Genomic DNA, 56,661 nt, shown 5'->3' with positions numbered 1-56,661 from the left:
GATCGCCTTTTCACGAGCTGCAGTCACGGTCATCGACGAAATTACGCCATCGAACTTGTTGGCGTTGAGGCCCGGGATCATGCCGTCGAAATCGCTTTCGACCCATTTGCACTTGACCTTCAGTTCCGCGCAGATCGCGTTGCCCAGGTCGATATCAAAGCCCACCAGGCTGCCATCGGCGGCCTTGGATTCAAACGGCGCGTAAGAAGGATCCACACCAAAACGCAATTCCTTGTATTCCTTGGCCGTGGCTACACCGGCGGCCATGCACAGGGCCAGTGCAGAAAGGGTCAGCAATGCTTTTTTCATTAGGTAATCCCTGGAAACCAAGATAAGCGCTTGTGGCGCGTTTAGGACTGTTACTGAACGGTGTCAGACGGCTCTCAAGTAGCAATTTCTGCACCATAGTTCCGAATGAGCGTTTTAAAAGGCAAGGCGAGGGCGTTGGGAGTGTAGGCGATGCCCAAAAATGGGCATCGAAAATACCGTGCACTCATTCGGACCATTAACGAGGATCAAATTGTGGGAGGGGCTTGCTCCCACAGGGATTTGTATCAGGCGAGGAGGTCCTGCAGGGTGGCCAGGTTATCGGCTTCCTCCACCGCCTTGTCCTGGCGCCAGCGCAGCATCCGTGGAAATCTCACCGCAATCCCGCTCTTGTGCCGCTTGGACAGGGCAATACCTTCAAACCCCAGCTCGAACACCATGCTCGGCGTCACGCTGCTGACCGGGCCGAATTTTTCCACGGTGGTCTTGCGCACGATGGCGTCGACCTTGCGCATTTCTTCGTCGGTCAGTCCCGAATAGGCCTTGGCAAACGGCACCAGCGTGCGCTCGGTGCCGGGCGGCCCGTCCCACACGGCGAAGGTGTAGTCGCTGTACAGACTGGCGCGGCGGCCGTGGCCGCGTTGGGCGTAGATCAAAACGGCATCGACGCTGAACGGATCGACTTTCCACTTCCACCACAGGCCCATGTCCTTGGTGCGGCCAACGCCGTAGAGGCCTTTGCGATCCTTGAGCATCATGCCTTCCACGCCAAGACTGCGCGAAGCTTCACGCTGTTCGGCCAGTGCTTCCCAGGTGTCGGCCTGCAACAACGGCGAGGGCAGCAGCACGGGCTGGTCGCACGCGCGGATGACCTGTTCGAGTTGCGCGCGGCGTTCGGCCTGGACATGGTTGCGCCAGTCTTCGCCCTGATATTCCAGCAGGTCGTAGGCGAGTACCGCGACCGGGGCATCCTCCAGGACTTTTTTGCTCAACGTCTTGCGACCAATGCGCTGTTGCAGCAGGGCAAAGGGTTGCACCGCGCCTTTCCACACCACAATCTCGCCGTCGATCACCGTGCCGTCCGGCAGGCCGCTGACCAGGCTGTGCAGCTCGGGAAAGCGCTCGGTCACCAGTTCCTCACCTCGCGACCAGACCCACAAACGGCCTTCGCGCTTGACCAGTTGTGCGCGGATGCCGTCCCACTTCCATTCCACTTGCCAGTCAGTCGGCGAGCCGAGCAGCGTGTCGAATTGCTCGACCGGCTGCGACAGGCCATGGGCCAGAAAAAACGGATAGGGCTGCCCGCCGCGTTGCGCGTGTTCGTCGGATGATTCAGGCGCAATCAGCTTGAGGTAGCCTTCGGCCGTAGGACGATTGGACAAATCGGTGTAGCCCACCAGCCGCTGCGCCACGCGCTTGCTGTCCAGATCGGCCATGGCGGCAAGGGCACGGGTGACCAGTAGCTTGGACACGCCGACGCGAAAGCTGCCGGTGATCAGCTTGATGCACACCATCAGGCTGGGCTGGTCCAGCTGTGTCCACAGCGCGGGCAGGCGTTCGGCCAGGTCCATTGGCGACAGGCCGCGCAGGGGCAACAGTTTTTCTTCCAGCCAAACGGCCAGGCCATCCTGCGAGGTGTAGGTGGATTCGGGCAACAGCAGGGAAATGGTCTCGGCCAGGTCCCCGACCGATTGGTAGCTCTCTTCGAACAGCCAGGCTTCGATGCCTGACGCTTGCGTGGCCATGTCCCTTAAAAGGCGCGTCGGCACCAGTTGCCGGGGTCGGCCACCGGATAAAAAGTACACCGCCCAGGCGGCATCCTCTGGCGGCGCCTGCAGGAAGTAGGCTTGCAATGCAGCCAGCTTGGCATTGCTGGAGGTGGTGGCGTCGAGGTTGGCGTACAGCTCGGCGAAGGCCTTCATGCGGTGGCCTCTTCTTCGTCGTCACCGTATTCGGTGGTGAAGCCCTGGGCATCCAGGCCTTTTTCCCGCAGGTGGCGCACCAATACACCCACCGAGCCGTGGGTGACCATCACCCGTTCGGCGCCGGTTTGTTCGATGGCCCACAGCAAGCCCGGCCAATCGGCGTGGTCGGACAGCACAAACCCCCGGTCCACCCCGCGCCGCCGCCGTGTGCCGCGCAGGCGCATCCAGCCGCTGGCGAAGGCGTCGCTGTAGTCGCCAAAGCGCTTGATCCAGCTGCTGCCGCCAGCCGATGGCGGAGCAATGATCAGCGCCTTGCGCAACAGCGGGTCGGTTTTTTTGAAGTCACCTGCGTAAAGGGTTTCGGGAATGTAAATGCCGGCCTCGCGGTACACCCGGTTCAAGGGCTCGACGGCGCCATGGCTGAGGATCGGGCCGATGCTCGCGTCAATGCCGTGCAGAATGCGCTGGGCCTTGCCGAAGGAATAACAGAACAGCACGCTGGCCTTGCCGGCGGCGACGTTGGCCTGCCACCAGTCGTTGATGCCGGCGAAGATCTGCGCCTGGGGCTGCCAGCGGTAGATCGGCAGGCCGAAGGTGGATTCGGTGATGAACGTGTGGCAGCGCACCGGTTCGAACGGCGCGCAGGTGCCGTCGGGTTCGACCTTGTAATCGCCGGATGCGACCCAGACTTCACCCTGGTATTCGAGGCGCACCTGGGCCGAGCCGAGTACGTGCCCGGCCGGATGAAAACTCAGGGTGACGCCGTGGTGCACCAGCCGTTCGCCGTAGGCCAGGGTTTGCAAGTTGATGTCCTGGCCCAGGCGCGAGCGCAGAATGCCTTCGCCGGGCGCCGCAGCCAGGTAATGCTGGTTGCCGGTGCGGGCGTGGTCGCCATGGGCATGGGTGATGACGGAGCGTTCCACCGGGCGCCAGGGGTCGATGTAGAAATCTCCGGCGGGGCAGTAGAGGCCTTCGGGGCGGGCGATGACAAGGTCCATGGGGTGACCGGGGAGGTGGGCTTGTCTATTTTGAGGCGGGGGCGCGCGGGTAAGTTCTATCTGAATGCATGGGGTTCAACGGTGGGAGGGGGCTTGCTCCCGATAGCGGTGGATCAGTCAATAAATGCAGTGACTGACACTTTGCTATCGGGAGCAGGCCCCCTCCCACATGGTGACTCGGTTTCTTCAGTTTCCGGGTTACTTGCCAGGCGTCAGGGTGAGCCGGTTTTTGCCATACACCTTTTCGAAGTTCTGCGGCTGCATCGGGAAGCTCAGGTACTGCGCCTTGAGCGCCGGGTCGATGCCATTGGCATAGTCGGGGCTGGCCGGGTTGCCGGACTGGCCGCTGCCGCCCTGGCCCAGCATCGGTTCCACCTGACCGAAGTCGACAATCATGCGCAGTGCCGGCACCTGCGTGGTGTCGAAACTCTGGCCCCAGCTGTACGGCGCCGGGTTCAGGGTGTTGTGGTCGCCACCACTGGCAAACGGGCCACGGATGACCTGGCCACTGGTGCTCTTCCAGGTGGTGCTGTGCAGTTTGCCCCACTGCCAGGCCTTGTGATCAGTGCCCAGTTGGCTGTCGCCGGCACTGATCGCGGCGGCGAGGCTGCGGGCAAGGATAGTGGGCTTGTCTTCTTTTTGCGCCGTGCGCACATCGTCCCAGAACGGACTGTCTTCGCGGCCCAGCAGGTGGTCGGCGTTGGCCGAGTAAGAGAGGTTGGCATTGCTGACAAAGGCTTTCCAACTGGCGCTGGTATCCGGGCCGAGTTCGTCGAGGAAGATCTGCCGCGTACTCTCTTGCAGGAACAGCTCGTAGATCGCCGCGTCGGCGGAGGATGGCGCAAGGCGCCCATCGAACGCCATCAGGCGGCCCAGCGCTTCACGCGCCTTGGCCTGTTCGGCCGCAGGCAGCGCAGCAATCGCCTGTTTCAAGGGCTGGGCCATGCCTGGCGCCTGGAACATGGTCTTGAGCTTGGCGGCGAATGGGGTGGTCTGGTCGTACTGCATGGCGATCATGCTGCGGCTGTCATGCTTGCCGGCGTTGGCCAGTTGCGCCAGGCGCTCGCTGCGCTCCGGTGCGTCCCAGGAATTGGACAGTTGCATGCCATAGCCACGCGGCGCGGTGCGCTGGTTGGCGGTGCCGATCCAGCCCTGGACCGGGTCCTGGTCATAAGGGTGCAGCATCGCGTCGGCGTAGCCGTCCCAGTCAAAGCGCGTGTCCCAGCCCGGCGAGGGCAGCAGGCCTTCGCCTTCGCGGCGGTTGGGGAAGCGGCCGGTGACCTGCCAGCCAATGCTGCTGGCGTCGGCGAACACCATGTTCAGCGCAATCGCACGGATTTCGCGGGTGGCGTCCGACGCCTTGCCGATGTTTTGCGCGCGGGACAGGTCGAAGAACGCGTCCAGGCTCTTGTCGTCCTTGAGGTCGGCCGTTTGCAGGGCCAGGCCAAAACCACTGGTGAGTGCCTGGCTGCTGTTGAGCAGGGCTCCGTGGCGGGTTTCGTACACCACTTCACGAATCGAGCCACGGCCTTTGATGAAGAACGTTTCGTTACGCACGCCGGCCGGCAGCCACTTGCCGTTGTTCTCGTAGTACAACGCGCTGCCCTGGCGTTTGACCTTCTCCAGGAACAGGTCCTGAGTGTCGCCCTTGACCGTGCTCATGCTCCACGCCACTTTGCCGTTGAAACCGGACAGCAGGGTCGGCAGGCCGGCAATCGAGGCGCCCGCGGCCTGGTATTTCGGCGCGCGGATCTGCACGTAGCTCCACGGCGACGGCGCTTGCGGCTGGGCCGCGAGGTCGTTGGCCAACAGGCTCTTGCCGCTGCGGCTGCGTTGCGGGCCGATTGCCCAGTTGCTCGAGGTGGTCACCGCCAGCGCATTGAGCGTGCTCAACTGCTGGCTGACCGTGTCCAGCCCGGCGAGGCCGGTGATCTGGCTGAGGTTCACGCCCTTGAGCTTCTCTGCCTCGGCCAGCGGGATGGGTTCGTCCGGCGCGCTGGGGGTGAGCCAGGCGAGTTTGTCGACGCCGACTTTTTGCGCCAGCACCAGCGAGGACAGCTCCTCCTGCAGGTTGGCCGACTCGCTGAAATTGAGCAGGCAGAACAACAGTGCCGAATCTTCCGGCTTCCAGTATTCGGGCTTGTAGCCGGTCTGGGCCAGGTCCGGCGGCAGCTTGTCGCGGTAGCGGAACAGGTAGGCATTGACCCCGCGCGCATACACTTCGAAGAAGCGCTTGAGGCGTGGGCTCGATGCGTTATACAGCTCGCCGGCGCTTTTTTTCAGGTTGACGGCGCGCATCAAGCGGTCGACATCCAGCACGTCAGGGCCGGCCATTTCCGCCAGACGGCCCTGGGCCAGCAGGCGCAGGGTGACCATCTGGTTGATGCGGTCGCTGGCGTGCACATAGCCGAGGCTGAACAGCGCATCGTGGAAGGTATTGCTCTCGATCAGCGGCATGCCCTGGGCGTTGCGGCGTATCGACACATTCTGGGCCAGGCCTTTGAGCGGCTGCACGCCGGCAACGGGCGGCAGGGTGTCCTGGGTGCTCTGGAGCTGGCAACCGGCCAGGCTTAACGCACTGGCCACTGCCGCGGCAACGCCGAACCGGGGAAGAAAACGTAAGAGGGCTGGCGAGGCCATGGCAAAGCTCCTGCGGGGGTAGTTTTGGGTAAAACATCGCACATCAACGTGGGAGGGGGCTGGTGCCCGATGGCTGAGTACCAGTCGCTGCATCTGTTGACTGGTCCACCGCCATCGGGCGCAAGCCCCCTCCCACCTTTACAGCTTCAGGGTGACTTAGACCCCGTGGCACTTCTTGAATTTTTTCTCGCTGCCGCAGGGGCAGGGATCGTTGCGGCCAACGTCCTTCAATGCATTGCGCACCGGCTCCTGATGAGCGTGGCCGCAATTGGGGCCGTGGACATGGCCGTGGTCGTGATCATGGTGCTCGTGATCGTGGTTGCAGTCAGGACCATGGACATGGGGTTGCTGAGTCATCGATGTCGCTCCGGAATAAAATCGCCGGGGATTATCTCGCCATTGTGGGCCACCTGCACGTCATTACCGATGAACAAGCCGGTTTTCAGCTCGCCCTCCAGGCGATAGGGCACGGGCCGGTCGGGGTTTTTGAGCATATGCACCACCTCGCGGATCTGCGGCCAGAGGTTGGTGCGCACCGACACCCTGAATACCGCATGGCTGCGCGGCGCCACGGTGAGCCATTCGTTGGACTCACCTTCGGTCAACACGAAGTCGCCCAGGCTGACCTTGTAGATCAGGCCGCGCACGGTGAGGTCGGCGTCGTCGCGGTTGTCCACGCGAAAATACAGCCTGAATTTCTGCTCCAGCAACTTGGCGCGTACCACTTCGACCTTGACCAGCGAGACGTGAGGCGGCGGCGAATCGTCCTCGAACCACGAGGCGCAGCCGGTAAGACCCAGGGTCAACGCCAGCATCAAGCTGAATATACGAAGCATGGCGTGTCCCTGTTCTGGTGGTGTTAGAGGTAGCCTGCGCAACATTTCTTGAATTTTTGTCCGCTGCCGCACAGGCACGGATCATTGCGCCCGACCTTCACCTCAACGGTGGGATCGATGAAGTACCAACGCCCGTCATTCTGTACGAAAGAAGACTGTTCGCGGTGACTATGTTCACCCGTGCTGTCATGCCAGCGAGCGGTAAAGGTCACAAAGGCATGTTCCGGCTGGCCGCCGAGCACCTCGGAACGCTCCACCTCAAGCCCCAGCCAGGTACTCTGCGCGCTCCAGGCAGCGATGGCGGCGCGGTCGAGGCCGGGTTGCTGGGCCGGCAGCGTGGTCGCCACCAGGTAATCGACCAGGCCCAGCACATAGGCGCTGTAGCGCGAGCGCATCAGCGCGCTGGCGCAGGGAGCCGGGTGGCCGTTGTGGTAATGGCCGCAGCAGGCATCCAGCAGGTTGCCACTGCCGCAGGGGCAAATGGGTGTGCTCATGGGTTACCACCAATACTTTCCGAAATTTTCCGGGTTGGCCCAGAAGCGGGCATTGAGCCAGTCCGGCACCTGTTTATAGTCAAGCAGATCGTAGGTGAACAGCGTCAGCACTTGTTCGTCGCGCTGGAAACGCTCGCCGGCCTGCAGGGCCAAAGAGAAGAAGTCGGTGTCTCTCCAGCCGCAGGCATCGAGGTCTGCCAGCACTGCGATGCGACTGGCATTGAGGTTGCGGATGCCGCCGAGCAGCGTCAGGCCCTGTGGCTTGGAAAGGTGTTCCAGGCAATCGACCGCCAGCGCCAGGTCAAAGCGCTGCGCCGCCAGGTGCGCAGGCAGCGGACCGGGTTCGGCGACGGCGATAAACGTGTCGGGGTGCGCCTGTTTAAACGCCTCCAGCGCCGGAAAGCGGCTGGCGCCCAACAGCAACAGGCGTTTGGGCTGGTGCAGGTCGAGCAGCGCGGCCAAGGCTTGCTGGGGAGTATGGGCAGAAATACCGGCGGTCATCACAGATCCTCACATCAGAGCCGTAGAGACTAGCGCGGCTGCGCCCGTGGGCCTAGAGCCAGGGAGACAGAAAAAACGCTGCTGAAGTTTTTTGATGCTTCACTGGCAAATAGCCTGCAGAAGTCGTTACTGTGGCCCGGATAACAATTTGAAAAGAGTCAGGAGCCCCATGATGCGTAAGGTTTTTCTGTTGGCCCTGTTGGTCAGCCCCATTGCCCTGGCCCAGAGCGTCAGTGTCGAAACCAACTCATTGATGCGCCTGCCCAGCAGCACCAGCGTGTTGCAACTCGAGCGCCTGGACGTAGCGGATTACGGCACTTTGCTGATTCCGGCGACGATCAGCCAGGTGACGGTGGATGAACTGCACCTGGGCCGCGAAGCACGCATCGCCATCGTGCCGGGCAATAGCGCCCTGCAGTTGCAGGTGCGCCAGGCTCAGTTGGAACATGGCAGCCAGATCACCTCGCGCGGAGCCCCGGGCACCCATGAAAAACCAGCCAGGGCAGGACGCGATCTCACGTTGCGGATCAATTCGCTGACGGCTGAAACGTTGTTGGTGGACGCCCGTGGCGGCGCCGGAGCCCAGGGTTATGCCGGGCTCGATGGCGCCAATGGTGAGGACCCGGGTTGCACCTGGGGTTCGGCCGGCCGCGGTTTCAACGGTGATAACGGCGGCGACGGTTTGCCGGGTGCAGCAGGGGCGACGGTGCGGGTTGAACTGCCGCAGGACTTCCCGGCCGAGAGCATCAAGGTCTGGGTCGATGGCGGGCCTGGTGGCTTGGCCGGTACCGCGGGTAAACCAGGCAAGGGCGGCCAATCGAAGGGATGCGTGGTGTACCGCGCCGATGGCGGCGACAAGGGCCGGCCTGGTTTGGAAGGGCAGCCGGGGCCGGCCGGGCCTGCGGGGTCTGTGACCCTCCAGCGGCTGTGAGTTGCCTGGCCTGATGCTATCGGGAGCAAGCTCCCTCCCACATTTTGAACTGTGAATACCTTCAAATGTGGGAGGAGGCTTGCTCCCGATAGCGGATTAAAGGCCGCCTCAGAACATCGGCCGAGCCGAAGCAATCGCCACCACCACCAACCCCACAATCAAATTGATCCCCACCAGCCTGCGAATCTGCCCCAGCGCAGCAGCGCCCGCCGGCCAGTCCTCGGCCGCCACCGCCGCGCGCAATTGCGGGAACTTCAACGCCTGGATGCGGATAAACAACGCCGTCATCACCAGATACAACCCCATCATGACCTGCACGTAACGCGGCGCCGTTTCAAAGCCGCTGAAGCGCAGTTGCAGCAGTCCCACACCGCTGATCGGCAAAACCAGCACCGCCATCCATACCCACACGAAAAAACGTTGAAACACATTCGCCCACAACCTGAGCCGGGCAGGGCCCTCAAGTGCCGCCACAGCGGCGGGGCGCAGGATCATCCAGGCGAAAAACATACCGCCAACCCATATCAGGGCGGCCAGTACATGCAGGGTGTAAGCGAGGCTGAAGACGGTCATTGTGGTACTCCGTTCTGCGCGGGATTAATTAGCGGGGTATGATAGCGGCCGATCCGAACCACTGAAAATTTATCCAGCGTTTTTTGCGCCCGACTATCCATGATCAGCACTGAACTCAAAACCACGATCCAGGGCGCCTACTCGCGTTTTCTCGAAGCCAAGAGCTTGAAACCGCGCTACGGCCAGCGCCTGATGATCGCCGAAGTGGCGAAAGTCCTCGGGGATATCGACACCGACGACGAAGGTCGCCGCGAGGGTGACCCTGCGGTCGTGGCCGTTGAAGCCGGCACCGGTACCGGCAAGACCGTGGCCTACAGCCTGGCCGCGATTCCCACGGCCAAGGCCGCCGGCAAGCGCCTGGTGATCGCCACCGCCACCGTCGCCCTGCAGGAGCAGATCGTCTACAAGGACCTGCCCGACCTCATGCGCAACAGCGGCCTGAATTTCACCTTCGCCCTGGCCAAGGGGCGCGGCCGCTACATGTGCCTGTCCAAGCTCGACGTGCTGTTGCAGGAAGGCCATGCGCAAACCGCTACCGCCTCGCTGTTCGAAGAGGAAGGCTTCAAGATCGAAGTCGATGAGGTCAGCCAGAAACTGTTCACCAGCATGATCGAGAAACTGGCCGGCAATAAATGGGACGGTGACCGCGACAGCTGGCCCACCGCCCTCGAAGATGCCGACTGGGCGCGCCTGACCACCGACCACAGCCAGTGCACCAACCGTCATTGCCCCAACTTCGGCCAGTGCGCCTTCTACAAGGCCCGCGAAGGCATGGGCAAGGTCGACGTGATCGTCACCAACCACGACATGGTGCTGGCCGACCTCGCCCTGGGCGGCGGCGCCGTGCTGCCGGACCCGCGCGACACCCTCTACGTATTCGACGAAGGCCACCACCTGCCGGACAAGGCTATCGGTCACTTCGCCCATTACACGCGCCTGCGTTCCACCGCCGACTGGCTGGAAACCACCGCCAAGAACCTTACCAAGTTGCTCGCCCAGCACCCGCTGCCGGGCGACCTGGGCAAGCTGATCGAACAGGTGCCGGAGCTGGCGCGCGAGATCAAGACCCAGCAGCAGTTCATGTTCAGCGCCTGCGAGCAGGTGGCCGATTTCAAGCCCGGCGAAGACGTGGAAGGCCGTGAGCGCCCGCGCCATCGCTTCGTTGGCGGGCTGATCCCCGAGCACATGCGCGAAATGGGGATTGAACTGAAGAAGGGCTTTTCGCGCCTGACCGATCTGTTCACGCGTCTGACCGATCTGCTCAAGGAAGGCATGGACGGCGAGGTCAACATCGGCATCGCCAGCAATCAGGCCGAGGAATGGTACCCGCTGTTCGGCAGCCTGCTGTCCCGTTCCCAGGGTAACTGGGAGCTGTGGACCGCCTTCACCGTTGAAGACCCGGAAGACAACCCGCCCATGGCCCGTTGGCTGACCCTGTCGGAAAGCGGCGCGTTGTTTGATATCGAGGTCAATGCCAGCCCGATCCTCGCCGCCGAAATGCTGCGCCGCAACCTGTGGAACGTGGCGTATGGCTGCCTGGTGACCTCGGCCACGCTGACCGCCCTGGGCACCTTCGACCGTTTCCGCATGCGTGCCGGCCTGCCTAAAAAGGCGGTCACGGCCGTGGTGCCGAGCCCCTTCCATCATGCCGACGCCGGCGTGCTGCGCGTGCCGGACCTCAAGGCTGACCCGCGTGATGCGCCGGCCCACACCGCCGCAATCATCCGTGACCTGCCGGGCCTGGTTGAAGGGTCGCGCGGTACTCTGGTGCTGTTCTCCTCGCGCAAACAGATGCAGGACGTGTTCGATGGTCTGGACCGTGACTGGCGCAAGCAAGTGTTCATCCAGGGCAACCTGTCCAAGCAGGAAACCCTGAACAAGCACAAGGCGCGGGTCGATGGCGGCGATTCCAGCGTGCTGTTCGGCCTCGCCAGCTTTGCCGAAGGCGTGGACTTGCCGGGAGCCTACTGCGAGCACGTAGTGATCGCGAAGATCCCGTTTTCGGTGCCGGATGACCCGGTCGAAGCGGCACTGGCCGAATGGATCGAGGCGCGCGGCGGCAATCCGTTCATGGAAATCTCGGTGCCGGATGCTTCACTCAAGCTCGTGCAGGCCTGCGGTCGCCTGCTGCGTACCGAGGAAGACCGGGGCACCATCACGCTGCTTGATCGGCGCTTGGTCACCCAGCGCTATGGCAAGGCTATTCTGAATGCCTTGCCGCCGTTCCGGCGTGAAATTTCCTAAGCCACTGTGGGCGAATTCGCCCACTTCGTGGTCTCTGTTATCGACGTATTTCATCAGGCCATTCATCGGCCGTCTGGAGAACCTTGCTCGTATGATTCGCACGCTGCCCGCTCTTTTTGCCCTGCTGTTCGCCGCGCCCTTGATGGCCGCGCCGTCCGGGCAACAAACGCTGTTCAACTTCGTGCGCCCCGCCGATGTGGTCAAGGTGGCGACCCAGGACGCCAGCCTGCCGCAGTACAACGCCGAGCAAACGGCCGAAGGCGAGGTGCTGCGCCGCATCACCTTCAGCCCTGCGGACGAACCGAGCCTGGTGCTCAGCCCCCAGAGCGGCACCTGGGACTGGTCGCAGTCCGGCGCCATGAGCCTGCGTATCCAGAGCGCCATGGACTGGGCGCTGACCCTCTACGTCAAGGTGCAGAGCAGCGATGGCAAGACCCTGGTCAGCCGCATCGACCTGCCGGCCGGCCCGGCGCAGACCTTGTTGGTCCCGCTGCAGGCCAATTCGCCCTTGAGCCAGGGCATGAAGGCCGGCCCGCCGATGCCGATCAGCCTCGACGGCCAGCGCGTGTTGCTCGCCGCCAGCAGTGGAGAAATCGACCGCAGCCAGGTGGTGTCGGTGACGTTGTCGATGCTCAAGCCCAATGCCGCCCAAAGCATTCTGCTGGAGCGCTTTGGCGTGCAGGATATCGAACCGGTCATCAAGGCGGCCTATGGCGAACTGGTCGACGCTTATGGGCAGTCCACCCGTGCGCGCTGGCCGGAAAAGGTCAGCAGTGACGAGCAACTCAAGGCCGCCGCTGCCCGGGAGCAACAACAGCTCAAGGGCTGGCTGGCTGAGCGCGACACGTCCTCACTGGACACATTCGGGGGCTGGAACAAGGGGCCGGCCTTCGAGGCCAGCGGTTTTTTCCGCACCGAGAAGCGCGACGGGCGCTGGTACCTGGTGACGCCGCAGGGCCATCCGTTCTACTCGCTGGGCGTCAACACCGTGGCTGCGGACAACAACCAGACCTACGTGGGCGGTCGCGAATGGATGTTCGCTGCGCTGCCCAAGGCTGGTGAACCCTTCGACAAATATTACGGCAGCAGCGACAACCGCACCGGCAACGGCTCGGGCGAAGGCCGCAACTTCGCCTCGGGGCGCTGGTACGATTTCTACGGCGCCAACCTGCAACGTACCTACGGCAGCGAACACTTTGACCACAAGCGTTGGGTCAACCACACCCTCGACCGCCTGCAAGCCTGGGGTTTCAACACCATTGGTAATTGGAGCGACGAGGATCTGGCCGACGCCGAACGCGTGCCGTACACCTTGCCGCTGTCGATCGTCGGCGATTACGCCAGCATCAGCACCGGCACCGACTGGTGGGGTGGCATGCCCGATCCGTTCGACCCGCGCTTCGCCATGGCCACCGAGCGCGCCGTGGCCATTGCAGCCCGCGACCATCGCGACGACCCCTGGCTGATCGGCTATTTTGCCGACAACGAACTGGCCTGGGCCGGTCCCGGTGATGATCCCAAATCCCGCTATGCGCTCGCCTACGGCACCTTGCGCATGACCACCGACGTCCCGGCCAAGCGTGCGTTCCTCAAGCAACTGCGCGACAAATACCGCAACGAAGAAGGCCTCTCCAAAGCCTGGGGCATTCAACTGGCAGGCTGGGAATTGATGGAAGATCCGGGCTTTGAACCGCCGATGCCCAACCCTGAGCACCCGGAAATCGAAGCCGACTTCAAGTATTTCCAGAAGACCTTCGCCGATGCCTACTTCAAGACCATTTCCGATTCGCTGAAATGGCATGCGCCCAACCAGTTGCTGCTGGGCGGGCGCTATGCGGTGAGCACGCCCGAAGCCGTGGCCTCGTGTGCGCAGTATTGCGATGTGCTGAGTTTCAACATGTATACGCTCAAGCCTCAGGACGGCTACGACTTCGCCGCGTTGCGTGCGCTGGACAAGCCGGTGCTGATCACCGAATTCAACGTCGGCTCCGCCGACCGTGGCCCGTTCTGGGGCGGCGTGACGCAATTGGCCCGGGAAGAGGATCGTGGTGCGGCGTACGCCACCTTTCTCAAGCAGGCGATGGCCGAGCCGTCGATTGTTGGCGTGCACTGGTTTCAGTACCTGGACCAGCCGGTGACCGGCCGCTTGCTGGATGGCGAAAACGGACACTTTGGGCTGGTGGGTATAACCGATGTGCCGTTCCAGGGCTTTGTCGACAGCGCGCGCAAGAGCAACCTGGCGGCGGTCGAGCAACTGGGCAAGGCGGCTGGGCAAGCCAGGGCTGCCGGCGCGGTGCGTGAGCATGAAGGCAGCAAGGCCGGGCCGGCGGGCGAGGGCGCGGGTAAGGGGGCCGGGCATGCCGGTGGGCATTCCGGGAATGGCCATTGATTCGGTGCTGATGGGTTCACAAATCCTGCAAGGGCTGGAACAATGTCCGCCACTTTTAACGGCGTTTTCCGAGGGGGCTTCGGTGCAGGTTCAGGGTCATTACGCGCTCCAGTTTGAAGCCGTGCGCGAAGCGTTTGCCGCGTTGTTCGATGACCCGCAGGAGCGTGGTGCCGGGCTCTGCATCCAGATCGGTGGCGAAACGGTCGTCGACCTGTGGGCCGGCACCGCCGACAAGGACGGTGCCGAGGCCTGGCACAGCGACACCCTCGTCAACCTGTTCTCCTGCACCAAGACTTTTACGGCGGTTGCGGCCCTGCAACTGGTGGCCGAGGGCAAGCTGCGGCTGGATGCGCCAGTGGCCAGCTACTGGCCTGAATTTGCTGCCGCCGGCAAGCAAGCCGTCACCCTGCGCCAGTTGCTCTGTCATCAGGCTGGGTTGCCGGCGATCCGCGAGATGCTGCCCGCCGAGGCGCTCTATGACTGGCAACTGATGGTCGATACCCTGGCGGCCGAGGCCCCGTGGTGGACGCCGGGCCAGGGCCATGGCTATGAGGCGATTACCTACGGCTGGCTGGTCGGTGAGCTGCTGCGTCGCGCCGATGGGCGTGGGCCGGGGGAGTCCATCGTGGCACGGGTTGCACGGCCATTGGGCCTGGACTTTCATATCGGCCTGGCAGATGAAGAGTTTTATCGTGTTGCCCATATAGCGCGCAGTAAAGGCACTATGGGCGACGCGGCCGCACAACGTTTATTGCAAGTAATGATGCGTGAACCGGCGGCCATGACGACACACGCCTTTGCCAATCCTCCATCCATTCTGACCAGCACTAATAAACCCGAGTGGCGACGCATGCAGCAGCCGGCGGCTAATGGTCACGGTAATGCGCGCAGTCTGGCGGGTTTTTATAGTGGCTTGCTCGACGGTAGTTTGCTGGAAGCCGACATGCTCGAAGAATTGACCCGCGAACACAGTGTCGGGCCGGATAAAACATTATTGACCCAAACCCGCTTCGGCCTGGGCTGCATGCTGGATCAGCCGCAACTGCCCAATGCCACTTTTGGCCTTGGCCCGCGTGCGTTCGGGCACCCTGGCGCGGGTGGTTCGGTGGGGTTTGCCGACCCGGAGCATGATGTTGCATTTGGTTTCGTGACTAATACATTAGGTCCCTACGTACTTATGGACCCGCGTGCACAGAAGTTGGTCGGAATATTGGCCGATTGTCTGTAAACCGCTTGCCGTTTCACAATTTTTTGTTACAAATGCGACTATAAGAAGACGCTGACGGAATAATGTAATTTCAATGTTCTGTACGCGTCTGTTTAACGGGTCAGCCTGACCCTTCGGTTTTTCTCATTGTGTGGATATCTCATGTTATCGAACAAGTCCTTGGCACTGGCGCTGTGCCTCACTATTACAGGTTGCGCGCAAACGCCACAAAATGATGCCGAAGGAGGGCACTGGTGGTCATTTGGATCCGACAAGGCTGCTACCAAGGACGCAGTGACCCAAACCGACGCCAAGCCGGACGCCAAGCCAGCTGCGGGCGCCAAGCCAGCCGCAGCGGCCGCTGCAGATGCCCCGGCACCTGCCACCGCTGCCGCTCCTGCGCCGGCGGCCAAAGCCGACAGCGGCTTCAACTGGTGGCCGTTCGGCGCCAAGAGCGCCGACGACAAGGCCGCTGCCGACAAGGCTGACCTGAAAGCCGACGTCAAAGCCGCCACCCCGGCATCGGACGCTGCGCCTGCCGTCGCCAAGACCGACACCGACACGCACTGGTGGTGGCCGTTCGAAAGCAAGCCCAAGCCATTGGCCAAGGTCGACGTCAGCAACGTACAGATGCCTGACCCGAAAATTACCCAGGCCTGGTTGGACGACTACGAGCCACGCCTGCGTGAAGCGATCAAGGACAGCAACCTGCAGCTGGAACGTCGCGACAATGTACTGGTGGTGATCGCCCCGGTTGACGGCTCCTACAACCCCAAGCGTCCGGCCATGCTGCTGCCGGTGACCCTGGGCCCGTTCACTCGGGTGGCCAAGGCCGTTGAAGCCGATCCCAAAACAGCCGTACTGGTGCTCGGTCACGTTGATGCCACCGGCACCGCCCCAGCGAGCCAGGCACTGACCAAGGAACGTGCACAGTCCATCGCTTCGATCTTCAGCCTCAGCGGCCTGAAGCAGGATCGTCTGATGCTGCGCGGCATGGGCGACCTGATGCCGCGTGCGGCCAACGACAGCAACCAGGGCCGTGCGCTGAACCGTCGCATGGAAATCATGTTCACGCAGCGTACAACCATGTTGGCGCTGCTGAGCAAGTACAACTCGGGCAAGACCCCGCCTGTGGCTGAAATGGTTGCCGTGCAGAATGTTCCTGCACCGGCGCCGGCTGCCAAACCTGCGGCCAAGGCTCCAGCGAAAAAGGCTGCCACCAAGAAAGCCGCTGCCAAGCCAGCCGCCAAAAAGGCCCCGGCCAAACCGGCTGCGAAGAAAACCGCTCCGGCCAAGGCCAAGGCCGATGCACCCGCTGCGGCTGATCAGGCGAAAAACTGAGTCGTTGAACCACAAGGATAAAGCCGCATGACCCAGGCACTGGCCGATATGCGCCGTGATTACACACGGGACGGTTTGAGCGAGGCCCACGCCCCGAGCGAGCCGTTTGCCTTGTTCCGCCAGTGGTTTGCCGATGCGGTGAGCACCGAGCAGGCCCCGGTCGAGGCCAATGCCATGACCCTGGCCACGGTCGACGAGGATGGTCGCCCGCACTGCCGCATCCTGTTGCTCAAGGGCCTGGATGCGCAGGGCTTTACCTTCTTTACCAACTATCAGAGCGCCAAGGGCGAGCAACTGGCGGCGCGTCCGTTCGCGGCCATGACCTTTTTCTGGCCGACCCTGGAGCGCCAGGTGCGCATCGAGGGGCGGGTGGTCAAGGTTTCGCACGAGGAGTCGGATGCTTATTATCAGGTCCGTCCCCTGGGCAGCCGGCTGGGTGCCTGGGCTTCTCCGCAGAGCAAGGTCATTCGTGACCGTGAAGAACTGCAGGCTCTGCTCAAGGCCACCGAAGAGCGCTTCAGCGATACGCAGCCCGACTGCCCCGAGCACTGGGGAGGCTATCGCTTGCTGCCGGAGCGTATCGAGTTCTGGCAAGGCCGCTCCAGCCGCCTGCATGATCGGCTGAACTACCGCCTGCAAGGCATCGACTGGACACGCGAGCGCCTGGCGCCCTGAGCGTCACCTTTCGTCACTCGACTTGAATGATGCCTGCTGCGCTGGAGTCTTGACTCAACAGATTCCGGGCGCTTTCGGCCGTGCGGCTACACTGGTGAAGAGCGTTGTTGCAGTGTTATCCGCAACGGGACGGAAAACCGTTCGTCGAGTTTTCGGGTGATGGCAGTCTGTACTCTGGCTGAATGAAAGCAATTTTCTGCCGCGCGTGTCGTGACAGGCGGCAAGTGGCAGCGTCTAATGAATACCTGTCCTTTGGAGTTGATGCTATGCGTAAGTCCGTTTTACTGGTTGCCTGCTTTACCACCCTGTCGTTGCTGCTGGGTGGCTGCGCCTCGAGTCTGACCGGCGACTCGTACTCCCGTGACGAAGCACGTCGTGTGCAGACCGTTCGCATGGGCACCATCGAATCCCTGCGTCCGGTGAAAATCGAAGGCACCAAGACCCCAATCGGCGGCGCTGCAGGCGCAGTCATCGGCGGCGTGGGCGGCAGCGCCATCGGCGGCGGCCGTGGCAGCATTGTCACCGCCGTCATCGGCGCCGTCGCCGGCGGCCTGCTGGGCTCGGCCACCGAAGAAGGCCTGACCCGCACTCAGGGTGTGGAAATTACCGTTCGCGAAGACGACGGCAGCACCCGCGCTTATGTGCAGGCCGTGCAGGAAAATGAAATTTTCCGCATCGGTGATCGCGTGCGCATCATGACGGTTGATGGCACCAGCCGCGTTACGCGCTAAACGTCGGTCGTGGAAACACAAAACCCCAACCGGGTGACTGGTTGGGGTTTTTTTATAGGCTAGGTTTTTTGTCGAATAGTGTTTCGGAGCGTTTCAGGTAAACATCTCGATGTCATCCGTGGCACTTCCAATAACACCGCTAAGCGCAGGGCATTTACGCTTAGCTTGTTGCAGTGCCGGTATCACCCTCTCCATGTCCAATGCTCCAAATCGACGTGCGATGTGGCCTATGGCAACTATTGCAGCTGAGGCGATCGCTTCGTTGTCGTCATGCATATATTGTAAGCAAACGCTTTGTGCCCAAGTACCATCGATTTCGTTGAGCCCAACTGAAATCAGTGCTGTGGTGACTTGGCTTACGTCACCGGTGGCAAGAGCATTTATCGATTCATCATGGGTCAAGTCAGGATCGTGATAGCGCATATTCATTTCTTGTCTCCCAGGATTTTTCCTTTGCGGTTGGTTTTTCCAGCCCTTATCAATGCATTTTTCATATGTTGGTTCAGTGCACCCCATGGTCGTACGTGCCCGTGAAAAGTGTCGTCTGTTGACATATCAATAACCACAAACTCATTCGTGTGCGGATCGATACCTATTCTGCGAGGCTCGGCAGGTTTGACGAGCACAGAGTCGTTCAGGGCGTCCAGGCCGTTAGTTGGCTTTTTACTTTTAACTAAATTTCCCTTCTTGCTGTGATAAGGCGCGTCCTCATACTTCCAGCTTACGACGATATACAGGGGCCTGACCCCGGAGTCCGCGGGGAAGACGAGAATGAAGTCCCTGTACTCAGGCGGGTAAATCGGGTCGACAATAATCGTCGCGGCGTTTTCGGTCGGCGGATATACCCATATGTGCGGTGTCGATGGCGCCGCTTCCAGTGCCGGTATTCCGAGTGTATTGGCGGGGTCTGCGGCAGGTGTCCAGATCAGCTCAATGCCATCACCCAAGTGGGCGATGTATTGCGTTCCGGATACCTGAAACTGCACGACGTTGACCATCTCCCAGTCGAGATTCTTTCCGGTATAAAAGGCATAGCCCTTTAGCGTGCCGTCGTCTCGTTGTTCGATATGCAGTCGGACGCGGGTGCGTGCCCTGGCCATGGAGCGCAATTGTTCTTCGCTGTAGAGCGCACTGTCACCGAGGTTGGAGGGCCAGACCAGAGCAACCAGGCCTGCCAGAAAGCCCGCACCGACGGTACTGGCCCCGGCAGCGGCGATTGCTGCTGTGTGTTCTGCGATGGCGCTGCCGCCTAGTGCCAATGCCCCCAGCCCGGCAGGTATTGCCGTGCCGCTGACTTTTCGCAAGGGCAAACGGCCAGCTGCGTCAGCTTCCAGCGCTCCCAGCAGTGCGTACTCGCCGTAATCCTTGAGTTGATCCAGCGGCACATAACCGGTCGGATCGTGGTAATCGATGAGTGCGTCCGGCAAGTTGCATGACTTGGCAAATACGCAACCCACCTTGGGGGCCTGAGGCGGTGGTGGCTTCACCTGAAAGTACGCTTCTTCAGCAATCTGCCGGTCGATCATTTCTCCATGAGCGCGTTGCTGAATGGCCGTCCGGGCCGCTAACTGAGCTTCACTTATGGGCTCAAGTCGTCGATACCCGCCGGTCCCGGTGCCGTAGGATCGCCAGACTTGAACTACGTCCTTGTTGCTTGCCATTGTGCCCTCCTGGCGCGGTGCTTAACGAGATCCGGCGTAGAAGCCGGGTGCCGACGTTAGAGCAAGCCGAGGAGGGTGGATGTAGGACGGAACTGCGAAACAAGGGGGAATTGGATGAAGCAGGAGCCGGCTCACCGGCTCCTGCTAAAAGTCAGGCCTTCTTGCGACTCGCCATCGCCGTCACCCCATAACCAATACACGCCGCGAGTATCGATCCGGTGAGGATCCCCATTCGATCCTCCCCGGCAAACTCGCTGGCGCCTGGCACAAACGCCAGCGAGCCGACGAAGAGGCTCATGGTGAAACCGATACCGCACAGGATCGCCACGCCGAACACCTGGCCCCAGTTGGCGCCGGCGGGCAGGGCGGCGAGGCCGGTCTTGATGGCCAGCCAGGTGAGACCGAAGACGCCGACGGTCTTGCCGATCAACAAGCCGGCTGCAATGCCCATGGGGACGTGGTGGGTGAAGCTGTCCAGAGTGACGCCGGTGAGGGAAACCCCGGCATTGGCGAAGGCGAACAGCGGCAGGATGACATAGGCCACCCACGGGTGCAGCGCGTGCTCCAGGCTCAGCAGCGGTGAAGTTTCGGCATTTTTGGTGCGCAGCGGAATACAAAGCGCCAGCGTCACCCCGGCGAGGGTGGCGTGCACGCCGCTTTTGAGCACGCAGATCCACAGAATCAGACCGATGATCAGGTACGGCCCAAGCTTGACTACGCCCAGCCGATTCATTGCGATCAGGGCCACGAGGCAGGCGGCTGCACCGGCCAGCGCAGCACTGGACAGCTCGGCCGAATAGAACAACGCAATGACGATGATCGCCCCCAGGTCATCGATGATGGCCAAGGTCATCAGGAACAGTTTCAGCGACACCGGCACGCGCTTGCCCAGCAGCGCCAGCACGCCCAATGCAAAGGCAATGTCGGTGGCCATGGGGATTGCCCAGCCGGCAAGCGCGGCGGGGTAGTCCTTGTTGATCGCCCAGTAGATCAGCGCCGGCACCACCATGCCGCCAATGGCGGCTGCGCCCGGCAGTACCACCTGGGACGGTTTGGACAGGTGGCCGTCAAGCAGTTCGCGCTTGACCTCCAGCCCGATCAGCAGGAAGAACAGGGCCATCAGGCCATCGTTGATCCACAACAGGGCCGGTTTGGCGATTTTCAGCGCGCCGATCTGCGCCACCACCGGCACATCGAGAAACGCGGCGTACAGGTGCGACAACGGTGAGTTGTTGATGATCAGCGCCAGGGCGGCGGCCGCGATCAGCAACAGGCCACTGGAGGCTTCCAGCTGGAAAAAACGGGTAAACGAGCTACGCAGAGGCAAGGGATGCTCTCCAATCCAGAGACAATAGGCGGCTACCCTAACCCGTACCGTTAGTTGTTAAAACAAAAGTTATATTCTTATTTGTTATAAGTAAGGGTCTGAGTCGGGGTCGCACTTGAGCCTAGCAATTGTGTGTCCAATTGAGTCGTCACTGTATCTGTGTGATACGTAGGAAACCCCCTAATATCCTGGTTGAAATCCCTTGAGAACCTCCTGATGAGCGACCACCGTACCTGGGCCCGCGAAGCCATTCGCATCATTGAAGCGGACTTCCAGCGCAGCGCCGACACACACCTGATTCCTCTGCCATTACCGGGCCTGCCGGGCATCGAGTTGTACTTCAAGGATGAGTCCAGCCACCCCACCGGCAGCCTCAAGCACCGGCTGGCGCGGTCACTGTTTCTGTATGCGCTGTGCAACGGCTGGCTCAAACCCGGCGCACCGGTGATCGAGGCCTCCAGCGGTTCGACGGCAGTGTCGGAGGCTTATTTTGCACGCCTGCTCGGGCTGCCGTTCATTGCCGTGATGCCGAGCACCACGTCGCGGGAAAAGATTGCCCAGATTGCCTTCTATGGTGGCCAGAGCCATCTGGTCGATGACCCGATGCAGATCTATGCCGAGTCCGAACGGCTGGCGCAGGAAAGCGGCGGGCACTTCATGGACCAGTTCACCTTTGCCGAGCGCGCCACCGACTGGCGTGCCAACAACAACATCGCCGAATCGATCTTCCAGCAGATGCGCTTTGAGCAGCACCCGGAGCCGAGCTGGCTGATCTCCAGCCCCGGCACCGGTGGCACCACCGCGACGCTGGGGCGTTACGTGCGTTATCGCCAGCATTGCACCCGCGTGTTGTGCGCCGATGCCGAGCGTTCGGTGTTCTTCGACTATTATTTGAGCGGCGATGCCGGATTGCGCCTGGACTGCGGTTCGCGGATCGAAGGCATTGGCCGGCCACGGGTCGAAGCGTCGTTTCTGCCCAAGGTGATTGATGCGATGGTCAAGGTGCCGGACGCGCTGTCGCTGGCGGCCATGCACTACCTGGCGGCGCGGCTTGGGCGCCGGGTGGGTGGGTCCAGCGGGACCAACCTGATTGGCGCACTGATGGCCGCGCAGCAGATGAAAGCGGCGGGGGAGTCGGGCTCGATCGTGGCTATTTTGTGTGATGGTGGGGAGCGTTATGCCACCACTTATTACGACGAGACCTGGCTGGCGACCCAGGGGTACGCACTGCAAGGTCTGATCGCGATTGTGGCAGCCAGTGTGGAACAGGGTGAGCCGTTACCGGACAGCGTCCGGCGCGCCAATATCTGACACCACCCACACTCTGCGCAGGCAACTGCCCCCTGTGGCAAGCGCGTTTGTTGTGGCAAGAAGGCTTGTTGTGGCGAGCAGGCTTGCCCTGCGTTGGGGTGCGCAGCAGCCCCAGAACCAGGCTCTGAGCAGTATCAGGTACACCGCGCTTTCCTTGATTGGGGGGCGCTTCGCACCCCAATGCGGGGCAAGCCCTAATGCCGTTCAGTTAAGCGCAGATTCCCTGTGGCGAGCAGGCTTGTCCTGCGTTGGGCGGCGCAGCAGCCCCAAAGCCAGGCGCTGACCCGTATCAGGTACACCGCGTTTTGCTGGATTGGGGGCGCTTCGCACCCCAACGCGGGGCAAGCCCGCTCGCCACAACAAGCCTGCTCGCCACAACAGGCCTGATTTCTACAACAAGCGCGCTCGCCACAACACAATCAGGCCTCGATACCCAACATATCCCGTGCCAGCGCCTCGGCAATCCGAATCCCGTCAACGCCCGCCGACAGGATGCCACCGGCATAACCGGCACCTTCGCCGGCCGGGAACAGGCCTTTCACATTCATGCTTTGCAGCGAATCGTCACGGGTAATGCGCAGTGGCGACGAGGTGCGCGTTTCGATCCCGGTCAGCACGGCGTCGTGCAGCGAGTAGCCCTTGATCTGCTTTTCAAACGCCGGCAATGCTTCGCGAATAGCCTCGATGGCAAACTCAGGCAGCGCCAGCGCCAGGTCGCCCAGTGACACGCCGGGTTTGTAGGACGGCTCCACGCTGCCGATGGCTGTGGACGGTCTGCCCGCGATGAAGTCGCCCACCAGTTGCGCCGGTGCTTCGTAGTTGCTGCCGCCGAGCACATAGGCATGCGACTCCAGGCGCTCCTGCAACTCGATGCCTGCCAGCGGACCGCCCGGGTAATCCACGTCCGGTGTGATACCGACCACGATGCCGGAGTTGGCATTGCGCTCGTTACGCGAGTATTGGCTCATGCCGTTGGTGACCACGCGATTGGGCTCGGAGGTCGCCGCAACCACCGTGCCCCCTGGGCACATGCAGAAGCTGTAAACCGAACGGCCATTTTTGGCGTGGTACACCAGCTTGTAGTCGGCGGCGCCGAGTTTCGGATGCCCGGCGTACTTGCCCAGGCGCGCGGCATCGATCAGCGATTGCGGGTGTTCGATTCGAAAGCCCACCGAGAACGGCTTGGCTTCCATGTACACGCCACGACCATGCAGCATACGGAAGGTGTCGCGGGCGCTGTGGCCCAGGGCGAGGATCACGTGCCGGGAGAGGACCTGCTCGCCGCCGTCGATGACCACGCCGTGCAACTGGCCGTCCTCGATCAGCACGTCGGTCACGCGCTGCTCGAAACGCACTTCACCGCCCAGCGCGATGATCTGCTGGCGCATGTTTTCCACCACGCCGGTCAGGCGAAAGGTACCGATGTGCGGTTTGCTGACGTAGAGAATTTCTTCCGGCGCACCAGCCTTGACGAATTCGTGCAAAACCTTGCGGCCGAGGAATTTCGGGTCCTTGATCTGGCTGTAGAGCTTGCCGTCGGAAAAGGTCCCGGCACCGCCTTCGCCAAACTGCACGTTGGATTCAGGGTTGAGCACGTTTTTGCGCCACAGGCCCCAGGTGTCCTTGGTGCGCTGGCGCACTTCCTTGCCGCGTTCGAGGATGATCGGTTTGAAGCCCATCTGTGCCAGCAACAGCCCGGCAAAGATGCCGCACGGGCCAAAGCCGACCACCACCGGCCGCTCGGTCAAACCCTGCGGGGCCTGGCCCACCACCTTGTAGCTGATGTCCGGTGCCGGGTTGACGTTGCGGTCATCGGCAAACTTGAGCAGCAGGGCGGCTTCGCCCACCACGTTCAGGTCGATGGTGTAAATGAAGCACAGCTCCGAGGTTTTCTTGCGGGCGTCGTAGCTGCGCTTGAACAGGGTGAAATCGAGCAGGTCATCACTGGCGATCCCCAGGCGCTGCACGATGGCGGGCCGCAGGTCTTCTTCGGGATGGTCGATGGGCAGCTTGAGTTCGGTGATTCGTAACATGACAGGATCCGGTAGGCGGCGGGCAAACAGGCCGGCTGTTTTGCAAACCGGCGATTATAAGCCCCAACCACGGTTTCCCGTCATGCTAAAACAGCGCAGGCGCCCATCAGTCGTCCCGCGAACCACCGAAAGCGGCGCAGCCACGCTGGACTTGACCGTTGATCCGCAATTCGGCGGTCATGTGTTGCAGGCTGCCGCTGACCGGGTCGACGCAGCGTTGCGGGGCTACCCACAGTTCGATGTGCTGGTTATTGGCCTCGGTCATCAGGTTGAAACGGCCATCACCCAGTTGCTCTTCAACATAGGGCACCGGCAACGGCGGCTGGCCTTCGCGTTCCAGCACCATGCCCTTGGCAGTGACGTTGAGTGCCCAGGCCGGCTTGTGGCCGTTGGCGCGCAGGATCATGCGCTTGAAATCGGGGTCATCGCAGGCCGACGTCGAGCGCTCGACGCGGTAAAGCTGTTGCAGTTCGACTTCACCCTGGGTGCCGCTGGCCACCCCGGAAAACTTGCCGCGCAGGTCGGCAAACAGCGCGCCTTGCTGGCCGGCGAGCGACGCGGCCTCCTGCAGGATGCTGGTGCCGCCGGTGTCCTTGACCACGTAGTTACGCTGGTCGCGACATGGCTGGAACAACAGCTTGCCGCCCACTGCCGTGAGTTCGCCTTGCATGCGGGTCAGCCCGACGGTGGACGGTTTCGCAGGCTCCCGCTCGAACATCTGGCAGGCGGCGAACAGAGGGAGCAAGGCACACAGAGCAAGGGTACGGGCGGCACGCATTTTCGGGTCTCCTGACAAGTGCCGCCACGTTACGCAGACTGACTCTGCATCACAAGCCCGATGCCGAGCTTCAGGTGTTTCTTACAGACGTTGAATTCAACCTACGATAAACGTCTGCCCGGTCTGCAAGCCTTCAACACTCTTGGCGTAGGCCAGTCCTACATCGACCGCCGGGACCGGTTTGAAACCCCGGAAGTAGGGCGCATAGCTGTCCATGGCTTCTACCAATACCGTCGGGCTCACCGAGTTGACACGCAGGCCCCGTGGCAACTCGATCGCCGCTGCCTTCACAAACGCGTCGAGTGCACCGTTGACCAGTGCCGCCGAGGCGCCGGTGCGGATTGGGTCGCGGTTGAGGATGCCGCTGGTGAAGGTGAACGAGGCGCCATCGTTGGCGTACTCGCGACCGATCAGCAGCAGGTTGACCTGGCCCATCAATTTATCGCGCAGGCCCCGTTCAAAATCGCTGTCGCTCATGTCGCCCAGCGCGACAAAGTTCACGCTGCCGGCCGCGCAGACCAGTGCGTCGAACGTGCCGGTGTGTTCAAACAGTCGACGGATCGAGGCGCTGTCGCTGATATCGGCCTGGAAGTCGCCACTGTGGCGGCCGACGCTGATCACTTCGTGGCGTTGTGCCAATTCTGCCTTGACCGCCGAGCCGATGGTGCCGCCGGCGCCTATCAACAGGATTTTCATCGCGCTGTTCCTCTGGGTCGAAATAAATGTTGGGAGGCCCAGTCTAGGCTGGCTTTTGAAACGGATAAACGCGCTAATAGGCAACCTTTGGTTTTCAATTGGAAACAGTCCATGAGCGAGATGGATGACCTGGCGGCCTTTGCCGTGTTGATCGAAGCGGGCAGCTTTACCGTGGCGGCCGCGCGTCTGGGCTGCAGCAAGGGGCAGTTGTCCAAGCGCATCAGCCAGTTGGAAGCACAATTTGACGTGGTGCTGTTGCACCGCACCACGCGCAAGCTGAGCCTCACCGCTGCCGGCGTGGCCTTGTTGCCCCAGGCGCAGGCGTTGGTGGTGCAGATGGAGTGCGCGCGTCAGGCATTGGCGCGGCTCAAGGACGATGTGGTCGGGCCGGTGCGCATGACGGTTCCGGTTTCATTGGGCGAAACCTTCTTTGACGGCCTGTTGCTGGAGTTTTCCAGGCAATACCCGCAGGTGCAGGTCGAGTTGGAGCTCAACAACAGCTACCGCGACCTGGCGCGGGACGGATTTGACCTAGGGGTACGCGCGGGCGATATCGAAAATGAGCGGCTGGTGGCCAGGCCCTTGCTGGCCTGGCACGAGATGACCTGCGCCAGCCCCGCCTACCTCGAGCAGTACGGCGAACCGCAGACCCCGGCGGATCTTGCCGCCCACACCTGTTTGCTCAACAGCCACTACAGCGGCCGCGAGGAATGGCTGTACCACCAGCAGCACGAATTACTGCGGGTGCGCGTGAGCGGCACGTTTGCCTCCAACCACTACAACCTGCTGAAGAAAGCCGCGTTGGTCGGCGCCGGTATCGCCCGTCTGCCGTCCTACGCCTTGCCGGCGGAACTGGCTGACGGACGATTGCGCTGGCTCCTGCGTGATTACCAGACGCGGAGCATGCCGATGTACCTAGTTCATCCCTACCAGGGTGGCTTGCCGAGGCGCACTCAGGTATTGGCCGATTATCTGGTGGAGTGGTTCAGGCGCGGCGGCGAGGCGTTGAATCGCCTTTAACCGCAGCGACGGGCGATCAAGTGGTCGATGGACAGCCAGCCCGGGCCCTTGGCGACCAGCAGCAACAACAGTGCGATCCAGGTGCCATGTGTGGGGTAGGCGTCGGGGTAGACGAACAGTTGAATGGTCAGCGTCATGCCGATCAGCGCCAGGGCCGAAAAGCGCGTGGCGAACCCTATCAGGATCAGTGCCGGGAAGAGATGCTCGGCGAACGCCGCCATAGGGGCGGCCACTTCCGGCGACAGCAGAGGCACCGCATATTCACTGCGAAACAGCGGCACGGTCGATGCGGCAAGTGTGGGCGCGCCCAGTTCAAAGGTGCCGCTGATCAGGTCTATGGCAAAGCCTTCAACCTTGGTTTGCCCGGACTTCCAGAACACCGCCGCTATCGAGAAACGCGCGAGGAACGCGATCAGGCTGTAGGGGATGCGTTCGAACAGGGCAATGGCACGCTTTACCGGGCAGGGTGCTGATGTGTTCATGGCGATACCTTCTGTTGCAGATGCGTGATGGCGCCGTGGCTGATCAACAGCCCAAGGCATTGATGCAGGTCGAATTCGCTTGAGGCTTGGAGGGCATGCTCCACGGCCGTTTCAAGCGCCTTGCCTCGGCGCAGGCTGTTGATAAACGCCACCGAGCTGCTGTCGATACTGAAGACCTTGACCGCCAGCCCGTGGCGCAGCACGAGTGCACCTTGCGCCTGCCACGGGTTTGCGCTGGCGATGGCGCCCTCGGTCTGGTGGGCGGCCCATATCGTCACGGCCGCGTAGGGCGAGTGCAGCGTGGCGACGCACGGGTGCAGTTGCAGGCGCGACTGGCCGTTGAGTTGCTCAAGCATGCGCGGTTGATCCAGCGCCGGCATGTCTGCTGCGTGATAGGCGCGCACGCGCAGGCGCTCGAGTCTTGCGACATCCGCCAGGTAAGGCACGCCTTTGGCCGGCTCAAATGCCTGGATAAAATCCGCCAGCGTGCCGCCGTACTCGCTGATCAAGGGGCTGCCGGGTGGGCATGTCTGCACGTAGAGGCCGGCCATGGCGCGGAAGAATTCATCGCCCACCAACTGCCGTGTCACTGGGTAACTGGTCGCCAGCGCATTGATCAACGAGCTGTGCACATTATTGCGATACACCGCAAAACGGCTGGCCGGGTCGGCGCCGTTACTGCTGAACACGCCCTCGGGGCAACCCGGTTCGTGGGCGAGCAGGGCGGCGCAAAACGCGTGCTGGGTACTCATGCCGTCACCTGCGATAAATGTCGTTCGGCCTGCTGCGCCTCGGCCTGCAGCACGTTGAAGGCCGGCACCTGATTATCGCGCTCGATCAACGTAGCGACCGGGCCCGTGCGCTCCAGCACCTGCTCGTATAACTGCCACACCGCGTTGTCGATGGGGGCGCCGTGATCATCGATCAGCAGCCGGTCGCCGAGGCTGTCGATGTCTTCGGCAAAACCGGCCAGATGAATCTCGCCCGCCGCCTGCAAGGGCAAAGCGTCGATATAGGCCAACGGATCGCGCTGGTGGTTGATGCAGGACACGTAGACATTGTTGACGTCCAGCAGCAGGCCGCAGCCGGTGCGGCGGATGACCTCGCTGATGAAGTCGGTCTCGTCCAGGGTAGAACGCTGGAACAACAGGTAGGTCGACGGGTTTTCCAGCAGCATCGGCCGTTTGAGCGTGCTTTGTACCTGATCGATATGCGCGCACACCCGGTTCAGGGTGGCGTTGTCGTAGGCCAGCGGCAGCAAGTCATTGAGGAACAACGGGCCATGGCTGGACCAGGCCAGGTGCTCGGAAAAAGACTGGGGTTGATAGCGTTCGATCAGCGTGGCCAGGCGCGCCAGGTGCGCGCAATTGAGCGGGCCTTCGCCGCCGATGGACAGGCCTACGCCATGCAGCGACAGCGGATAGTGCTCGCGAATCAAGCCCAGGTAGTGATGAAAAGGCCCGCCGGCCACCATGAAGTTTTCGGCGTGCACTTCAAAAAAACCGATGTCAGGGCGGGTTTCGAGCACTTCAATGAAGTGCTCGCTTTTCAGTCCCAGCCCGGCCCGTAAAGGCAAGCCGGGCACCTGAGCCGGTGAGACCGTGTGGTGGGGTAAATGCGTCATCATCGGCACTCAGGTTGGCGGGAATCAGGACTTGGCGGTGAAGGCCTTTTCCTGGCCGAAGCCGGTCGGTGACGTGGTGCTGGGGAGTTGGCCGCAGGTGCCGGCCGGGACCAGTTTCCAGGCGTTGGCCTGGTCCTTGGTTTTGGCGGTGCCGGCGCAGGTTGTGCCGGCGCCCGCGCTGCAATCGTTCTTGCCGGCTTCTGCGACGCCGAAGCATTTCTGCATATTGTCGGCGGCAAAGGCAGGGGCGGTGAGGGCGGCCAGGCTCAGCGCCAGGACAAGGGAGGTGGCAGACAGTTTGGTGGTCATGGTGTGTCTCCAGCAGTGGGTTGAAGTAGCAGGCTCGATTGCCTGCCTGCACCACTAGAGGCGGTAGGACGATATTCATTACAAGGGCATTCAAAAAAACTGCCTGTCACCCAAAACCAATGTGGGAGGGAGCAAAGCCCCCTCCCACCGTTCAGAACCGGTTTCGCCAGCGAATGCGGGCTAGCCGCCCAGGTAGGCCTCACGCACTTTCGGATCGGTGAGCAACTGTTCCCCCGTGCCCTGCATCACCACCCGGCCGTTTTCCAGCACGTAGGCGCGGTCGGCGATTTTCAGCGCCTGGTTGGCGTTCTGCTCCACCAGAAACACCGTCACCCCGTCCTTGCGCAGTTGTTCGATGATGTCGAAGATCTGCTGGATGATGATCGGCGCCAGCCCCAGGGAAGGTTCGTCCAGCAGCAACAGCTTGGGTTTGCTCATCAGCGCGCGTCCGATGGCGAGCATTTGCTGCTCGCCGCCGGACATGGTGCCGCCGCGCTGGCTGAAGCGCTCCTTGAGCCTGGGGAACAGGTGCAGCACCTTGTCCATCTGTTCCTGGTAGTCGCCCTTGTCGGTGAAGAACCCGCCCATGGCCAGGTTCTCTTCCACGGTCAGGCGTGAGAACACACGACGGCCCTCGGGCACCACCGCGATGCTCTTGCGCATGATGTGCGACGATTCCTGACCCACCAGTTCTTCACCCAGGTAGCGGATGCTGCCGCTGTGGGCCTGGGGCGATCCGCACAGGGTCATCAGCAGGGTCGACTTGCCGGCGCCGTTGGCGCCGATCAGCGTGACGATTTCACCCTGACGGACTTCCACGTTGACGCTGTGCAGGGCCTGGATCTTGCCGTAGAAAGTGGAAACGTTTTCGAATTGCAGCATTTTACGCTTCCCCCAGATAGGCTTTGATCACTTCAGGATTGTCGCGGATCTGCTCCGGCGTGCCGTTGGCCAGGGGCGTGCCCTGGTTGATCACCACGATGTGGTCGGAAATGCTCATGACCAGTTTCATGTCGTGTTCGATCAACAGCACCGTGGCGTTGTGTTCTTCGCGCAGCACGCTGATCAGCGCCTTGAGGTCTTCGGTTTCCCTGGGGTTCAGGCCGGCGGCCGGTTCGTCGAGCATGAGGATCCGCGGACGGGTCATCATGCAGCGGGCGATTTCCAGGCGACGTTGCTGACCATAGGCGAGGGTGCCGGCGGGGCGGTTGGCGAATTCGGTCAGGTTGACCTTGTCCAGCCAGTACTCCGCGTATTCCATGGCCTCGCGCTCGCTTTTGCGGAACGCCGGGGTTTTGAACAGGCCGGCGAAGAAGTTGGTGTTCAAGTGACGATGCTGGGCGATCAGCAGGTTCTCGACCGCCGTCATGTCCTTGAACAAGCGCACGTTCTGGAAGGTGCGCACCACGCCCCTGCGGGCGATCTCGTGCCCGGCCAGGCCCTGGATCGGCTGGCCATCCAGCAGGATGTTGCCGCCGCTCGGCTTGTAGAAGCCGGTGAGGCAGTTGAACACCGTGGTCTTGCCGGCGCCGTTGGGGCCGATCAGCGCCACCACCTGTTTCTCTTTTACGGTCAGGGCCACGCCGTTGACCGCCAGCAAGCCGCCGAAGCGCATGCTCAGATTGTCGACTTTCAGGATCTCGCGGCTCATTTGCGCAGCTCCATGTGGGGACGTTGCATGGGCAGCAGGCCTTGCGGGCGCCAGATCATCATCAGCACCATCATGGCGCCGAACATCAACATGCGGTATTCGCTGAACTCACGCATCATTTCCGGCAGCAGGATCATCACGATGGCCGCAAGGATCACACCCAGTTGCGAGCCCATGCCACCCAGCACGACGATGGCGAGGATGATCGCCGACTCGATGAAGGTGAACGACTCCGGGGTCACCAGACCCTGGCGCGCGGCGAAGAAGCTGCCGGCAAAACCGGCAAATGCGGCGCCGAGGGTGAACGCGGAAAGCTTGATGATGGTCGGGTTCAGGCCCAGTGCGCGGCAGGCGATTTCATCTTCGCGCAAGGCTTCCCACGCGCGACCGATTGGCATGCGCAGCAGGCGGTTGATCACGAACAGTGCCGCCAGTGCCAGCAGCAGCGCCACCAGGTACAGGAACACCACTTTGCTTACCGGGTTGTAGGCGATCCCGAAGAACTCGTGGAAGGTCTGCATGCCTTCGGCAGCGGTGCGGTCGAACGACAGCCCGAAGAACGTCGGCTTGGGGATGCTGCTGATGCCGTTGGGGCCGCCGGTGATATCGGTAAGGTTACGCAGGAACAGGCGGATAATTTCGCCGAAGCCCAGGGTCACGATCGCCAAATAGTCACCGCGCAGGCGCAGCACCGGGAAACCCAGCAAAAAGCCGAACGTGGCCGCCGCCATGCCGGCCAGTGGCAGGCATATCCAGAAGCCCCAGCCGAGGTAATGCGAGAGCAGCGCGTAGGTGTAGGCACCCACGGCGTAGAAGCCCACATAACCGAGGTCGAGCAGACCGGCCAGACCCACTACGATGTTCAGGCCCAGGCCCAGCAGCACGTAGATCAGGATCAGGGTGGCGATATCGACCGCACCGCGCGAGCCGAAAAACGGCCAGATCAGCGCGGCCACGATCAGGCCGATGATGATGTAGCGCTGGGTGCGCGGCAGGGTCAGGAACTGGCTGACCTTGGGCGACACCAGCGGGCCACGGTTGCCCTTGAACAAGGCACCGACCTGCTGGGTGAACAGCACGCGCAGGAACATCAGCACCGAACACAGGGCGATGATGGTCAGCGTCACGGGTCCGGTGCCATGCACCTCCAGGTTGATGCCCACAATGCTCAGCTTGAGACCCAACACCGGAAAGGCCACGGCCCATACCAGCAAGGCGCTGAAAAACGCCGATTTAAGATATCTGCTCATACTTTCTCAACCTCCGGACGGCCCAGAATGCCGGTCGGACGGAACAACAGCACCAGAACCAACAGGCCGAACGCGACGACGTCCTTGTACTGGTCGCCGAAGATGTCGGCGCCAAACGCTTCGGCCACACCCAGCACCAGCCCGCCGAGCATGGCGCCCGGAATACTGCCGATGCCGCCCAATACCGCTGCGGTAAAGGCCTTGAGGCCCACCAGGAAACCGGCATTGGGGTTGATCACGCCGTACTGCATGCTCAGCAGTACCGCCGCAACGGCCGCCAGCGCGGCGCCGATGACGAAGGTCAGGGCGATGATGTTGTTGGTGTTGATGCCCAACAGGTTGGCCATCTTGATGTCTTCTGCGCAGGCCCGGCAGGCGCGGCCCAGACGGGAGCGGGAGATGAACAGGGTCAGGCCCAGCATGGCCACCAGGGTGACGACGAAGACCAGGATCTGCATGTAGGAAATCAGCACTTCCTGTGCGCCACCCGGACCGAAGGAGAAGCTCCCCGGGATCAGGTTGGGGATGGATTTATCCTTGGAGTCCTGGGACAGCAATACGGTGTTCTGCAGGAAAATCGACATGCCGATGGCGGAAATCAGCGGGATCAGACGGTTGCTGCCACGCAGGGGGCGGTAGGCAACGCGCTCGATACTGTAGCCATAGGCACTGGTCACGATGATCGATGCGAGGAACGCAGCGGTCATCAGCAGCGGCAGTGAGTGGATGCCCATCATGGCCAGCCCGGCAAGGGCGATGAAGGCCACATAGGAACCAATCATGTACACCTCGCCATGGGCGAAGTTGATCATTCCAATGATGCCGTAAACCATGGTGTAACCAATGGCTATCAAGGCATAGGTGCTGCCAATGGTCAGGCCATTAACCAGCTGTTGGAAAAAATGATAGATCTCAGGCATTACAGCGCTCCTAAAAACCCGATACGCATTTCACTGGTGGAGTCATGTTCCGGCCTTGCGCTGTGTTCTGTGAGCACATTTGCACAAAGCGTTTGCCAGCGAACCGCTGGTGACGGTTTTAAGATTTTCAGGTGAGCCAGCGCCCGGATCGCGGGTGACAGGCCCATAAACCTCGTAAAACAAAGCCCACTGCTCTCACAGTGGGCTTGTTGGGGCAGTAACGCCTGGCTTACTGAGGGGAAACTTCGGTTTTTGGTTTGCCGAAGTGCCATTCGTAGACCACGAACTTGAAGTCCTTCAGGTCGCCCTTGGCATCAAAGCTCAGATCGCCGGTAGGGGTCTTGAAGGTGCCCGCGTGGATGGCTTCGGCCACTTTGGCGGTGTCTTCGCTCTTCGCGGCGGTGATACCGGCGGCGATCACTTCAACCGCCGAGTAGGCCGGGAACACGAACGGACCGGTCGGGTCCTGCTTGTTCTTGGCGAACTCTTCAACGATGGCCTTGTTGGCAGGGTCGGTGTCGAAGGATTTCGGCAGGGTGACCAGCAGGCCTTCGGAGGCGCCCTGGGCGATCTGCGAGATGGAGTCGTTGCCCACGCCTTCCGGACCCATGAACTTGGCGTTCAGGCCTTTCTCTTTGGATTGACGCAGGATCAGGCCCAGCTCCGGGTGGTAGCCGCCGTAGTAGACGAAGTCGACGTTGGCTTGCTTGAGCTTCTGAATGACCGAGGAGAAGTCCTTGTCGCCGGCGTTCAGGCCTTCGAAAACGGCCACTTTCACGCCTTTCTTCTCGAGGGTCTGCTTGACGGCGGTGGCGATGCCTTCACCGTACTGCTGCTTGTCGTGCAATACAGCGACGATTTTCGGTTTTACGTGATCGGCGATGTAGTTGCCGGCCGCCGGGCCCTGGGCGCTGTCCAGGCCGATGGTGCGGAAGATCAGCTTGTAGCCACGGGCGGTGATTTCCGGGCTGGTGGCGGCAGGGGTAATCATGATGACGCCTTCGTCTTCATAGATGTCCGATGCCGGCTGAGTGGAGCTGGAGCACAGGTGGCCCACCACGAACTTGACGCCGTCGTTGACCACTTTGTTGGCGACCGCCACGGCCTGTTTAGGGTCGCAGGCGTCGTCGTATTCCTTGGCTTCAAGCATTTTGCCATCGACGCCGCCTTTGGCGTTGATGTCGGCGATCGCCTGCTTGGCACCCATGAATTGCATGTCGCCGTACTGCGTCACAGGACCGGTCTTGGGACCGGCGATGCCGATCTTGATGGTGTCGGCTGCGAACGAATGGCCGGCAACCCCAGCCAGGACCATAGCGGCAAACAGTTTGGAAATCTGCTTAGTAGCCTTATTCATAGTGCTCCACTCATGCTGTTGTATTTTTTATAGTTCCAGCGGCCTTGTGGGCTGCAGAACCGGATCGGATATGCGGATATCCCCCCGGCGGTGCCCTGGCAACTGTACCGGTACAGTGTAGAGCGCCGGTTGATCGCTTGAAAAGCTGGGTGCTGGGGGCAAATCCAGGGGGTGTCGCTTAAATGAAAGTAAAAGACAGAATTGCGGCGGGGTAATGCCAGCATTCTGCGCAATCCTTGGCTTTCCTGACACTTTCTTTCGATGACGCATTTGCAACTGGGTTTTTCTGACTGAAGCTCAACGTTATGATTGCGCCGATTTTTTCTTCAGGTGAACTCCCATGACGCAAGAACCTAGCACCCTCTATGCCAAGCTGCTCGGTGAAACCGCCGAAATATCCTGGAAGGAGCTCGAGCCGTTCTTCGCCAAGGGTGCCCTATTGTGGGTCGATGCCGGCCTGGATTTGATCGAGGCCGCTGAGGGAATGGCCGAGGATAACCGCGACAAAGTCGCCGCCTGGCTGGCCGCAGGGCACCTTGGCGAAGTGTCTGCGACGCGGGCGCTGGACCTGGTGGAGCGCGACCCGAGCCTGTGGGCGGTGGTGGTCTCGCCGTGGATTCTGATCCAGGAAAGGGCGGCGCAATAAATAGCCGCACAGAAAAGGTGCGTTATTTTTCGCGGGTGAAGTGTGTAGCGGAGTAACCGCTGCAGCGGTGATGGCACCTTGCCGTGGCAAAAGGTCACAGATAGGGTGACGTTAACGTCACGGGAACAGTTTTGAGCGGGAGCGCAGTCGGTAGAGATTGTTTCAGAATGTGGCAGAGCGATCATTATTGGTCGGCTGTCAGATTGTCTTCGCGAGCAAGCCCGTTCCCACACGTGATCGCATTCCTGAAGGACGAATGCGGTCAAATTGTGGGCGCGGCCTTGTCCGCGAAAATATAAACGGCGCCGCAGCCCTCATTGAATACCCGCAGCGTCACCGAATCGGCCTGACCAGGGCAGCAGGTCCCGGCTGGTTCGGCGCCGGCTCCTTGACCAGCGAAGCCTCGGGCGCCAGTGGATTACGCAGGTGAATCCCCTGAATCACCCCAATCACCTCGTTCGCGGGCACCGCCGGGCTCAACAGATAGCCCTGGATAAAATCGCAACCATGCTTGTGCAATAAGTCGAACTGCGCCTGGGTTTCCACGCCCTCGGTTACCACGTTCAGATGCAGCGTGTGCGCCATCCCGATAATGGCCTGGACAATCTCGATGTCGGCGGCGGACTTGGGCAGGTCCTGGATAAACGAGCGGTCAATCTTCAACGTGTTGAGCGGTAGTCGCTTGAGGTACGCCAGGGACGAATAACCGGTGCCGAAGTCATCGATGGCCAGGGATACCCCCAGCGCACGAATGTGCCGCAGCAGTGCCAGCGTGCTGCTGATATTGCCCATCAACGCATTTTCCGTGACTTCCAGTTCCAGGCGGGTAGCGGCGATCCCGCTGAAACGCAGCGCGTCCTCGACTTCATCGGCCAACTCATCACGTGCCAGGTTCAGCGCCGAGCAGTTCACGGTCATGTTCAGTTCGCCATAGCCCTTGTCGGAAAAAACACTCAAGTCGTGACAGGCCTGGCGCAACACCCAGTTATCCAGTTCGGCAATCAGCCCATTGCTTTCGGCGATCCCGATAAAACGGTCGGGTGCCAGCAGGCCGTGTTGCGGGTGCTGCCAGCGCACCAGTGCCTCCAGGCGGGTGACCTTGCCCAGTTTCATGTCGAAGATCGGTTGATAGAACAGCACCAGTCCCGTGCGCTCGCGCAAGGCTGCGCGCAACTCTTCCTCCAGCTGCAGCTCGAGGAAGGCGCGGGTTTTCAGGTTGGCGCTGAAGAAATTCAGGCTGTTGCGCCCCGCATCCTTGGATTGGTAGAGCGCCAGGTCAGCGGTTTTCAGCAGTTCTTCGCAGGTTACGCCGTCATCGGGAAACAGGCTGATACCAATGCTGGTGGTCATCACCATGCGCCGCCCGGCCAGTTCGATGGGCTCTTTCATCTGCTGCATGATGCGTTGGGCCAGGTGCCGCGCTTCGTCGCGGTGGTGGATGCTGATGAGGATGCAGAATTCATCGCCGCCAAAGCGCGCGACCACATCGGCATGGCTGCGCACCGAACTCTTGATATGGCTGGCCAGCACGGTCAGCAACTGGTCGCCGGCGTCGTGTCCGAGGCTGTCGTTGATGCGCTTGAAGTGGTCAATATCGAGGAAGATTACCGCCATCATGCCACTGGCAGCGGTTTTCTCCGCGAGCTTCTCCGCGAAGATCTGATTGAAGCCCCGGCGGTTGAGCAGGCTGGTGAGTGCGTCGTAATGGGCCACCTGCTGCAGTGAAGCCCGCGCCTGGTCCAGTTCGCTGAGCAGTGCATTGACCCGCCGCAGGTCACGCTCCTTGTGCTGCAGTTTCTTGTCGGCCAGGGCGGCGCTGATGCTGCTGCCGATCACCAGCAGCGTGATCACTGCCACCGAGAGGCCCATTTGGATTGGATTATTGTCCGAAGGTGCGGACAGGTCGGCCCCGGCAGGCACCACCATCTGCATGGCCGCCATGCCGGTGAAATGCATGCTGATGATGCCGGCGCCAAGCACCAGGCTGGCGGCGTATTTGAGCAACTGGTGAAACACCCCCGCACCGTTGCGCAGGTAACTCGACAGCAACAGGGCCGCGAGGCTGGCGCCGATAGCAATGGCCACCGAGGCCATGAACAGCCCGGCGCCGAAATACACCTGGGCCTGGGAGCGCATGGCCGCCATGCCCACGTAGTGCATCAGCGCGATGCCCATGCCCATCCACAGCGACGCCAGCAGGTACTGATCAAAGCGCAGGGTCGCGTGGCTGAGGGTTTTCATGGCGAACAGCGACGCGACAAGTGCGATCAGCAGTGAGACGAACGTCGTGATCAGTTCATAGTGAATGGCGATCGGCACCTGAAAGGCCAGCATGCTGATGAAGTGGGTGGACCAGATGCCGCCCGCCAGGCACCCGGCACCCAGCCAGCGCCAGTGGCGACGCGCGGTGGGGTCTTCGACGTGGCCGACGCGCTCGGCCATGTCCAGCGTGCCGAAACCGGCCGCACAGGCGACGAGGTAGGCCAGCAGCACCAGAAAAGGGTTATGGCTGCAATTGAGTAATAAGTGACCGTTGTGCGGTAGGTCGGTGAAAAAGTGCAGACCCAGCCATTCCATAGCATGTCCCGTCATTGCGTAGTTGCGTCACGGCCTACGGCGATGACCTATGGAGACGAGTATAGAAGGCTCATGGAATTCGCAAGGCGTAATGGCATATTGCTTTCATTTGATTTTGGCATGCCGGGCATAACGTTTGGTGCTAAGCGCTGATGGGCAACGCCAGTTCGAAGGGGGCGCTTCCAGTGGCAACAGGCCGAACGCCGCGCGGGCCGCATCGCAATCGACGTTCTGCTCCCCCTGGCTCCACGACGCGTCAAACTCGCGGCACGGGCTCGAGCGCAGTTCATAAATCGAACAGCTGGTGCCTTTGCCCACTTCACCCTCCAGGCTGCAGCAACGCGCGGGTTTCTGGTCGGTGCCGATCATCGCCACGCGGGTCGGGTTGATCTGTACCACCAGGTCATCGGGCACCGTGCCGCCGGATGAGGCGCACTCACCCCAGAAGAAAGACACACGAAAGTATGAACAGCAGGCACCGCAATTCAGACACGGACTGGCTTCGGACATGGGCGTCATCGATAAGAAAGGTAAGGGGGAGGTACAACGGGAAGGCTCGCCATTCTATCCGGGCCGTGGCCGTTGGGAAGAGGGGACGCACTTATATTTTTTGTAGGAAAAGTCCCGGAACGCCGGGTCACATCATGCCCTATCAGCTTTACGAATCATTACAGACAAGCGCCGCTTGCCTGACTATGTTGCAGTGACCTGAGCAGGATGCATCGGGCATCGCTGCGCTCATAACAATAAAAAGAGACGGACCCCATGCAGAACTCGACCCAAGCGGCGAATGCCTGGCGCATTCTGTTCCTGCTGTTCCTGGCCAACCTGTTCAACTTCTTCGATCGCACCATTCCGGCGATCATCATCGAGCCCATTCGTATGGAATGGCACCTCAGCGACTTCCAGCTCGGCATCATCGGCACCGCGTTCACCCTTGTGTATGCCATTGCCAGCCTGCCACTCGGACGCCTGGCCGACACCGGCTCACGCAGCAAACTGATGGGCTGGGGCCTGTTTGCCTGGAGCGGGCTGACCGCCGTCAACGGTCTGGTCGGCAGTTTCTGGACTTTCCTGCTGGTGCGCATGGGCATCGGCATCGGCGAAGCCAGTTATGCGCCGGCCGCCAACTCGCTGATTGGCGACCTGTTTCCGGCGCACCGGCGGGCGCGGGCCATGGGCATCTTCATGCTCGGCCTGCCGCTGGGCCTGTTGCTGGCGTTTTTTACCATCGGCTGGATGGTCAAGGCGTTCGACAGCTGGCGCGCGCCGTTCTTTATTGCGGCGGTACCGGGGATGATCCTTGCGGTGTTCATGTTTTACATCAAGGAACCCAAGCGCGGCGCGGCGGAAACCGTGCAAGTCTCTCAGGAACATATCGACCGCCCGATTCGCCGCGTGCTGGCGGTGCCGACCTTCCTCTGGCTGGTGCTGGCCGGGCTGTGCTTTAACTTCGCCACCTATGCGTGCAACTCGTTTCTGGTGCCGATGCTGCAGCGCTATTTTCTGCTGCCGCTGCAGGAGGCTGCAGTGGCCACCGGCGTAATCGTCGGCCTGACGGGGCTGGTGGGTCTGACGCTGGGGGGCTGCGTGGCCGACAAGATTCACCAGCGGGTCGCCAACGGGCGGTTGTTGTTTGCGGCGTTCAGCCTGATCATTTCCACCGTCACCACCGCTTGGGCCTTGCATGCCGGGCGCATCGAGATTGGCGTGTTCGTGGCGCTGTTCAGTGTGGGCTGGCTGTTTGCGTATAACTTCTACACCTGCGTGTACACGGCGATCCAGGACGTGGTCGAACCGCGTTTGCGCGCTACGGCGATGGCGCTGTTTTTCGCCGGACTGTACCTGCTGGGCGGTGGGATGGGGCCGATTGTGGTGGGCGGGCTGTCCGATCACTTTGCGCATTCAGCGATGTATGCGGCGGGGGCGCAGCAGATGACCGAGGCTTACAAGGCAGTCGGGTTGCATGACGCCATGTACCTGATTCCGGTGGCGCTGTTTCTGACCATGCTGTTTCTGTTTCAGGCGTCGCGCAGCTTTGTGCGCGATGCCAAGAAGATGAAGGAGGGGCTGGGAGCTGTTGGGGTGCCGGATGCGGTGGTGGCTTGAGGCCGGGTTGACTCTATCGGGAGCAAGTCCCCTCCCACAGGTTGAGCGGTGAATACCTGCAAAAAATGTGGGAGGCGGCTTGCTCCCGATGCGGCCGTCAAAGTCCCTGATATTCCCAAGTGAATAAAAAAGGCCCGCACGGTGCGGGCCTTCCTGTCAGCAGGGCAGGGTGGCAATCAACCCGCCACCAGCACCCGGATCGCTTCGAGTCGCAGCGCGGCCTTGTCCAGCATCGCCAGGCCTTGCTCGCGCTGATTGCGCAGCGCCACCAGCTCGCTGTCCCGCACCGTCGGGTTGACCGCCTGCAGCGCGGTCAGACGCCCCAGTTCTTCGTCGGTGTCCGCCGCCAGGCGGCGCTTGGCTTCGGCCACACGCTCGGCATGACGCGGGCTGATCTTCTCTTCGCCGGCGTTGATGCGCGGGGTGAGTTGATCGCGCTGGGCCTGGATGAACTTGTTGGCGCTGGCCCGTGGCACGCTTTCGAGCTGGTCGTTGAGGGTCTCGAACGACACGCGCCCGGACAGGTCGTTGCCGTTGGGGTCCAGCAGGCAGCGCAGCGCCGCCGGCGGTAGGTAGCGACCCAGTTGCAGCGCACGCGGCGCGACCACTTCACTCACGTAGAGCAGTTCCAGCAGCACGGTGCCCGGCTTGAGTGCCTTGTTCTTGATCAGCGCCACCGCCGTGTTGCCCATGGAGCCCGACAGCACCAGGTCCATGCCGCCCTGCACCATCGGGTGTTCCCAGGTGATGAACTGCATGTCTTCGCGCGACAGTGCCTGGTTACGGTCGTAGGTGATGGTCACGCCTTCGTCGTCGCCCAGGGGGAAGCTGGCGTCGAGCATTTTCTCGCTGGGCTTGAGGATCAGCGCGTTTTCCGAATGGTCTTCGCTGTCGATGCCGAACGCGTCGAACAGGGTTTCCATGTAGATCGGCAGGGCGAACTGATCGTCCTGTTCCAGAATGTCCTCCACCAGCGCATCGCCTTCACCCGCGCCGCCGGAGTTGAGCTCCAGCAGGCGGTCGCGACCGGTGTGCAGTTCCTGCTCCAGACGCTCGCGCTCGGCACGGGCCTCGTCGATCAGGGCCTGCCATTCGCTGTCGTCGGCGCTCTCCAGCAGCGGCAGCAGGCGCGGGCCGAACTGATGCTGCAGGGCGTTGCCGGTGGGGCAGGTGTTGAGGAAGGCGTTCAGCGCTTCGTGGTACCACTGGAACAGACGTTCCTGCGGGCTGGTTTCCAGGTACGGCACGTGCAGTTCGATGATGTGCTTCTGACCGATCCGGTCCAGACGGCCGATGCGCTGCTCCAGCAGGTCGGGGTGGGACGGCAGGTCGAACAGCACCAGGTGGTGAGCGAACTGGAAGTTGCGGCCTTCGCTGCCGATTTCCGAGCAGATCAGCACCTGCGCGCCGAATTCTTCATCGGCGAAGTAGGCAGCGGCGCGGTCGCGCTCGAGGATGTTCATGCCCTCGTGGAACACCGTGGCCGGAATGCCGGAGCGCACGCGCAGGGCGTCTTCCAGGTCCATGGCGGTTTCGGCGTGGGCGCAGATCACCAGGACCTTGGTGCGCTTGAGCATTTTGAGCTGGTCGATCAGCCACTCGACGCGCGGGTCGAAGCGCCACCAGCGGTGTTCTTCCTCGACGTCCGGCTGCGATTGGAAGCAGACTTCCGGGTACAGCTCGGCGTGTTCGCCCAGCGGCAGCTCCATGTATTCGTCCGGGTTGGGCAGCGGGTAGGCGTGCAACTTGCGCTCCGGGAAACCCTGCACGGCGGCGCGGGTGTTGCGAAACAGCACGCGGCCGGTGCCGTGACGGTCGAGCAGCTCACGCACCAGGCGCGCACTGGCTTCGCTGTCGCCATCGTTGACGGCGGTCAGCAGCGCTTCGCCTTCGTTGCCGAGGAAACCCTGGATGGTCTTGTGCGCCTTGGGTGACAGACGACCCTTGTCCAGCAACTCCTGCACGGCCTCGGCCACCGGGCGATAGTTCTCGCTCTCGGCGCGGAAGGCGTGCAAGTCATGGAAGCGGTTCGGGTCGAGCAGGCGCAGCCGCGCGAAGTGGCTGTCCTGGCCCAGTTGCTCCGGGGTGGCGGTGAGCAGCAGCACGCCCGGGATCACTTGCGCGAGTTGTTCGACCAGCGAATATTCCTGGCTGGCTTTTTCTTCGTGCCAGACCAGGTGGTGGGCTTCGTCGACCACCAGCAGGTCCCAGCCGGCGGCGAACAGCGCGTCCTGGGCCTTCTCGTCGTCCACCAGCCACTCCAGCGCCACCAGCGCGAGCTGGGTGTCTTCGAAGGGGTTGGAGGCATCGCTTTCGATAAAGCGTTCTTCGTCGAACAGGGCCACCTGCAGGTTGAAGCGGCGGCGCATTTCCACCAGCCACTGGTGCTGCAGGTTTTCCGGTACCAGGATCAGCACGCGGCTGGCGCGGCCCGACAGCAACTGGCGATGGATGACGAGGCCCGCTTCGATAGTCTTGCCCAGGCCCACTTCATCGGCCAGCAATACCCGTGGCGCGATGCGGTCGGCGACTTCACGCGCGATGTGCAACTGGTGCGCGATGGGTTGCGCACGCACGCCGCCCAGGCCCCACAGCGAGGACTGCAATTGGCGGCTGGTGTGTTCCAGGGTGTGGTAGCGCAGCGAGAACCAGGCCAGCGGGTCGATCTGGCCGGCGAACAGGCGGTCGCTGGCGAGGCGGAACTGAATGAAGTTCGACAGTTGGGTTTCCGGCAGGGTGACCTGCTCGTTCTGCCCATTGAGGCCGTGGTACACCAGCAGGCCGTCGACGTCGTCGACTTCCTGTACGGTCATTTTCCAGCCTTCGAAATGGGTGATGGAGTCCCCCGGCGAAAACCTCACGCGAGTGAGGGGCGCATTCCGTAGCGCATACTGGCGTGTGTCGCCAGTGGCCGGATAGAGCACGGTCAACAAGCGTCCGTCCTGTGCCAGAACGGTGCCTAACCCCAGCTCTGCTTCGCTGTCACTAATCCAGCGTTGCCCCGGTTGATACTGCTGCGACATGCTGCCTGACTCCCGCCGTGAAAAAGCCGACTATCTTAACGGAACAAGGTCCGACCCCCAAGGACTCTGACGAAAACTACTCCGTTTGAGTGGGCGCGCGTGCCTTCAATCGACGGGTGGCGGGCACTTGTGAGTGTCGACTGAGTCACAGGTTGGCGATGCTGCGCTCAAGTTGGTGCGCAGCGCGCCGACAGCCTGAAGATCAGGAGAGTAATTATTATGCTGCCACCCATGTTGCCCGTCAGCGTCGTACCGGTCACGTCGCAACTGGACCCGGTAAGGCCCAAGCCGGATATCCCGCCCGTGGTGCCGGTACAGCCGAGTTCCAACGAAAGCACCATCGACCTGAAAAAGGGCGACGCTGAGCAGTCGAATTTCCTCCTGCGTGAAGAACAACGCCGCCAGCAGGAACAGCAGAAGCGCCGCCGCGAAGCCGATGAAGATCCGGAACAGCATCTGGCGATTCCAGGCGATGTGCTCAACGCCGACAACACCGTTCCCGTCATCCCTCTGATCGAGGATGAGCCACGTCAGGGGCTGTGGGTGGATGTCGAGGTGTGAAGGTGTATTTGCGGTCACGCGGGGCAGGCCGCATTATTACGCCATCCCCGCCACAACGTAAGCCAAGCCATGAGTGACGATGACAAGCTGATCGATCTGAATGCCGAACGTGCCAAGCGCGTGCATGACCTCAATGACAAGCGCTTGAATGAAGTGCGCCAGGCGTTTGAACAGGCAATGCCTTTGGCAAAGCCAAAGAAAAAACCGAAGGGCAAGCCGAAAAAGCGCTGAAACAATGTGCATCCATTGACCCCGGTCAATTCCTCGCTCCACCGTCTCCGTTAACGTGGCCCTATTGATGTTTATCCGCAAAGGTCTTTGCGGATTACAGGGCACGCAAGGCATTTTGGGCGACTTCGGTCGCCTTTTTTTTACCTGAAATTCAGCTGCCGAGTATTTGCGGGGTGACCCCATCCCTGTGGCAAGCCCTATGCCGTTCAGTTAAGCCAGTGTGATGCTCGAAGCAACGAGCGGTGCGACTTTTCGGTGTACATATCTGTTTCTGCGGTAACGACGACTTAGGGTTCCGCCCTTACGGCGGCTCACTTTTGAAAAGCGCAAAAGTAAGCAAAACGCTCCTGCCCCAACACTCGGCACCTCGCCTAGGCTCGGTGTGCCCTCACGCAGGCTGTGGAGCGTGGGCCACGCTCCAAAACCTGCGTTCGGCCAGCGTCTTTGACGGGGCGCCTAAGATCAAGATCAAGGGCGCGCCGGCCTGAGAGCCGACCGGAATGGTCTGCCGAACGCTGTACAACATGTGGGAGGGGGCTTGCTCCCGATGGCGTCGGCCCAGCAAACATTGATGTTGAAGACCCACCGCTTTCGCGGGCAAGTCGAATCGTCGAAGCGCAGATTCCCTGTGGCGAGCAGGCTTGTCCTGCGTTGGGCTGCGAAGCAGCCCCAAAACCAGGCTCTGCGCAGCGTCAGGTACACCGGGTTTTCCTTGATTAGGGGCGCTTCGCCCCCCAACGCGGGGCAAGCCCGCTCGCCACAATGAGTTCGCTCTGCACACAGGATTCGGTGCAGCCAATAAAAAAGGTGCGACCCTTGCGGATCGCACCTTTTTTTATTGCCGGCGGCTTATCAGCTGCCCAGCGCCTTGGACGCCAGCCAGAACAACCCGGCCGACAGGGCCACGGTTGCCGGCAGGGTCAATATCCAGGCCATCAGGATGGTCTTGACCGTGCCACCTTGCAGGCCGCTTTTATTGGCGACCATGGTGCCCGCCACGCCCGACGACAATACGTGGGTGGTCGACACCGGCAAGGCGAAGATGTTGGCGAAGCCGATCATGGTGGCGGTGGTGATCTGCGCCGACATGCCCTGGGCGTAGGTCATGCCCTGTTTGCCGATCTTTTCGCCGATGGTCAGCACCACCCGCTTCCAGCCCACCATGGTGCCCAGGCCCAGGGCCAGGGCGACTGCCAGAATCACCCAGAACGGCGCGTATTCGGTGGTGGCGGTCAGGTCTTTGCGCAGCTTGTCGAGGTCGGACTTCTCACGCGCATCCAGGCCAGGCAACTTGCCGACTTTCTTCGCGGTGTCGTCCAGGCAGAGCAGGTAGCGACGCACTTCGATGCGGTGGTCGGCACTCAGCGAATGATAGTCGGACACGCCTTTCAAGGTGTCGACCAGCGCATTGATGGTCGGTTCGGTCTGCTGCGGGTTGCACTGGAACTTGCCCGGCAGGTCGCCCTTCACGCTTTTGCCCAGTGCCAGGAACTCGCCAAGGGTGGCGTTGTTGCGCTGGTAGAACTGGCTCAAATGCACGGTGGCGTCGCGGGTGCGTTCGATCTGGTAGGTGGTGCTGCCCAGGTCGAGAACGAACTGCGCCGGCACGATGCCGATCAGTACCAGCATGATCAGGCCGATACCTTTCTGACCATCGTTGGAGCCATGCACGAAGCTCACGGCCATGGCCGAGATCACCAGCACCAGGCGGTTCCAGAATGGCGGGTGTTTCTTGTCGTCGAGCTTGCGGCGCTGGTCCGGGGTTTTGTGCATCTTTGACAGCGGACGCCACCACTTCAGGCCGATCAGCACCAGGGCTGCGACGATGAAACCGGCCATCGGCGAGAACACCAGCGAGGCGCCGATATCGACTGCCTTCTGCCAGTTCACACCGTCCGCCAGCGGAATATCGTTGATCAGGGCGTTGGCCAGGCCGACGCCGAGGATCGAGCCGATCAGCGTGTGGGAGCTGGAAGCCGGAATACCGAAGTACCAGGTGCCCAGGTTCCAGGTGATCGCCGCTGCCAACAAGGAGAAGACCATGGCCAGACCGTGGCCGGTGTTCACATTGATCAGCAACTCCACCGGCAGCAGATGCACGATGGCGTAGGCGACACCCACACCTCCGAGCAGCACGCCGAGGAAGTTGAACACCCCGGAGAAGAACACGGCCAGGTGTGGCGGCATGGCTTTGGTATAGATGACTGTGGCCACCGCGTTAGCAGTGTCATGAAAGCCGTTGATGAACTCGAAGGCGAGGACAAAGGCCAGGGCGAGCAACAGGCTCACTAGCACCCACGCATCCAGTCCGCTGAATAAATCGATCATGAAGGTTTTCTGACCCGGTCGTAAGGGGGCGCGATTATGCCAGAAAACCTCGGTAATCGATGCACTAGCTGCTCATCGGTAGCAATCTTCCCGGAAAAAATCTGTGGGAAATGCGCGCATCCCAGCGTTTCCGGGGCTTTGACAAGTCGTTGATTTATAACGCGCGGGGCTGCAATGACGCGGTTTTGTCACAAAATCGTCACTTCTGAAACATTTGTATGAAAATTCCCAGAGGGCCGTAGGCCGCTAACTGAAATGCAGGAAAAGACAGGTGCTCTCAGCCGACGCTCGACCGGCAAAGACTGCAACACCCTAGACGCCCACACCGAAGGACTTATGACTCTTCGGCCTTGAGTTCCTGTTCAATCTTCTCGATTTCCTGAGCAAATGCCTGATCGAGCAAGCTGGCACGCTTGCGCCAAGGCTTGCGCTCCGGCTCAGGCTGCGCGGCGTAGGTGGTGACTTCCCCGCCGTAAACGTCCTTGTAACGTTGTTCCTGGCGCTCAAGTTCCGCGCGCAGTTCGTCTTTCGTCACAGTTGTTACCTAATTGAGTTGAGTTTAATTAATGTGCAGCGATAAGGCAGAAACTCGCGATCGAGGGTTCGAATTGAACAGTTGAACCGTTCAAGTGGAACATTAATGCCCGAGAGGACTTCGTTTAACACCTTGCGTGTAACCGACGAAGCACTCAACGGGCGCCGTCAGGCGAGCTCCAAAGCCGATACTGATACCGGGCTGACCTCTGCACAGCCTGCATTATAGCGGCGCATTTGAATAACACTACTGGCATAAAGTTAAAAAGCCCTAACTTCGTGTGAGGGTTTTGTTACACAGGAGTCAGTATTGGCTGAAGAAGCTGACGTCATCACTAGTTGTTTTCATCGCCGATGAAGACAGATTAATTCAAGGCGTTATAGCGGGACAAATTGCGATAATCGACTGCTCGTCCGATAATCGCCCAATGACGCCGGCCTCGTCTTGTCTGCCGGGTCGGTGCGGTTTGTAATGGCGAGCAGCCCTCCCTGCGCTTGCAGAACAAGAAAAAAGGACCCCAAATGAACGACCAATTGCGTAACGCCTTCGCATCGGTGGCGCCGCCAATCGTGGCTTCACCGGCCAAGCGCATCCAGGCGTTCACCGGCGATCCGGACTTCATGACCTCCCTGGCCCGCGGTCTGGCCGTGGTGCAGGCGTTCCAGGAGCGCAAGCGCCACCTGACCATCGCCCAGATCAGCCATCGCACCGAAATCCCCCGCGCCGCCGTGCGCCGTTGTCTGCACACGCTGATCAAGCTCGGCTACGCCACCACCGATGGGCGCACCTATTCGCTGTTGCCCAAAGTCCTGACCCTGGGCCACGCCTACCTGTCGTCGACCCCGTTGGCCGTGTCCGCCCAGCCGTACCTGGACCGCATGAGCGAGCAACTGCACGAAGCCTGCAACATGGCCACGCTCGAAGGCGACGACATTCTCTACATTGCCCGTTCCGCCACCACGCAACGCCTGATTTCGATAGACCTGTCGGTGGGCGGGCGCCTGCCGGCCTACTGCACCTCCATGGGCCGCATCCTCCTGGCGGCGCTGGACGACGCTTCGCTGCAGGATTACCTCGACCATGCCGACCTGCCCACCAAGACCAGTCGCACCCTGACCACTCCTCAAGCGCTGTTCGAATGCCTGCAACAGGTGCGCCAGCAAGGCTGGTGCATCGTCGATCAGGAACTCGAGCAGGGCCTGCGTTCCATCGCCGTGCCGGTGTACGACGCCTCCGGCCAGGTATTGGCCGCGCTCAATGTCAGCACCCATGCCGGGCGGGTCAGTCGCAGCGAGCTGGAGCAGCGTTTCCTGCCGAGCATGCTCAGTGCCAGTCGCGAGCTGAGTACCCAACTGTTTGCCTAAGCTGTTCGGTGACCGCACAGATCCGGGCGCGATGAATTGACGGTCTTTGCCCGCGCTGATTAAGGTGCGGCAGCGCTTCCGGGCGCACCCAATAATAATGACGGCCTCAGGTCGTTGGCCCGCCATCGGTGTGGAATAACAATAATGACGCAACCTTCTGTTGGCTCCACCCTGGACGTCCAGTCCTTCATCAATGCCCAGCCACTGTCACGCTACCAGTGGCGTGTGGTGATCCTGTGTTTCCTGATTGTCTTCCTCGATGGCCTCGACACTGCCGCCATGGGCTTTATCGCTCCGGCGCTGTCCCAGGATTGGGGTATTGATCGCGCCAGCCTCGGCCCGGTGATGAGCGCCGCGTTGATCGGCATGGTGTTCGGCGCCCTCGGCTCCGGGCCGCTGGCGGATCGCTTCGGACGCAAGGTTGTGCTGGTGGGGGCGGTGCTGGTGTTCGGCGCCTTCAGCCTGGCGTCGGCTTACAGCTCGAATGTCGACCAACTGCTGGTGCTGCGCTTTCTGACCGGGCTGGGCCTGGGCGCCGGCATGCCGAATGCCACCACCCTGCTGTCCGAATACACCCCCGAGCGCCACAAGTCTTTGCTGGTGACCAGCATGTTCTGCGGCTTCAACCTGGGCATGGCCGGTGGCGGGTTTATCTCGGCCAAGCTGATTCCGGCGTTCGGCTGGCACGCCTTGTTGATGATCGGCGGCATCCTGCCGTTGGTCCTGGTGGTGGCGCTGATACTGTGGCTGCCCGAATCGGCGCGCTACCTGGTGGTGCGCAATCGCGGCACCGACAAGGTGCGCGAAGCGCTGTCTCCCATCGAGCCCACGGTGGTCGCCCAGGCCAGCGCCTTCAGTGTGCCCGAGCAAAAAACCGTCAAGGCACGCAACGTGTTCGCGGTGATCTTCTCCGGCACCTACAGCGCCGGCACCTTGTTGCTGTGGCTTACCTATTTCATGGGCCTGGTGATTGTGTACCTGCTCACCAGCTGGCTGCCGACCCTGATGCGCGACAGCGGCGCCAGCATGGAGCAGGCCGCCTTCATCGGCGCGCTGTTCCAGTTCGGCGGCGTGTTGAGTGCGGTCGGTGTGGGCTGGGCGATGGACCGCTTCAATCCGCACAAGGTCATCGGCACGTTTTACCTGCTGGCGGGGGTCTTCGCCTACGCAGTAGGGCAGAGCCTGGGCAATATCACCCTGCTGGCGACGTTGGTGCTGATTGCCGGGATGTGCGTCAACGGCGCGCAATCGGCGATGCCGTCTCTGGCCGCGCGTTTCTACCCGACGCAGGGCCGCGCCACGGGGGTGTCGTGGATGCTCGGAATCGGCAGGTTCGGCGCGATCCTCGGTGCATGGATGGGCGCCACGCTGCTGGGCCTGGGCTGGAACTTCGAGCAGGTGCTGACTGCGCTGGTGATCCCGGCCGCGCTGGCCACTGCGGCCGTGATCATCAAGGGCATGGTCAGCCATGCGGATGCCACTTGAGGGCTGGTGGCGTTTAAAAATGTGGGAGGGGGCTTGCTCCCGATAGCGGTGTATCAGTCAGCACATCCTGGGCTGACACAATCCTATCGGGAGCAAGCCCCCTCCCACATTGGATTGAGTTAGCTCGCTAACAAATGTTCGATTATCGAACGGTTAGTCGATTATCGGATTGTTTGGCGCCATGCCCTCGGCTTAATCTTCAGGCACTTCGGCGCCACCTCAGCGCCTTTTTCGATCCACACCGGGAGCCCCACCCCATGGCTGACATTCTCACCCTGCGTGATGCGGTCAAGCGCTTCGTGAACGACGGCGACACCGTCGCTCTCGAAGGCTTCACCCACCTGATCCCTACGGCCGCAGGCCATGAAATCATTCGTCAGGGCAAGAAAGACCTGACGCTGGTGCGCATGACGCCCGACCTGATCTACGATCAGTTGATCGGTGCCGGCTGTGTGCGCAAGCTGATTTTCTCGTGGGGCGGCAATCCGGGTGTGGGCTCTCTGCATCGCTTGCGTGACGCGGTGGAAAAACAGTGGCCGCAGCCGCTGGAGATCGAAGAACACAGCCATGCAGACCTCGCCAACGCCTACGTTGCAGGAGCCTCCGGGCTGCCCTTCGCGGTGCTGCGCGCCTACGCCGGTTCCGACCTGCCCAAGGTCAACCCGCTGATCAAGACCGTGACCTGTCCATTTACCGGCGAAGTGCTGGCGGCGGTGCCGTCGGTGCGCCCGGACATCACGGTGATTCATGCGCAGAAAGCCGACCGCAAGGGCAACGTGCTGCTCTGGGGCATTCTCGGTGTGCAGAAGGAAGCGGCCCTGGCAGCCAAGCGCTGCATCGTTACCGTCGAGGAAATCGTCGACGACCTGAATGCGCCGATGAACAGCTGCGTGCTGCCGACCTGGGCCCTGACCGCCGTGTGCCATGTACCTGGCGGCGCACATCCGTCCTACGCCCACGGCTACAACGAGCGCGACAATCGTTTCTATCAGGCGTGGGACCCGATTGCCCGCGACCGTGGGACCTTTACCGCCTGGATCGACGAATACATCCACGGCACTGCCGATTTCAGTGAATTCCAGGCCAAGCTGGCCACCGCGCAGGAGGCCAAGTAATGGCTTACTCGACCAACGAAATGATGACCGTCGCCGCCGCGCGCCGCCTCAAGAACGGCTCGGTATGCTTTGTCGGCATCGGCCTGCCGTCCAAGGCCGCCAACCTGGCGCGCCTGACCTCATCGCCCGATGTGGTGCTGATCTACGAGTCCGGCCCGATTGGCGCCAAGCCTTCCGTGTTGCCGCTGTCCATCGGCGATGGCGAACTGGCGGAAACCGCTGACACCGTGGTGCCCACCGGCGAGATCTTCCGCTACTGGCTGCAAGGCGGACGCATCGACGTCGGCTTTCTCGGTGCGGCCCAGGTCGACCGTTTCGGCAACATCAACACCACCGTGGTCGGTGACTATCACCAGCCCAAAGTACGCCTGCCGGGTGCCGGTGGCGCGCCGGAAATCGCCGGCTCCGCCAAAAGCGTGCTGATCATCCTCAAGCAGTCGGCGCGCTCGTTTGTCGACAAGCTGGACTTCATCACTTCGGTCGGTCACGGCGAAGGCGGTGATTCACGCAAGCGCCTGGGCCTGCCGGGTGCCGGACCTGTGGGCATTATTACCGACCTGTGCATCATGGAACCGGAAGAGGGCACCCATGAGTTCGTGGTCACCGCGCTGCACCCCGGGGTCACCCGCGAGCAAGTAATGGCCGCCACCGGTTGGGCGATTCGCTTTGCCGATCAGGTCGACACCAGTGCCGCACCGACAGAGGTCGAACTGACCGCCCTGCGTGACCTTGAAGCCCGCACGGCCGCCGCCCACGGCCAAGCGCCTGGAGAAGCCTGATGCGCGACGTATTTATCTGTGATGCCATTCGCACCCCCATCGGCCGCTTTGGCGGTGGCCTGTCCACGGTGCGCGCCGATGACCTGGCCGCGCTGCCGATCAAGGCGCTGATGGAGCGCAACCCGTCGGTGGACTGGAACGCGGTGGACGAGGTGTTTCTCGGCTGCGCCAACCAGGCCGGCGAAGACAACCGCAACGTCGCGCGCATGGCGCTGTTGCTGGCCGGCCTGCCGCAGAGCATTCCCGGCGTAACCCTCAACCGCTTGTGCGCCTCGGGCATGGACGCCATCGGCACTGCCTTTCGCGCCATCGCCAGCGGCGAAATGGAGCTGACGATTGCCGGCGGCGTCGAGTCGATGTCCCGTGCACCGTTCGTGATGGGCAAGGCCGACGCCGCGTTTTCGCGCAACATGAAGCTTGAAGACACCACCATCGGCTGGCGTTTTATCAACCCCTTGATGAAAGCCCAGTACGGCGTGGACGCGATGCCGCAGACCGCCGACAACGTTGCCGATGACTACAACGTGTCCCGCGCCGATCAGGACGCCTTTGCCCTGCGCAGTCAGCAACGCACGGCCGCTGCCCAGGCTGCCGGCTTCTTTGCCGAAGAAATAGTGCCGGTGCGGGTCGCCCATAAAAAAGGCGAAACCCTGGTGGAGCACGATGAGCATCCACGGGACACCACCCTTGAGGCCCTGACCAAACTCAAGCCGGTCAACGGCCCTGACAAGACCGTCACCGCCGGCAACGCGTCAGGCGTGAACGACGGTGCGGCGGCGCTGATTCTGGCGTCCGCCGACGCGGTGAAAAAACACGGCCTCACGGCCCGCGCCCGGGTATTGGGCATGGCCAGCGCCGGTGTTGCGCCGCGTGTGATGGGCATCGGCCCGGTGCCGGCGGTGCGCAAGCTGGTGGAGCGCCTGGGCCTGGCCGTCAGCGATTTCGATGTGATCGAACTCAATGAAGCCTTTGCCAGCCAGGGCCTGGCGGTACTGCGTGAGCTGGGGATTGCCGACGACGCGCCGCAGGTCAACCCAAACGGCGGCGCCATTGCGCTTGGCCATCCGTTGGGCATGAGCGGTGCGCGGTTGGTACTGACAGCCCTGCATCAGTTGGAAAAAACCGGAGGCCATAAAGGCCTGGCGACTATGTGCGTGGGCGTCGGCCAAGGTTTGGCCCTGGCGATTGAACGCGTCTAATAAGAGAGGATTGCTCCATGAGTGACAAGCCCGGTTACCGGCGCCCGCAAGCGGGCACTCAACCTGATTACCTGCACCCGGCCTACCAGTCGACGAACCTGCGTTCGCCGTCCCGGCCGCTGGTGTTCCTGCCCCATTCCCTGTCGGAAATCACCGGCCCGAGCATCGGCGCCGAGCGGGTCAATGAGACCGACAACGACCTCACCGCCCAGCATGACGGCGAGCCGCAAGGCGAACGCATCATCATCCATGGCCGTGTGCTGGACGAAAACGGTTTGCCGGTGCCGGGCATTCTGGTGGAAATCTGGCAGGCCAACGCCGCCGGCCGCTACAACCACCCGCGCGACCTGCACGATGCGCCGCTGGACCCCAACTTTACCGGCACCGGCCGCACCGTCACCGACGCCGATGGCTGGTACCAGTTCCAGACCATCAAGCCCGGTGCCTACCCGTGGGGCAATCACCACAACGCATGGCGCCCGGCGCATATCCACTTTTCGCTGTTCGGCCCCAGCGTGCTGACCCGGTTGGTGACGCAGATGTACTTCCCCGGCGACCCGCTGCTGGAATACGACCCGATCTACAACTGCGTGCCGGACACCTCGGCCAAGCAGCGCCTGATCGCCAGCTTCGACCTGGAAAAAACCATTCCTTCCTATGCCCTCGGCTACCGCTGGGACATCGTCCTGCGCGGCCGCGACGCCACGCCGATGGAGAAATGAGATGAGCCTGTATGCAACCACGTCCCACACGGTGGGGCCTTACTACCATATCGGCCTGACCTGGCTGAACCGCGAGGACTTGACCGTCGCCGCCACGCTGGGCGACCGCGTGGCGATCAGCGGGCAAGTGGTGGACGGCAACGGCGATGTCGTCAACGACGCCATGCTGGAGGTCTGGCAGGCCAACGCCGCCGGCAAGTACGACCACCCGGAGGATGAGCAGGCCAAACCCGTCGACCCGAACTTCGAAGGCTTCGGCCGCGTGCCGGTGGATGCCGAAGGGCGGTTCCGCTTTACCACGATCAAGCCGGGCAGCGTTCCCGGGCTCAAGGGTACGACCCAGGCGCCGCACCTGGTGGTGCTGGTATTCGCACGGGGCCTGGTGAAGCACTTGCTTACACGGATTTATTTTGCCGGCGAGGCGTTGAATGGGGATGACCCGTTGCTGGCCTGTGTGCCGGCCGAGCGGCGCGCGACGTTGATTGCCGAGCAGGATGGGGCCGGTGTGTATCAGTGGAATGTGATTTTGCAGGGCACCGACAAGGAAACAGTGTTTTTCGATTACTGAGTTGGCCTGACATCCAATCGGGAACAAGCCCCCTCCCACATTTTGATTGGTGAATACATTCAAAAATGTGGGAGGGGGCTTGTTCCCGATGAGGCCCTTTGAGTCAGAACCTCCTCAAACTCTTCTTGCAAGACATGGTTGTTGCAAAGTATGTCTAGGCTATACCCGTCCCACTGAGTAAAAAACCATGACAACAACAACGATTCACTACACCGGGGAAGAACGCCGCAAACGTATCTTTGCAATCGTCGGCGCGTCCTCCGGCAACCTTGTCGAATGGTTCGACTTCTATGTCTACGCCTTCTGCGCCATCTACTTTGCCCCGGCGTTTTTCCCCTCGGACGAACCCACGGTGCAGTTGCTCAACACCGCCGGTGTGTTCGCCGCCGGGTTCCTGATGCGGCCCATCGGTGGCTGGCTGTTTGGCCGGGTGGCCGACAAGCACGGGCGCAAGAACTCGATGATGATTTCGGTGCTGATGATGTGCGCCGGCTCACTGGTTATCGCCTTTCTGCCCACCTACAAGGACATCGGCGTCTGGGCGCCGGTGCTGCTGCTGATGGCGCGGCTGTTCCAGGGCTTGTCGGTGGGGGGCGAATACGGCACCACCGCCACCTACATGAGTGAAGTCGCCCTCAAGGGCCAGCGCGGTTTCTTCGCTTCGTTCCAGTACGTGACCCTGATCGGCGGGCAACTGCTGGCGGTGCTGGTGCTGGTGATCCTGCAACAGATTCTCAGCGACGAAGAGCTGCATGCCTGGGGCTGGCGCATTCCGTTCGTAATCGGCGCCATTGCAGCAGTCATCTCCCTGTTGCTGCGTCGCACCCTTAAGGAAACCGCCAGCACGCAAGTGCGCCAGGACAAGGACGCCGGCAGCATAGCCGCGTTGTTCCGCGATCACCGAGGGGCATTCATCACCGTGCTCGGCTACACCGCCGGCGGCTCGCTGATTTTCTACACCTTTACCACCTACATGCAGAAATACCTGGTGAACACCGCCGGCATGCACGCCAAGACCGCCAGCTACATCATGACCGGCGCGCTGTTTGTGTATATGTGCATGCAGCCGCTGTTCGGCATGCTCTCGGACCGGATCGGCCGGCGCACTTCGATGCTCTGGTTCGGCGCCCTTGGCACCCTGTGCACGGTGCCGATCCTGATGACCCTGAAAACCGTGACAAACCCGTTCCTGGCGTTTGTGCTGATCTCCCTGGCGCTTGCTATCGTCAGCTTCTATACCTCGATCAGCGGGCTGGTCAAAGCCGAGATGTTCCCGCCCCACGTACGCGCCCTTGGCGTAGGCTTCGCTTACGCCGTGGCCAACGCGATCTTCGGCGGTTCGGCGGAGTACGTGGCGCTGGGCCTCAAGTCCCTGGGCATGGAAAACACCTTTTACTGGTACGTCACCGGCATGATGGCCGTGGCGTTCCTGTTCAGCCTGCGCCTGCCGAAACAGGCAGAGTACCTGCACCACGATTTGTAAGGGATCCGTTATGACGCTGCGCACGAGCAACCAATTGTTCGACGCCTACTTCACCACCGACAGCATGGCCGAGGTGTTCTGCGACCAGGGCCGCTTGCAGGGCATGCTGGATTTCGAGGCGGCACTGGCCCGCGCGCAGGCCCGGGTCGGGTTGATTCCGCAGGCCGCCGTCGCGCCGATTGCCCAGGCGTGCCTGGCCTCGCTGTACGACGTCGACGCCCTGAGCGTGGCGATTGCCACCTCGGGGAATTCGGCCATCCCGCTGGTCAAGGCACTGGGCAAGTTGATTGCCAGCGAGGACGCCGGGGCCGAGCGCTATGTGCATTTGGGCGCAACCAGCCAGGACGTGATGGACACCGGCCTGGTTCTCCAGGTGCGCCAGGCACTGGCATTGATCGACGCGGACCTGGCGCGCCTGGGGGATGTTCTCGCTGCCCAGGCCCAGCGCTACGCAGCGGTGCCACTGGCCGGGCGCACCTGGCTGCAGCACGCCACGCCGGTCACCCTGGGGATGAAAATCGCCGGTTGGCTGGGAGCGGTGACTCGCAGTCGCCAGCGCCTGGCGCAGTTGAAGCCACGCGTGCTGGTGCTGCAGTTTGGCGGTGCGTCCGGCACCCTGGCGGCGCTGGGTGAACAGGCCATGCCGGTGGCCGAGGCGCTGGCGACGGAGTTGCAATTGAGCCTGCCCGAACAACCCTGGCACACCCAGCGTGACCGTCTGGTGGAGTTCGCTGCGGTGCTTGGCCTGATCGCCGGCAGCCTCGGCAAGCTGGGCCGCGACATCAGCCTGCTGATGCAGACCGAAGCCGCTGAAGTCTTCGAGCCGTCGGCGCCGGGCAAGGGCGGTTCATCCACCATGCCGCACAAGCGTAATCCGGTGGGCGCCGCCGTGCTGATCAGCGCCGCCACCCGCGTGCCGGGGCTGGTGGCGACCCTGTTCAGCGCCATGCCCCAGGAGCACGAACGCAGCCTGGGCTTGTGGCACGCCGAATGGGAAACCCTGCCGGACATCTGCCGGCTGGTGTCCGGTGCGCTGAAGCAGGCGCTACTGATGAGTGAAGGCCTGGAGGTCGACGCTGAACGCATGGCGCGCAATCTCGACCTCACTCAGGGCCTGGTGCTCGCCGAAGCAGTCAGCATCGTGCTCGCCCAACGCCTGGGCCGCGAAACCGCGCATCATCTGCTGGAGCAATGCTGCCAGCGTGCGGTCGCCGAGGGTCGGCATTTGCGCGCAGTGCTGGCCGATGAAGCGCAGATCACCGCCGAGCTGTCAGCCACCGAACTGGACCGCCTGCTCGATCCGGCGCACTACCTGGGCCAGGCACACACCTGGGTCAGCCGCGCCGTCACCGAACATTTTGCCTTGAACGCCTGAGGAGGCTGCCGTGCCCTTTGTCCAACTCGCCGACGGCGAACTGCATTACCAACTCGACGGGCCTGCCGATGCCCCCGTGCTGGTGCTGTCCAACTCCCTGGGCACCGACCTGCATATGTGGGATATCCAGATGCCAGCGTTTACCCGGCATTTTCGTGTGCTGCGCTGCGACACCCGTGGTCATGGCAAGTCACTGGTCACGCCGGGGCCCTACAGCATCGAGCAACTGGGCCGCGACGTGCTGGCGCTGCTGGATGGGCTGGGTATCCAGCGCGCACATTTCTGCGGGCTGTCCATGGGCGGGCTGATCGGCCAATGGCTGGGCATCAACGCCGGCACACGCCTGCAGCGCCTGGTGGTGTGCAATACCGCTGCGAAGATCGGCACCCC

Annotated in this window: 52 protein-coding genes (2 of these 52 only partly in view); 23 read left to right on the top strand and 29 right to left on the bottom strand. The window is 61.9% G+C overall.

The window, feature by feature from the left end:
- The 8 genes from ACXX81_RS16315 to ACXX81_RS16280 form a co-directional block, all read right to left on the bottom strand.
- Positions 1–309 carry the beginning of a transporter substrate-binding domain-containing protein gene (locus ACXX81_RS16315; RefSeq protein WP_003231167.1) on the bottom strand. Its footprint begins 471 nt before the window's first position, so 309 of the gene's 780 nt are visible here — the first part of the coding sequence; it begins with the start codon at positions 307–309; the stop codon falls past the left edge of the window.
- A gap of 245 nt (positions 310–554) precedes the next feature.
- Positions 555–2,189 (bottom strand): ATP-dependent DNA ligase, encoded by a 1,635-nt coding sequence (locus ACXX81_RS16310; protein WP_458572046.1) that lies wholly within the window; start codon positions 2,187–2,189, stop codon positions 555–557.
- The gene (locus ACXX81_RS16305; protein WP_057007813.1) at positions 2,186–3,190 is read right to left on the bottom strand and encodes a ligase-associated DNA damage response exonuclease; all 1,005 of its coding nucleotides are present in this window, start codon (positions 3,188–3,190) and stop codon (positions 2,186–2,188) included. Before ACXX81_RS16305 ends, ACXX81_RS16310 begins: the two co-directional genes overlap by 4 nt.
- A 198-nt stretch (positions 3,191–3,388) precedes the next feature.
- Complete coding sequence (locus ACXX81_RS16300) at positions 3,389–5,830, bottom strand: penicillin acylase family protein (RefSeq protein ID WP_458572045.1); 2,442 nt, start codon at positions 5,828–5,830, stop codon at positions 3,389–3,391.
- A 156-nt stretch (positions 5,831–5,986) separates the two neighbouring features.
- Positions 5,987–6,187: an SEC-C metal-binding domain-containing protein gene (locus tag ACXX81_RS16295; RefSeq protein WP_003231158.1), complete on the bottom strand. Its 201-nt coding sequence runs from the start codon at positions 6,185–6,187 to the stop codon at positions 5,987–5,989.
- Positions 6,184–6,666, bottom strand: a complete 483-nt coding sequence (locus tag ACXX81_RS16290; RefSeq protein WP_057007815.1) for an LEA/WHy family protein — start codon at positions 6,664–6,666, stop codon at positions 6,184–6,186. The genes ACXX81_RS16295 and ACXX81_RS16290 overlap by 4 nt, the downstream gene beginning before the upstream one ends.
- 23 nt (positions 6,667–6,689) lie before the next feature.
- Positions 6,690–7,160, bottom strand: coding sequence for a YchJ family protein (locus ACXX81_RS16285; protein WP_209989615.1), 471 nt, complete (start codon positions 7,158–7,160; stop codon positions 6,690–6,692).
- 3 nt (positions 7,161–7,163) lie between these two features.
- A complete protein-coding gene (locus tag ACXX81_RS16280) occupies positions 7,164–7,661 on the bottom strand; it encodes a DUF6231 family protein (protein ID WP_209989618.1) in 498 nt (165 codons plus the stop codon).
- 172 nt (positions 7,662–7,833) lie between these two features.
- On the opposite strand from ACXX81_RS16280, the gene ACXX81_RS16275 reads away from it, so the two are divergent.
- Positions 7,834–8,592: a collagen-like protein gene (locus ACXX81_RS16275; RefSeq protein ID WP_209989621.1), complete on the top strand. Its 759-nt coding sequence runs from the start codon at positions 7,834–7,836 to the stop codon at positions 8,590–8,592.
- 108 nt (positions 8,593–8,700) lie between these two features.
- On the opposite strand, the gene ACXX81_RS16270 is transcribed toward ACXX81_RS16275, so the two are convergent.
- On the bottom strand, positions 8,701–9,165 hold the full coding sequence (locus ACXX81_RS16270) for a CopD family protein (RefSeq protein ID WP_231422005.1): 465 nt from the start codon (positions 9,163–9,165) through the stop codon (positions 8,701–8,703).
- A 99-nt stretch (positions 9,166–9,264) separates the two neighbouring features.
- Here ACXX81_RS16270 and dinG point away from each other — a divergent pair, with 99 nt between their 5' ends.
- The 6 genes from dinG to ACXX81_RS16240 all read left to right on the top strand — a co-directional run bounded on the left by dinG (position 9,265) and on the right by ACXX81_RS16240 (position 17,752).
- On the top strand, positions 9,265–11,409 hold the full coding sequence (dinG, locus tag ACXX81_RS16265) for an ATP-dependent DNA helicase DinG (protein ID WP_057007819.1): 2,145 nt from the start codon (positions 9,265–9,267) through the stop codon (positions 11,407–11,409).
- Positions 11,410–11,500: 91 nt separating this feature from the next.
- The gene (locus ACXX81_RS16260) at positions 11,501–13,798 is read left to right on the top strand and encodes a beta-galactosidase (protein ID WP_458572044.1); all 2,298 of its coding nucleotides are present in this window, start codon (positions 11,501–11,503) and stop codon (positions 13,796–13,798) included.
- Between the two features lie 82 nt (positions 13,799–13,880).
- Complete coding sequence (locus ACXX81_RS16255) at positions 13,881–15,026, top strand: serine hydrolase domain-containing protein (RefSeq protein WP_458572598.1); 1,146 nt, start codon at positions 13,881–13,883, stop codon at positions 15,024–15,026.
- A gap of 141 nt (positions 15,027–15,167) precedes the next feature.
- The gene (locus ACXX81_RS16250) at positions 15,168–16,346 is read left to right on the top strand and encodes an OmpA family protein (protein WP_458572043.1); all 1,179 of its coding nucleotides are present in this window, start codon (positions 15,168–15,170) and stop codon (positions 16,344–16,346) included.
- A gap of 27 nt (positions 16,347–16,373) precedes the next feature.
- Positions 16,374–17,021 (top strand): pyridoxamine 5'-phosphate oxidase, encoded by a 648-nt coding sequence (pdxH, locus tag ACXX81_RS16245; protein WP_209989636.1) that lies wholly within the window; start codon positions 16,374–16,376, stop codon positions 17,019–17,021.
- 266 nt (positions 17,022–17,287) lie between these two features.
- A complete protein-coding gene (locus ACXX81_RS16240) occupies positions 17,288–17,752 on the top strand; it encodes an outer membrane lipoprotein (protein WP_003231137.1) in 465 nt (154 codons plus the stop codon).
- A 93-nt stretch (positions 17,753–17,845) separates the two neighbouring features.
- Here the strand turns inward: ACXX81_RS16240 and ACXX81_RS16235 are convergent, their stop codons facing one another.
- From ACXX81_RS16235 to nhaA, 3 genes are all read right to left on the bottom strand, one after another.
- Positions 17,846–18,181 carry a hypothetical protein gene (locus ACXX81_RS16235; protein ID WP_458572042.1) on the bottom strand — a complete coding sequence of 112 codons (336 nt, stop codon included), beginning with the start codon at positions 18,179–18,181 and terminating at the stop codon, positions 17,846–17,848.
- Positions 18,178–19,413, bottom strand: coding sequence for an S-type pyocin domain-containing protein (locus ACXX81_RS16230; RefSeq protein WP_458572041.1), 1,236 nt, complete (start codon positions 19,411–19,413; stop codon positions 18,178–18,180). The genes ACXX81_RS16235 and ACXX81_RS16230 overlap by 4 nt, the downstream gene beginning before the upstream one ends.
- A gap of 151 nt (positions 19,414–19,564) precedes the next feature.
- Entirely contained in the window at positions 19,565–20,740 is a 1,176-nt protein-coding gene (nhaA, locus tag ACXX81_RS16225) for a Na+/H+ antiporter NhaA (RefSeq protein WP_209989641.1), read from the bottom strand.
- Positions 20,741–20,953: 213 nt separating this feature from the next.
- On the opposite strand from nhaA, the gene ACXX81_RS16220 reads away from it, so the two are divergent.
- On the top strand, positions 20,954–22,051 hold the full coding sequence (locus ACXX81_RS16220; RefSeq protein WP_209990718.1) for a PLP-dependent cysteine synthase family protein: 1,098 nt from the start codon (positions 20,954–20,956) through the stop codon (positions 22,049–22,051).
- Positions 22,052–22,470: 419 nt separating this feature from the next.
- Here ACXX81_RS16220 and ACXX81_RS16215 read toward each other — a convergent pair whose 3' ends face one another.
- The 3 genes from ACXX81_RS16215 to ACXX81_RS16205 all read right to left on the bottom strand — a co-directional run bounded on the left by ACXX81_RS16215 (position 22,471) and on the right by ACXX81_RS16205 (position 25,558).
- A complete protein-coding gene (locus ACXX81_RS16215) occupies positions 22,471–24,084 on the bottom strand; it encodes an NAD(P)/FAD-dependent oxidoreductase (RefSeq protein ID WP_209989645.1) in 1,614 nt (537 codons plus the stop codon).
- 106 nt (positions 24,085–24,190) lie between these two features.
- Positions 24,191–24,862 carry a COG3650 family protein gene (locus ACXX81_RS16210; protein ID WP_209989648.1) on the bottom strand — a complete coding sequence of 224 codons (672 nt, stop codon included), beginning with the start codon at positions 24,860–24,862 and terminating at the stop codon, positions 24,191–24,193.
- A gap of 96 nt (positions 24,863–24,958) precedes the next feature.
- A complete protein-coding gene (locus ACXX81_RS16205) occupies positions 24,959–25,558 on the bottom strand; it encodes a short chain dehydrogenase (RefSeq protein WP_209989651.1) in 600 nt (199 codons plus the stop codon).
- Between the two features lie 111 nt (positions 25,559–25,669).
- Between ACXX81_RS16205 and ACXX81_RS16200 the strand changes: the two genes are divergently transcribed.
- Positions 25,670–26,578 (top strand): LysR family transcriptional regulator, encoded by a 909-nt coding sequence (locus ACXX81_RS16200; RefSeq protein ID WP_231422013.1) that lies wholly within the window; start codon positions 25,670–25,672, stop codon positions 26,576–26,578.
- Here ACXX81_RS16200 and ACXX81_RS16195 read toward each other — a convergent pair.
- From ACXX81_RS16195 to ACXX81_RS16155, 9 genes are all read right to left on the bottom strand, one after another.
- Positions 26,575–27,060 (bottom strand): DoxX family protein, encoded by a 486-nt coding sequence (locus ACXX81_RS16195; RefSeq protein WP_458572040.1) that lies wholly within the window; start codon positions 27,058–27,060, stop codon positions 26,575–26,577. The two genes, ACXX81_RS16200 and ACXX81_RS16195, sit on opposite strands and share 4 nt — an antisense overlap.
- Entirely contained in the window at positions 27,057–27,812 is a 756-nt protein-coding gene (locus ACXX81_RS16190) for an HvfC/BufC N-terminal domain-containing protein (RefSeq protein WP_458572039.1), read from the bottom strand. Before ACXX81_RS16190 ends, ACXX81_RS16195 begins: the two co-directional genes overlap by 4 nt.
- The gene (gene bufB, locus ACXX81_RS16185) at positions 27,809–28,687 is read right to left on the bottom strand and encodes an MNIO family bufferin maturase (protein ID WP_322212880.1); all 879 of its coding nucleotides are present in this window, start codon (positions 28,685–28,687) and stop codon (positions 27,809–27,811) included. Before bufB ends, ACXX81_RS16190 begins: the two co-directional genes overlap by 4 nt.
- A 21-nt stretch (positions 28,688–28,708) precedes the next feature.
- Positions 28,709–28,993: a BufA1 family periplasmic bufferin-type metallophore gene (locus ACXX81_RS16180; protein WP_209989667.1), complete on the bottom strand. Its 285-nt coding sequence runs from the start codon at positions 28,991–28,993 to the stop codon at positions 28,709–28,711.
- 180 nt (positions 28,994–29,173) lie between these two features.
- A complete protein-coding gene (locus ACXX81_RS16175) occupies positions 29,174–29,875 on the bottom strand; it encodes an ABC transporter ATP-binding protein (RefSeq protein WP_003231107.1) in 702 nt (233 codons plus the stop codon).
- 1 nt (position 29,876) lies between these two features.
- Entirely contained in the window at positions 29,877–30,644 is a 768-nt protein-coding gene (livG, locus tag ACXX81_RS16170; protein ID WP_209989673.1) for a high-affinity branched-chain amino acid ABC transporter ATP-binding protein LivG, read from the bottom strand.
- A complete protein-coding gene (locus ACXX81_RS16165) occupies positions 30,641–31,894 on the bottom strand; it encodes a high-affinity branched-chain amino acid ABC transporter permease LivM (protein ID WP_322212881.1) in 1,254 nt (417 codons plus the stop codon). The genes livG and ACXX81_RS16165 overlap by 4 nt, the downstream gene beginning before the upstream one ends.
- On the bottom strand, positions 31,891–32,814 hold the full coding sequence (livH, locus tag ACXX81_RS16160; RefSeq protein WP_209989679.1) for a high-affinity branched-chain amino acid ABC transporter permease LivH: 924 nt from the start codon (positions 32,812–32,814) through the stop codon (positions 31,891–31,893). Before livH ends, ACXX81_RS16165 begins: the two co-directional genes overlap by 4 nt.
- A 229-nt stretch (positions 32,815–33,043) precedes the next feature.
- The gene (locus ACXX81_RS16155) at positions 33,044–34,171 is read right to left on the bottom strand and encodes a branched-chain amino acid ABC transporter substrate-binding protein (protein ID WP_209989684.1); all 1,128 of its coding nucleotides are present in this window, start codon (positions 34,169–34,171) and stop codon (positions 33,044–33,046) included.
- A gap of 340 nt (positions 34,172–34,511) precedes the next feature.
- On the opposite strand from ACXX81_RS16155, the gene ACXX81_RS16150 reads away from it, so the two are divergent.
- The gene (locus tag ACXX81_RS16150) at positions 34,512–34,817 is read left to right on the top strand and encodes a DUF2288 domain-containing protein (protein ID WP_057007837.1); all 306 of its coding nucleotides are present in this window, start codon (positions 34,512–34,514) and stop codon (positions 34,815–34,817) included.
- A 333-nt stretch (positions 34,818–35,150) separates the two neighbouring features.
- On the opposite strand, the gene ACXX81_RS16145 is transcribed toward ACXX81_RS16150, so the two are convergent.
- Positions 35,151–37,394, bottom strand: a complete 2,244-nt coding sequence (locus ACXX81_RS16145) for a putative bifunctional diguanylate cyclase/phosphodiesterase (RefSeq protein ID WP_458572038.1) — start codon at positions 37,392–37,394, stop codon at positions 35,151–35,153.
- A 105-nt stretch (positions 37,395–37,499) separates the two neighbouring features.
- A complete protein-coding gene (locus ACXX81_RS16140) occupies positions 37,500–37,904 on the bottom strand; it encodes a YkgJ family cysteine cluster protein (RefSeq protein ID WP_458572037.1) in 405 nt (134 codons plus the stop codon).
- Between the two features lie 255 nt (positions 37,905–38,159).
- On the opposite strand from ACXX81_RS16140, the gene ACXX81_RS16135 reads away from it, so the two are divergent.
- Entirely contained in the window at positions 38,160–39,503 is a 1,344-nt protein-coding gene (locus tag ACXX81_RS16135) for a spinster family MFS transporter (RefSeq protein ID WP_458572036.1), read from the top strand.
- A gap of 176 nt (positions 39,504–39,679) precedes the next feature.
- Here ACXX81_RS16135 and rapA read toward each other — a convergent pair whose 3' ends face one another.
- Positions 39,680–42,526, bottom strand: coding sequence for an RNA polymerase-associated protein RapA (gene rapA, locus ACXX81_RS16130; protein WP_458572035.1), 2,847 nt, complete (start codon positions 42,524–42,526; stop codon positions 39,680–39,682).
- A gap of 219 nt (positions 42,527–42,745) precedes the next feature.
- Between rapA and ACXX81_RS16125 the strand changes: the two genes are divergently transcribed.
- Positions 42,746–43,087: an aspartate-semialdehyde dehydrogenase gene (locus tag ACXX81_RS16125; RefSeq protein WP_209989700.1), complete on the top strand. Its 342-nt coding sequence runs from the start codon at positions 42,746–42,748 to the stop codon at positions 43,085–43,087.
- 69 nt (positions 43,088–43,156) lie between these two features.
- The gene (locus ACXX81_RS16120) at positions 43,157–43,318 is read left to right on the top strand and encodes a hypothetical protein (RefSeq protein WP_209989703.1); all 162 of its coding nucleotides are present in this window, start codon (positions 43,157–43,159) and stop codon (positions 43,316–43,318) included.
- Positions 43,319–44,170: 852 nt separating this feature from the next.
- On the opposite strand, the gene ACXX81_RS16115 is transcribed toward ACXX81_RS16120, so the two are convergent.
- Together ACXX81_RS16115 and ACXX81_RS16110 are read right to left on the bottom strand one after the other, a co-directional pair.
- The gene (locus tag ACXX81_RS16115; RefSeq protein WP_209989706.1) at positions 44,171–45,646 is read right to left on the bottom strand and encodes an inorganic phosphate transporter; all 1,476 of its coding nucleotides are present in this window, start codon (positions 45,644–45,646) and stop codon (positions 44,171–44,173) included.
- Positions 45,647–45,980: 334 nt separating this feature from the next.
- Complete coding sequence (locus ACXX81_RS16110) at positions 45,981–46,181, bottom strand: hypothetical protein (protein ID WP_003231079.1); 201 nt, start codon at positions 46,179–46,181, stop codon at positions 45,981–45,983.
- A 521-nt stretch (positions 46,182–46,702) separates the two neighbouring features.
- On the opposite strand from ACXX81_RS16110, the gene pcaR reads away from it, so the two are divergent.
- From pcaR to pcaD, 10 genes are all read left to right on the top strand, one after another.
- Positions 46,703–47,545, top strand: coding sequence for a pca regulon transcriptional regulator PcaR (pcaR, locus tag ACXX81_RS16105; protein WP_209989709.1), 843 nt, complete (start codon positions 46,703–46,705; stop codon positions 47,543–47,545).
- Positions 47,546–47,689: 144 nt separating this feature from the next.
- Positions 47,690–49,030 (top strand): 4-hydroxybenzoate transporter PcaK, encoded by a 1,341-nt coding sequence (gene pcaK, locus ACXX81_RS16100; RefSeq protein WP_209989713.1) that lies wholly within the window; start codon positions 47,690–47,692, stop codon positions 49,028–49,030.
- Positions 49,031–49,287: 257 nt separating this feature from the next.
- A complete protein-coding gene (locus tag ACXX81_RS16095) occupies positions 49,288–50,145 on the top strand; it encodes a CoA transferase subunit A (protein ID WP_209989716.1) in 858 nt (285 codons plus the stop codon).
- On the top strand, positions 50,145–50,924 hold the full coding sequence (locus tag ACXX81_RS16090; protein ID WP_209989718.1) for a CoA-transferase subunit beta: 780 nt from the start codon (positions 50,145–50,147) through the stop codon (positions 50,922–50,924). The genes ACXX81_RS16095 and ACXX81_RS16090 overlap by 1 nt, the downstream gene beginning before the upstream one ends.
- On the top strand, positions 50,921–52,123 hold the full coding sequence (gene pcaF, locus ACXX81_RS16085) for a 3-oxoadipyl-CoA thiolase (RefSeq protein ID WP_209990721.1): 1,203 nt from the start codon (positions 50,921–50,923) through the stop codon (positions 52,121–52,123). The genes ACXX81_RS16090 and pcaF overlap by 4 nt, the downstream gene beginning before the upstream one ends.
- Positions 52,124–52,140: 17 nt before the next feature.
- A complete protein-coding gene (pcaH, locus tag ACXX81_RS16080; protein WP_209989722.1) occupies positions 52,141–52,845 on the top strand; it encodes a protocatechuate 3,4-dioxygenase subunit beta in 705 nt (234 codons plus the stop codon).
- 1 nt (position 52,846) lies between these two features.
- Complete coding sequence (gene pcaG, locus ACXX81_RS16075) at positions 52,847–53,413, top strand: protocatechuate 3,4-dioxygenase subunit alpha (RefSeq protein ID WP_458572034.1); 567 nt, start codon at positions 52,847–52,849, stop codon at positions 53,411–53,413.
- A 187-nt stretch (positions 53,414–53,600) separates the two neighbouring features.
- A complete protein-coding gene (locus ACXX81_RS16070; protein ID WP_209989727.1) occupies positions 53,601–54,896 on the top strand; it encodes an MFS family transporter in 1,296 nt (431 codons plus the stop codon).
- 10 nt (positions 54,897–54,906) lie between these two features.
- Positions 54,907–56,271: a 3-carboxy-cis,cis-muconate cycloisomerase gene (locus tag ACXX81_RS16065; RefSeq protein WP_458572033.1), complete on the top strand. Its 1,365-nt coding sequence runs from the start codon at positions 54,907–54,909 to the stop codon at positions 56,269–56,271.
- Between the two features lie 10 nt (positions 56,272–56,281).
- Positions 56,282–56,661: the start of a 3-oxoadipate enol-lactonase gene (pcaD, locus tag ACXX81_RS16060; protein WP_209989733.1), read on the top strand. Its footprint extends 412 nt past the window's final position; only the first 380 of its 792 coding nucleotides appear in the window; its start codon is at positions 56,282–56,284; its stop codon lies beyond the right edge, outside the window.

The sequence above is a fragment of the Pseudomonas sp. GNP013 genome (assembly GCF_054343995.1).
This window is presented reverse-complemented; position numbering and strand designations above follow the sequence as displayed.

What these genes read in the sequence shown, in the direction of transcription:
- ACXX81_RS16310 (WP_458572046.1), bottom strand. Translation starts at nt 2,189, where the DNA reads ATGAAGGCCTTCGCCGAGCTGTACGCCAACCTCGACGCCACCACCTCC.
- ACXX81_RS16305 (WP_057007813.1), bottom strand. Translation starts at nt 3,190, where the DNA reads ATGGACCTTGTCATCGCCCGCCCCGAAGGCCTCTACTGCCCCGCCGGA.
- ACXX81_RS16300 (WP_458572045.1), bottom strand. Translation starts at nt 5,830, where the DNA reads ATGGCCTCGCCAGCCCTCTTACGTTTTCTTCCCCGGTTCGGCGTTGCC.
- ACXX81_RS16295 (WP_003231158.1), bottom strand. Translation starts at nt 6,187, where the DNA reads ATGACTCAGCAACCCCATGTCCATGGTCCTGACTGCAACCACGATCAC.
- ACXX81_RS16290 (WP_057007815.1), bottom strand. Translation starts at nt 6,666, where the DNA reads ATGCTTCGTATATTCAGCTTGATGCTGGCGTTGACCCTGGGTCTTACC.
- ACXX81_RS16285 (WP_209989615.1), bottom strand. Translation starts at nt 7,160, where the DNA reads ATGAGCACACCCATTTGCCCCTGCGGCAGTGGCAACCTGCTGGATGCC.
- ACXX81_RS16280 (WP_209989618.1), bottom strand. Translation starts at nt 7,661, where the DNA reads ATGACCGCCGGTATTTCTGCCCATACTCCCCAGCAAGCCTTGGCCGCG.
- ACXX81_RS16275 (WP_209989621.1), top strand. Translation starts at nt 7,834, where the DNA reads ATGCGTAAGGTTTTTCTGTTGGCCCTGTTGGTCAGCCCCATTGCCCTG.
- ACXX81_RS16270 (WP_231422005.1), bottom strand. Translation starts at nt 9,165, where the DNA reads ATGACCGTCTTCAGCCTCGCTTACACCCTGCATGTACTGGCCGCCCTG.
- dinG (WP_057007819.1), top strand. Translation starts at nt 9,265, where the DNA reads ATGATCAGCACTGAACTCAAAACCACGATCCAGGGCGCCTACTCGCGT.
- ACXX81_RS16260 (WP_458572044.1), top strand. Translation starts at nt 11,501, where the DNA reads ATGATTCGCACGCTGCCCGCTCTTTTTGCCCTGCTGTTCGCCGCGCCC.
- ACXX81_RS16250 (WP_458572043.1), top strand. Translation starts at nt 15,168, where the DNA reads ATGTTATCGAACAAGTCCTTGGCACTGGCGCTGTGCCTCACTATTACA.
- pdxH (WP_209989636.1), top strand. Translation starts at nt 16,374, where the DNA reads ATGACCCAGGCACTGGCCGATATGCGCCGTGATTACACACGGGACGGT.
- ACXX81_RS16240 (WP_003231137.1), top strand. Translation starts at nt 17,288, where the DNA reads ATGCGTAAGTCCGTTTTACTGGTTGCCTGCTTTACCACCCTGTCGTTG.
- ACXX81_RS16235 (WP_458572042.1), bottom strand. Translation starts at nt 18,181, where the DNA reads ATGAATATGCGCTATCACGATCCTGACTTGACCCATGATGAATCGATA.
- ACXX81_RS16230 (WP_458572041.1), bottom strand. Translation starts at nt 19,413, where the DNA reads ATGGCAAGCAACAAGGACGTAGTTCAAGTCTGGCGATCCTACGGCACC.
- ACXX81_RS16215 (WP_209989645.1), bottom strand. Translation starts at nt 24,084, where the DNA reads ATGTTACGAATCACCGAACTCAAGCTGCCCATCGACCATCCCGAAGAA.
- ACXX81_RS16210 (WP_209989648.1), bottom strand. Translation starts at nt 24,862, where the DNA reads ATGCGTGCCGCCCGTACCCTTGCTCTGTGTGCCTTGCTCCCTCTGTTC.
- ACXX81_RS16205 (WP_209989651.1), bottom strand. Translation starts at nt 25,558, where the DNA reads ATGAAAATCCTGTTGATAGGCGCCGGCGGCACCATCGGCTCGGCGGTC.
- ACXX81_RS16200 (WP_231422013.1), top strand. Translation starts at nt 25,670, where the DNA reads ATGAGCGAGATGGATGACCTGGCGGCCTTTGCCGTGTTGATCGAAGCG.
- ACXX81_RS16195 (WP_458572040.1), bottom strand. Translation starts at nt 27,060, where the DNA reads ATGAACACATCAGCACCCTGCCCGGTAAAGCGTGCCATTGCCCTGTTC.
- ACXX81_RS16190 (WP_458572039.1), bottom strand. Translation starts at nt 27,812, where the DNA reads ATGAGTACCCAGCACGCGTTTTGCGCCGCCCTGCTCGCCCACGAACCG.
- bufB (WP_322212880.1), bottom strand. Translation starts at nt 28,687, where the DNA reads ATGATGACGCATTTACCCCACCACACGGTCTCACCGGCTCAGGTGCCC.
- ACXX81_RS16180 (WP_209989667.1), bottom strand. Translation starts at nt 28,993, where the DNA reads ATGACCACCAAACTGTCTGCCACCTCCCTTGTCCTGGCGCTGAGCCTG.
- ACXX81_RS16175 (WP_003231107.1), bottom strand. Translation starts at nt 29,875, where the DNA reads ATGCTGCAATTCGAAAACGTTTCCACTTTCTACGGCAAGATCCAGGCC.
- livG (WP_209989673.1), bottom strand. Translation starts at nt 30,644, where the DNA reads ATGAGCCGCGAGATCCTGAAAGTCGACAATCTGAGCATGCGCTTCGGC.
- ACXX81_RS16165 (WP_322212881.1), bottom strand. Translation starts at nt 31,894, where the DNA reads ATGAGCAGATATCTTAAATCGGCGTTTTTCAGCGCCTTGCTGGTATGG.
- livH (WP_209989679.1), bottom strand. Translation starts at nt 32,814, where the DNA reads ATGCCTGAGATCTATCATTTTTTCCAACAGCTGGTTAATGGCCTGACC.
- ACXX81_RS16155 (WP_209989684.1), bottom strand. Translation starts at nt 34,171, where the DNA reads ATGAATAAGGCTACTAAGCAGATTTCCAAACTGTTTGCCGCTATGGTC.
- ACXX81_RS16150 (WP_057007837.1), top strand. Translation starts at nt 34,512, where the DNA reads ATGACGCAAGAACCTAGCACCCTCTATGCCAAGCTGCTCGGTGAAACC.
- ACXX81_RS16145 (WP_458572038.1), bottom strand. Translation starts at nt 37,394, where the DNA reads ATGGAATGGCTGGGTCTGCACTTTTTCACCGACCTACCGCACAACGGT.
- ACXX81_RS16140 (WP_458572037.1), bottom strand. Translation starts at nt 37,904, where the DNA reads ATGTCCGAAGCCAGTCCGTGTCTGAATTGCGGTGCCTGCTGTTCATAC.
- ACXX81_RS16135 (WP_458572036.1), top strand. Translation starts at nt 38,160, where the DNA reads ATGCAGAACTCGACCCAAGCGGCGAATGCCTGGCGCATTCTGTTCCTG.
- rapA (WP_458572035.1), bottom strand. Translation starts at nt 42,526, where the DNA reads ATGTCGCAGCAGTATCAACCGGGGCAACGCTGGATTAGTGACAGCGAA.
- ACXX81_RS16125 (WP_209989700.1), top strand. Translation starts at nt 42,746, where the DNA reads ATGCTGCCACCCATGTTGCCCGTCAGCGTCGTACCGGTCACGTCGCAA.
- ACXX81_RS16120 (WP_209989703.1), top strand. Translation starts at nt 43,157, where the DNA reads ATGAGTGACGATGACAAGCTGATCGATCTGAATGCCGAACGTGCCAAG.
- ACXX81_RS16115 (WP_209989706.1), bottom strand. Translation starts at nt 45,646, where the DNA reads ATGATCGATTTATTCAGCGGACTGGATGCGTGGGTGCTAGTGAGCCTG.
- pcaR (WP_209989709.1), top strand. Translation starts at nt 46,703, where the DNA reads ATGAACGACCAATTGCGTAACGCCTTCGCATCGGTGGCGCCGCCAATC.
- pcaK (WP_209989713.1), top strand. Translation starts at nt 47,690, where the DNA reads ATGACGCAACCTTCTGTTGGCTCCACCCTGGACGTCCAGTCCTTCATC.
- ACXX81_RS16095 (WP_209989716.1), top strand. Translation starts at nt 49,288, where the DNA reads ATGGCTGACATTCTCACCCTGCGTGATGCGGTCAAGCGCTTCGTGAAC.
- ACXX81_RS16090 (WP_209989718.1), top strand. Translation starts at nt 50,145, where the DNA reads ATGGCTTACTCGACCAACGAAATGATGACCGTCGCCGCCGCGCGCCGC.
- pcaH (WP_209989722.1), top strand. Translation starts at nt 52,141, where the DNA reads ATGAGTGACAAGCCCGGTTACCGGCGCCCGCAAGCGGGCACTCAACCT.
- pcaG (WP_458572034.1), top strand. Translation starts at nt 52,847, where the DNA reads ATGAGCCTGTATGCAACCACGTCCCACACGGTGGGGCCTTACTACCAT.
- ACXX81_RS16070 (WP_209989727.1), top strand. Translation starts at nt 53,601, where the DNA reads ATGACAACAACAACGATTCACTACACCGGGGAAGAACGCCGCAAACGT.
- ACXX81_RS16065 (WP_458572033.1), top strand. Translation starts at nt 54,907, where the DNA reads ATGACGCTGCGCACGAGCAACCAATTGTTCGACGCCTACTTCACCACC.